This is a genomic window from Streptomyces sp. ISL-66, assembly GCF_018614135.1.
Lineage (GTDB): Bacteria > Actinomycetota > Actinomycetes > Streptomycetales > Streptomycetaceae > Streptomyces.
In genome coordinates this window covers 1-56,601 of the sequence record NZ_JAGGOW010000031.1, presented here as the reverse complement: position 1 = coordinate 56,601, position 56,601 = coordinate 1, and the positions used below count along the sequence as shown (strand labels likewise).

Annotated in this window: 54 protein-coding genes, 2 tRNA genes and 1 pseudogene (1 of these 57 only partly in view); 16 read left to right on the top strand and 41 right to left on the bottom strand. The window is 71.1% G+C overall.

The genetic code is table 11. From position 1 onward, the window contains the following. From era to J7E97_RS06510, 3 genes are all read right to left on the bottom strand, one after another. A protein-coding gene (gene era, locus J7E97_RS06520; RefSeq protein ID WP_374224121.1) for a GTPase Era crosses the window boundary here: on the bottom strand, positions 1-49 show its 5' end (the start). 902 nt of this gene lie to the left of the window's left edge; only the first 49 of its 951 coding nucleotides appear in the window; the start codon lies at positions 47-49; the stop codon falls past the left edge of the window. A 413-nt stretch (positions 50-462) separates the two neighbouring features. Then, positions 463-1,272, bottom strand: a complete 810-nt coding sequence (locus tag J7E97_RS06515) for a hypothetical protein (RefSeq protein ID WP_215023342.1) — start codon at positions 1,270-1,272, stop codon at positions 463-465. A gap of 66 nt (positions 1,273-1,338) precedes the next feature. Beyond that, entirely contained in the window at positions 1,339-1,629 is a 291-nt protein-coding gene (locus tag J7E97_RS06510; protein ID WP_215023340.1) for a hypothetical protein, read from the bottom strand. A 198-nt stretch (positions 1,630-1,827) separates the two neighbouring features. Between J7E97_RS06510 and J7E97_RS06505 the strand changes: the two genes are divergently transcribed. The 8 genes from J7E97_RS06505 to J7E97_RS06470 all read left to right on the top strand — a co-directional run bounded on the left by J7E97_RS06505 (position 1,828) and on the right by J7E97_RS06470 (position 6,158). Beyond that, entirely contained in the window at positions 1,828-2,220 is a 393-nt protein-coding gene (locus tag J7E97_RS06505; RefSeq protein ID WP_308346412.1) for a WXG100 family type VII secretion target, read from the top strand. A 47-nt stretch (positions 2,221-2,267) separates the two neighbouring features. Next, entirely contained in the window at positions 2,268-2,573 is a 306-nt protein-coding gene (locus tag J7E97_RS06500) for a WXG100 family type VII secretion target (RefSeq protein WP_215023338.1), read from the top strand. 597 nt (positions 2,574-3,170) lie between these two features. Next, a complete protein-coding gene (locus tag J7E97_RS06495; protein ID WP_215023336.1) occupies positions 3,171-3,749 on the top strand; it encodes an RNase A-like domain-containing protein in 579 nt (192 codons plus the stop codon). Between the two features lie 11 nt (positions 3,750-3,760). Further along, on the top strand, positions 3,761-4,333 hold the full coding sequence (locus tag J7E97_RS06490) for a hypothetical protein (RefSeq protein ID WP_215023334.1): 573 nt from the start codon (positions 3,761-3,763) through the stop codon (positions 4,331-4,333). Between the two features lie 25 nt (positions 4,334-4,358). Further along, complete coding sequence (locus tag J7E97_RS06485) at positions 4,359-4,565, top strand: hypothetical protein (RefSeq protein WP_215023380.1); 207 nt, start codon at positions 4,359-4,361, stop codon at positions 4,563-4,565. A gap of 11 nt (positions 4,566-4,576) precedes the next feature. Further along, positions 4,577-5,146, top strand: coding sequence for a hypothetical protein (locus tag J7E97_RS06480; RefSeq protein ID WP_215023332.1), 570 nt, complete (start codon positions 4,577-4,579; stop codon positions 5,144-5,146). Between the two features lie 25 nt (positions 5,147-5,171). Further along, positions 5,172-5,471 carry an RNase A-like domain-containing protein gene (locus J7E97_RS06475; protein WP_215023331.1) on the top strand — a complete coding sequence of 100 codons (300 nt, stop codon included), beginning with the start codon at positions 5,172-5,174 and terminating at the stop codon, positions 5,469-5,471. 12 nt (positions 5,472-5,483) lie between these two features. Continuing rightward, on the top strand, positions 5,484-6,158 hold the full coding sequence (locus J7E97_RS06470) for a contact-dependent growth inhibition system immunity protein (protein ID WP_215023328.1): 675 nt from the start codon (positions 5,484-5,486) through the stop codon (positions 6,156-6,158). Between the two features lie 312 nt (positions 6,159-6,470). On the opposite strand, the gene J7E97_RS06465 is transcribed toward J7E97_RS06470, so the two are convergent. Beyond that, complete coding sequence (locus tag J7E97_RS06465) at positions 6,471-7,547, bottom strand: GlxA family transcriptional regulator (RefSeq protein ID WP_215023327.1); 1,077 nt, start codon at positions 7,545-7,547, stop codon at positions 6,471-6,473. A gap of 71 nt (positions 7,548-7,618) precedes the next feature. Between J7E97_RS06465 and J7E97_RS06460 the strand changes: the two genes are divergently transcribed. Beyond that, positions 7,619-8,908, top strand: coding sequence for an MFS transporter (locus tag J7E97_RS06460; RefSeq protein ID WP_215023325.1), 1,290 nt, complete (start codon positions 7,619-7,621; stop codon positions 8,906-8,908). 15 nt (positions 8,909-8,923) lie between these two features. Here the strand turns inward: J7E97_RS06460 and J7E97_RS06455 are convergent, their stop codons facing one another. From J7E97_RS06455 to hrcA, 12 genes are all read right to left on the bottom strand, one after another. Beyond that, on the bottom strand, positions 8,924-9,277 hold the full coding sequence (locus tag J7E97_RS06455; RefSeq protein ID WP_215023323.1) for a cytidine deaminase: 354 nt from the start codon (positions 9,275-9,277) through the stop codon (positions 8,924-8,926). A 97-nt stretch (positions 9,278-9,374) separates the two neighbouring features. Further along, positions 9,375-9,737, bottom strand: coding sequence for an MmcQ/YjbR family DNA-binding protein (locus tag J7E97_RS06450; protein ID WP_215023321.1), 363 nt, complete (start codon positions 9,735-9,737; stop codon positions 9,375-9,377). Then, positions 9,734-11,041 carry a hemolysin family protein gene (locus tag J7E97_RS06445; protein ID WP_215023319.1) on the bottom strand — a complete coding sequence of 436 codons (1,308 nt, stop codon included), beginning with the start codon at positions 11,039-11,041 and terminating at the stop codon, positions 9,734-9,736. Before J7E97_RS06445 ends, J7E97_RS06450 begins: the two co-directional genes overlap by 4 nt. Next, the gene (gene ybeY, locus J7E97_RS06440; RefSeq protein ID WP_215023317.1) at positions 11,038-11,535 is read right to left on the bottom strand and encodes an rRNA maturation RNase YbeY; all 498 of its coding nucleotides are present in this window, start codon (positions 11,533-11,535) and stop codon (positions 11,038-11,040) included. The genes J7E97_RS06445 and ybeY overlap by 4 nt, the downstream gene beginning before the upstream one ends. A 13-nt stretch (positions 11,536-11,548) precedes the next feature. Further along, positions 11,549-13,666 carry a PhoH family protein gene (locus tag J7E97_RS06435; RefSeq protein WP_215023309.1) on the bottom strand — a complete coding sequence of 706 codons (2,118 nt, stop codon included), beginning with the start codon at positions 13,664-13,666 and terminating at the stop codon, positions 11,549-11,551. A 118-nt stretch (positions 13,667-13,784) separates the two neighbouring features. Next, positions 13,785-14,882, bottom strand: coding sequence for a PfkB family carbohydrate kinase (locus J7E97_RS06430; protein ID WP_308346411.1), 1,098 nt, complete (start codon positions 14,880-14,882; stop codon positions 13,785-13,787). Positions 14,883-15,158: 276 nt separating this feature from the next. Continuing rightward, a complete protein-coding gene (locus tag J7E97_RS06425; RefSeq protein ID WP_215023307.1) occupies positions 15,159-16,064 on the bottom strand; it encodes a ribonuclease Z in 906 nt (301 codons plus the stop codon). Positions 16,065-16,067: 3 nt separating this feature from the next. Beyond that, the gene (locus J7E97_RS06420; protein ID WP_215023305.1) at positions 16,068-16,427 is read right to left on the bottom strand and encodes a histidine triad nucleotide-binding protein; all 360 of its coding nucleotides are present in this window, start codon (positions 16,425-16,427) and stop codon (positions 16,068-16,070) included. Positions 16,428-16,567: 140 nt separating this feature from the next. Continuing rightward, positions 16,568-17,311, bottom strand: coding sequence for a 16S rRNA (uracil(1498)-N(3))-methyltransferase (locus J7E97_RS06415; protein WP_215023303.1), 744 nt, complete (start codon positions 17,309-17,311; stop codon positions 16,568-16,570). Continuing rightward, positions 17,308-18,399: a nitronate monooxygenase gene (locus J7E97_RS06410; RefSeq protein ID WP_215023301.1), complete on the bottom strand. Its 1,092-nt coding sequence runs from the start codon at positions 18,397-18,399 to the stop codon at positions 17,308-17,310. Before J7E97_RS06410 ends, J7E97_RS06415 begins: the two co-directional genes overlap by 4 nt. A gap of 192 nt (positions 18,400-18,591) precedes the next feature. Further along, the gene (gene dnaJ / locus J7E97_RS06405; RefSeq protein ID WP_215023299.1) at positions 18,592-19,749 is read right to left on the bottom strand and encodes a molecular chaperone DnaJ; all 1,158 of its coding nucleotides are present in this window, start codon (positions 19,747-19,749) and stop codon (positions 18,592-18,594) included. After that, positions 19,750-20,766: a heat-inducible transcriptional repressor HrcA gene (hrcA, locus tag J7E97_RS06400; RefSeq protein ID WP_215023297.1), complete on the bottom strand. Its 1,017-nt coding sequence runs from the start codon at positions 20,764-20,766 to the stop codon at positions 19,750-19,752. A gap of 139 nt (positions 20,767-20,905) precedes the next feature. Here hrcA and J7E97_RS06395 point away from each other — a divergent pair, with 139 nt between their 5' ends. Beyond that, positions 20,906-21,667, top strand: a complete 762-nt coding sequence (locus tag J7E97_RS06395; RefSeq protein WP_215023295.1) for an MBL fold metallo-hydrolase — start codon at positions 20,906-20,908, stop codon at positions 21,665-21,667. After that, positions 21,660-22,469 (top strand): DUF3097 domain-containing protein, encoded by an 810-nt coding sequence (locus tag J7E97_RS06390; RefSeq protein WP_215023294.1) that lies wholly within the window; start codon positions 21,660-21,662, stop codon positions 22,467-22,469. The genes J7E97_RS06395 and J7E97_RS06390 overlap by 8 nt, the downstream gene beginning before the upstream one ends. Before the next feature lie 95 nt (positions 22,470-22,564). Here the strand turns inward: J7E97_RS06390 and hemW are convergent, their stop codons facing one another. From hemW to lepA, 3 genes are all read right to left on the bottom strand, one after another. Then, positions 22,565-23,797: a radical SAM family heme chaperone HemW gene (gene hemW, locus J7E97_RS06385; RefSeq protein WP_215023291.1), complete on the bottom strand. Its 1,233-nt coding sequence runs from the start codon at positions 23,795-23,797 to the stop codon at positions 22,565-22,567. Positions 23,798-23,985: 188 nt separating this feature from the next. After that, on the bottom strand, positions 23,986-25,878 hold the full coding sequence (locus tag J7E97_RS06380) for a long-chain fatty acid--CoA ligase (protein ID WP_215023289.1): 1,893 nt from the start codon (positions 25,876-25,878) through the stop codon (positions 23,986-23,988). A 278-nt stretch (positions 25,879-26,156) separates the two neighbouring features. Beyond that, complete coding sequence (gene lepA / locus J7E97_RS06375; RefSeq protein ID WP_215023286.1) at positions 26,157-28,022, bottom strand: translation elongation factor 4; 1,866 nt, start codon at positions 28,020-28,022, stop codon at positions 26,157-26,159. A gap of 224 nt (positions 28,023-28,246) precedes the next feature. Here lepA and rpsT point away from each other — a divergent pair, with 224 nt between their 5' ends. After that, on the top strand, positions 28,247-28,513 hold the full coding sequence (gene rpsT, locus J7E97_RS06370) for a 30S ribosomal protein S20 (protein WP_215023280.1): 267 nt from the start codon (positions 28,247-28,249) through the stop codon (positions 28,511-28,513). A 326-nt stretch (positions 28,514-28,839) separates the two neighbouring features. Here the strand turns inward: rpsT and holA are convergent, their stop codons facing one another. Next, positions 28,840-29,832, bottom strand: a complete 993-nt coding sequence (holA, locus tag J7E97_RS06365) for a DNA polymerase III subunit delta (RefSeq protein ID WP_215023279.1) — start codon at positions 29,830-29,832, stop codon at positions 28,840-28,842. A 73-nt stretch (positions 29,833-29,905) separates the two neighbouring features. On the opposite strand from holA, the gene J7E97_RS06360 reads away from it, so the two are divergent. Continuing rightward, positions 29,906-30,148 (top strand): hypothetical protein, encoded by a 243-nt coding sequence (locus J7E97_RS06360; RefSeq protein WP_215023277.1) that lies wholly within the window; start codon positions 29,906-29,908, stop codon positions 30,146-30,148. 132 nt (positions 30,149-30,280) lie between these two features. Here the strand turns inward: J7E97_RS06360 and J7E97_RS06355 are convergent, their stop codons facing one another. The 14 genes and pseudogenes from J7E97_RS06355 to J7E97_RS06290 all read right to left on the bottom strand — a co-directional run bounded on the left by J7E97_RS06355 (position 30,281) and on the right by J7E97_RS06290 (position 44,411). Continuing rightward, positions 30,281-31,162 (bottom strand): YceI family protein, encoded by an 882-nt coding sequence (locus J7E97_RS06355; RefSeq protein WP_215023275.1) that lies wholly within the window; start codon positions 31,160-31,162, stop codon positions 30,281-30,283. Between the two features lie 136 nt (positions 31,163-31,298). Further along, positions 31,299-33,710 (bottom strand): annotated as a pseudogene (locus tag J7E97_RS06350) (ComEC/Rec2 family competence protein); the annotation flags it as partial. After that, positions 33,707-34,696 carry a ComEA family DNA-binding protein gene (locus J7E97_RS06345; protein WP_215023273.1) on the bottom strand — a complete coding sequence of 330 codons (990 nt, stop codon included), beginning with the start codon at positions 34,694-34,696 and terminating at the stop codon, positions 33,707-33,709. The gene J7E97_RS06345 and the pseudogene J7E97_RS06350, both read right to left, overlap by 4 nt. A 98-nt stretch (positions 34,697-34,794) precedes the next feature. Beyond that, positions 34,795-35,640 carry a DegV family protein gene (locus J7E97_RS06340; protein ID WP_215023271.1) on the bottom strand — a complete coding sequence of 282 codons (846 nt, stop codon included), beginning with the start codon at positions 35,638-35,640 and terminating at the stop codon, positions 34,795-34,797. A gap of 86 nt (positions 35,641-35,726) precedes the next feature. Further along, positions 35,727-36,449 carry a hypothetical protein gene (locus J7E97_RS06335; RefSeq protein WP_215023269.1) on the bottom strand — a complete coding sequence of 241 codons (723 nt, stop codon included), beginning with the start codon at positions 36,447-36,449 and terminating at the stop codon, positions 35,727-35,729. Positions 36,450-36,603: 154 nt separating this feature from the next. Then, positions 36,604-39,477, bottom strand: a complete 2,874-nt coding sequence (gene leuS, locus J7E97_RS06330) for a leucine--tRNA ligase (RefSeq protein WP_215023267.1) — start codon at positions 39,475-39,477, stop codon at positions 36,604-36,606. 265 nt (positions 39,478-39,742) lie between these two features. Beyond that, positions 39,743-39,815, bottom strand: a tRNA-Ala gene (locus J7E97_RS06325). 145 nt (positions 39,816-39,960) lie between these two features. Beyond that, the gene (locus tag J7E97_RS06320) at positions 39,961-40,194 is read right to left on the bottom strand and encodes a hypothetical protein (protein ID WP_112446589.1); all 234 of its coding nucleotides are present in this window, start codon (positions 40,192-40,194) and stop codon (positions 39,961-39,963) included. Between the two features lie 136 nt (positions 40,195-40,330). Beyond that, positions 40,331-40,403, bottom strand: a tRNA-Ala gene (locus tag J7E97_RS06315). Positions 40,404-40,515: 112 nt separating this feature from the next. Beyond that, the gene (locus J7E97_RS06310; protein WP_215023372.1) at positions 40,516-41,202 is read right to left on the bottom strand and encodes a histidine phosphatase family protein; all 687 of its coding nucleotides are present in this window, start codon (positions 41,200-41,202) and stop codon (positions 40,516-40,518) included. Next, a complete protein-coding gene (gene rsfS, locus J7E97_RS06305; RefSeq protein WP_215023265.1) occupies positions 41,199-41,645 on the bottom strand; it encodes a ribosome silencing factor in 447 nt (148 codons plus the stop codon). Before rsfS ends, J7E97_RS06310 begins: the two co-directional genes overlap by 4 nt. 120 nt (positions 41,646-41,765) lie before the next feature. Continuing rightward, on the bottom strand, positions 41,766-43,532 hold the full coding sequence (locus tag J7E97_RS06300) for an LCP family protein (protein WP_215023241.1): 1,767 nt from the start codon (positions 43,530-43,532) through the stop codon (positions 41,766-41,768). Between the two features lie 24 nt (positions 43,533-43,556). Then, positions 43,557-44,174, bottom strand: a complete 618-nt coding sequence (gene nadD, locus J7E97_RS06295; RefSeq protein WP_215023239.1) for a nicotinate-nucleotide adenylyltransferase — start codon at positions 44,172-44,174, stop codon at positions 43,557-43,559. Between the two features lie 69 nt (positions 44,175-44,243). After that, positions 44,244-44,411 (bottom strand): hypothetical protein, encoded by a 168-nt coding sequence (locus J7E97_RS06290; protein ID WP_215023237.1) that lies wholly within the window; start codon positions 44,409-44,411, stop codon positions 44,244-44,246. A gap of 141 nt (positions 44,412-44,552) precedes the next feature. On the opposite strand from J7E97_RS06290, the gene J7E97_RS06285 reads away from it, so the two are divergent. Then, the gene (locus J7E97_RS06285) at positions 44,553-45,650 is read left to right on the top strand and encodes a M48 family metallopeptidase (RefSeq protein ID WP_215023235.1); all 1,098 of its coding nucleotides are present in this window, start codon (positions 44,553-44,555) and stop codon (positions 45,648-45,650) included. A 65-nt stretch (positions 45,651-45,715) separates the two neighbouring features. Here the strand turns inward: J7E97_RS06285 and J7E97_RS06280 are convergent, their stop codons facing one another. From J7E97_RS06280 to J7E97_RS06250, 7 genes are all read right to left on the bottom strand, one after another. Further along, the gene (locus tag J7E97_RS06280; RefSeq protein WP_215023233.1) at positions 45,716-46,873 is read right to left on the bottom strand and encodes a hypothetical protein; all 1,158 of its coding nucleotides are present in this window, start codon (positions 46,871-46,873) and stop codon (positions 45,716-45,718) included. 66 nt (positions 46,874-46,939) lie between these two features. Beyond that, a complete protein-coding gene (locus tag J7E97_RS06275; RefSeq protein ID WP_215023231.1) occupies positions 46,940-47,491 on the bottom strand; it encodes a hypothetical protein in 552 nt (183 codons plus the stop codon). Between the two features lie 77 nt (positions 47,492-47,568). Further along, the gene (locus J7E97_RS06270) at positions 47,569-48,846 is read right to left on the bottom strand and encodes a glutamate-5-semialdehyde dehydrogenase (RefSeq protein WP_215023229.1); all 1,278 of its coding nucleotides are present in this window, start codon (positions 48,844-48,846) and stop codon (positions 47,569-47,571) included. 205 nt (positions 48,847-49,051) lie between these two features. Beyond that, on the bottom strand, positions 49,052-49,486 hold the full coding sequence (locus tag J7E97_RS06265) for a hypothetical protein (RefSeq protein WP_215023227.1): 435 nt from the start codon (positions 49,484-49,486) through the stop codon (positions 49,052-49,054). 61 nt (positions 49,487-49,547) lie between these two features. After that, entirely contained in the window at positions 49,548-50,675 is a 1,128-nt protein-coding gene (gene proB / locus J7E97_RS06260) for a glutamate 5-kinase (protein ID WP_215023225.1), read from the bottom strand. Between the two features lie 78 nt (positions 50,676-50,753). Then, positions 50,754-51,287, bottom strand: coding sequence for a GtrA family protein (locus J7E97_RS06255; RefSeq protein ID WP_215023223.1), 534 nt, complete (start codon positions 51,285-51,287; stop codon positions 50,754-50,756). Next, positions 51,287-52,303 carry a glycosyltransferase family 2 protein gene (locus J7E97_RS06250; protein ID WP_215023221.1) on the bottom strand — a complete coding sequence of 339 codons (1,017 nt, stop codon included), beginning with the start codon at positions 52,301-52,303 and terminating at the stop codon, positions 51,287-51,289. The genes J7E97_RS06255 and J7E97_RS06250 overlap by 1 nt, the downstream gene beginning before the upstream one ends. A 169-nt stretch (positions 52,304-52,472) precedes the next feature. On the opposite strand from J7E97_RS06250, the gene J7E97_RS06245 reads away from it, so the two are divergent. Together J7E97_RS06245 and J7E97_RS06240 are read left to right on the top strand one after the other, a co-directional pair. Then, the gene (locus J7E97_RS06245; protein ID WP_215023219.1) at positions 52,473-55,352 is read left to right on the top strand and encodes a bifunctional glycosyltransferase family 2 protein/CDP-glycerol:glycerophosphate glycerophosphotransferase; all 2,880 of its coding nucleotides are present in this window, start codon (positions 52,473-52,475) and stop codon (positions 55,350-55,352) included. Further along, on the top strand, positions 55,349-56,518 hold the full coding sequence (locus tag J7E97_RS06240; protein WP_215023217.1) for a glycosyltransferase: 1,170 nt from the start codon (positions 55,349-55,351) through the stop codon (positions 56,516-56,518). Before J7E97_RS06245 ends, J7E97_RS06240 begins: the two co-directional genes overlap by 4 nt. Positions 56,519-56,601 lie beyond the last annotated feature (83 nt).

Sequence of the window (56,601 nt, the reverse complement as noted above, 5' to 3'; positions counted from 1 at the left end):
CACGGTGCGGGCTGGTGGTCTCGGGGGAACGATCGCTCATACGGGCCATTCTCCCCGATGCGGCTCCCAGCGCCGACCAGGCCGCCGCCAGGAGCGCGAGGGCGGCCGCCAGGAGGCCGTTCAGAGCGGGGTGCGCGGCATGGCCGGCGGTGGCCCGGGGGCGGAGGGTGACGTTCCCGACGTTGTGCAGCGTGTACGAGATCTCCGCGCCGCCGGCGCCTCCCGCGGTGACGCGGAGGTCCTCGACGGCGAGGGCGGGAGCGATGCGGCCGGTGACCCGGAGGTACACCCGGGCGGCGACCGCCTGCCGCACGCCGATCCCCTGCCCGGCCGTGCCGCTCGGCCGGTCTTCCAGGACCACGATGGCTCCGGGATGGTCCCCGGGCTCCGCGCGGTCCGGAACGGTCAGGGTGAAGCCGACGGCGACCGCCCGGCCGGCGGGGACGGCGATCCGGTCCTGCGCTAGCCGCGCCCAGGCACCGGTGGCCGTCCGCGGTTCGTCGGGGCCGCGCGGGGCGAAGCCGCCGTCGCGGGCGGTGTTGTAGGCGTCGGCGGCGTAGAGGCGGAAGGTGCGGGGCCGGTCGGTCCGGTTGGTGACGGTGACGGTGTCGGCGACGCTCGCGCCGGGGCCGGGACGGGGGCCGGGGTGGCCGGGGTGCGAGTCGTGTCGGGAGCCGGACCGGGGGTCTGCGCCGGATCAGTACTCGGCGCCGGATCCGCATCCGGCTCCGGCTCCGGCTCCTGGGCCGGGTCCCGCACCGGCGGCGCGTCGGCCGCGCACGTCGTGTCGAGGTCGAGCAGGTTGCTGGTGTGCAGGGTGTAGCCGCCCGGGGCGAGGGTGATCTCGCCGGGCGCGGTGACGGTGAAGGTGCCCGTCATGGTGACGGCCGGCAGCGCGCCGCCCGCCTCGACGGGGGCGTTGCGCTTGGCGCCCACGACCGTGACCTCGCCGCTCAGCGCTCCCCCGAGGACGACCCGCCCGGTCGGGGTGAGCACGTCGGCGGGCAGGTCGGCGGGGAGCGGGTTCACGGCGGGGGTGCTGATCACCGAAAAGGTCACGGTGACGGTGTCGCCGACGCGCGCCGCCGGGTTGTCCACGGTGATCCGGGCGGTGGTGGGCCCGTCGGCGGGCGGGAGACCCGCCTCCTGGGGCGCCAGGCAGTGCGTCGGGAACTCGACCCGGCCCGGCACCTGCCCCGGGGGCGTCTCCCCCTCGGCGGCGGCGGGCGAGCTCAGCGCGCCTGCGGTCGCGGCCGCCGCCAGCACCGCCATGCCGACCGCCGTAGGCCACCCTCTGCTCCGTGCCGATGCCCGCGCTGCCCGCTTCTCTGCACCAAGTCAAGGGGGACCGGCGACTGTCCAGGAGACGGTCCCGGCCCATCCGCTCCCCGCGAGCCCGGCGACGGCAGGCACCGCCAGGGCCAGGGCGATCCCGACCGGCGCCCAGGTCTCGTGCCCGCCGGCGTCGTGCATCCCGTTCTCCGCCATGACCGTGGTCCGTACGCCCTGGCGGCTCAACTCCGCCTCGACGGCGGCCTGGGCACGGGCCCCGTAGCGGTTGCGGACGAGCGGGATGCTGAGGAAGGGGAGCGCGATCAGGATCTGGAGAGCGGCGATCGTGGTGTTCATCGGGGGTCCTCGTTTCGGTGTTCCTGCCTGACGACGACGTCACCATGAGGCGCCGCGCTGACACGCTCCCGTCGTCCTTGCCGCGATCACTGGTTGCCGATCGGTGCCCCCTATTCGAATCAATTCCGATCGACGTTTTTTGTTAGGGTCAAACATGCTGATCATCTGTCGACCCGGAGCTCAGGGGACGGAGGCACCGTGGAAAACGCAGATCTCTCGGTGGAGGCCGAGCGGCTCAAGAGCCTCGCCCGCGACCTCGACGCGATGCAGGAAGTTCTGACGAAACAACTGCTGCGCATGGACGAGATCGTGGACGCCATCGAGGCGCGCTGGCGGGGGCCGGCGGCGGAGGCGTACCGCGCCCGGCATCGCGCGGCAGCGGAGGACGCCGTAAGCATCAGGGGGACCATGAAGCTGCTCGCCGAGGCAATGCGCCTCAGCGAGGGCGGGTTCACGGCGCACGAGCTCGAAGTCCTGCAGCAGTTCAGACGGGTACAGGCGGGGGCTGACGTGTCAGCGGAGGCGGACGTCCTCTCCACACCGAACGTCGCACCGGTCGCCACGCCACGCAGCCGCATAGCCGACCTGTGAGCAGGTAACACCGGCTCGACCAGCCATCAAGGACACGAGGGGGAACCGTGCCGTCTGGTGACGACGGGATATCAGTCGACTTCGCGACGCAACAGAAGCTCGCGGGCGACCTTGAGGCCATCCTCAAGGCACTCAACGAGCAGCTGGACGTGCTCTACGAACGGGCCGAGAAGGTCGTGTTGACCTGGGACGGCGAAGCCAGGCAGTCGTTCATCGACCAACTCGACCGATGGGACCGGTCGGCGCAGGACCTGGTCGCGACCCAGGCCTGGCTCCACGACATCGTCGTCAACGGGCACCACAGCTACGCGAACGCCCACAAGGCCGTGCTGCACGGATGGGGAGCGGCCTGATGGCAGGGACTGCTCCGCCGCCGCCAAACCAGAACGGCGGCTTCGACGTCCAGCCAGTGCACGTCTACCACGCCTCGGAACTGGTGAAGGATGCGCAGTTCGCCCACGCCGACCGGGCATTCGTGCTGGTCGACGCGCTGAACAAGTACAACCAGTCCGCCGGCAGAGGCTGGGGCGCCCACAACTTCGCGGTTGCCTACATGATCGTGACGGAGAAGTTCCTGGAGGCCTGGGGCAGGAGCGTGGTCAGCGTCGGCGGCGCCGCCGTGGGCCTGACCGTCACCGCCAACCACTATGTGCTGGCCGACTGGGAGGCGAGCGGTCGCAAGGGTGCGCAGCCGAGGAACGCCCCGGAGCCCGTCGTCATCAACAAGCCGCCTCGGTACGGCCCCGTCAACAGCATCAAGTGGTCGGGCACCGGAGAGGACGCCGACTCCTGGTGGATCTCCGGGATCCTCGGCGAGTTCCCCGACTGGCTCGCCCTCATCGTCGGGCCCTCGTTCCAGCATCTTCTGCGCCTCGGGAAGGCACACGAGATCACTCCTGGCTTCAAGCAGGAGGATGGCCGGGACATGGCAAAGTCCTGTCGTACCGGAATTGGAAGAGGCGATCCTCAGCGCCCCGACGTACCAGTCCGAGATCGCGCGCGCCCAGGGGTTCGGTGCGCGGTCGCTCAACGAGTTCAAGCAGGAACACAGCTGGCAGCGCGGCGGCGAGAGTCCCACCCCGTTCATGTACTCGTTCGACCTTGCGACGAACGAGGACCTCGGGGGCGGCCACACCCTGGAGAAGCATGTCGGCAAGACCGATGAGCAGCTGCTACAAAGGCATCGGGACCAGACCAAGCCGTCCGGGAAGCTTGAGCTCATGTCAGCGTCGAGCTTCGCCGACTTCGAATCCGCCCAGAAATACACTCAGTACAACATCCGCCACAACACCGCAGAGATCCAGGACTGGCTGAAGAATCCACCCCCGGCCAAACCCGCACTGTCCATCGTCGTTCCCTCGATACCGCTGGAGGGACCACTCACCGGAGACGCAGTGACCGGGCGGACTTCTCGGGGCGTGAAAGGCGTAGTGATGCCCGTCCAGGATGCCAAAGGCGTGAGAACGCGCCTTCAGTACGACCCGAACCTGAACCCGCCCTTCGTCGTCCATACGTCGTCACCTGAATAGTGGAGTGGATGATGTCTAAACTCACCACGGAGGCGTGGGCGGACGCACTCGAGCTGTACCAATACAGCTATACCTCCGTCGCCGTTGGCCGCCGGGAGCACGAGGAGTGGTGGCTCGACGTAGCCGCCATCATGCTCGGCCAGACCGCCGACCCGCGCGGATGGCCATCGCTCGACCCGGACGAGGGCGAGTTCGAACGACGGGACGATCCGCTGTTCCCCTTTGCAGAGGCCCCGACGGCACCTGAGGACGTGGTCCGCTTCCGACGGCGAGTGACCGAGATCCCCAGGAACTCGGCCCATTCGCTGCTCGTCATGCTCAGCATTCCCGGCCTGGACGCGACAAAGGCACCGGAGTTCGACCATGATCGGCCCGAAATGGAACGCCGGGCAGACCTGATCATTTCGCGCTTCCCTGACGGCACGCGCTTCTACTCCAACATCGGATGGAAGGGCGATAATCCAGACTTCTACGAACAGCCGGTCCGCCTGACGGACCCGTTCAGCCGCTACGGCTGGGACGCTGGTCTGATTGCCGTCAACAACAGCGAAGTCGCAATGATCTGGTATTTCGACCCCACCTGATCAGACCCACCGAACTGGCGAACCCATGCTGACACGAACCGCCACCTATCCCGACCGGGAGACCGCCCAGTGGGCCACCCAGGAAGTCATCACCCGTAACGAACAAACCATCCACCGCTGGCTCGCCCAGGCCACCTGCCCCGTCCGCGACGCTCATGGGGTGAGCACCCGCATCAAGTACGGCCCGAACCTGAACCCGCCCTTCGTCGTCGTCACGTCTATGCCTGAATAATGGAGTGAATGATGGACGATCTCACGGCGGATGCCTGGGCGGACGGACTTGCGCTGTACGAGGAGCGATGGGCATTCGCAGCCGTGGCCCCGCGTAGTCACGCGGAGTGGTGGTTGGACGTTGCAGCGATCATGCGTGGTGAAACCGCTGATCCCCGGGGTTGGGCGTCACTCGGTCCCTACGAGGAGGAGGTCGACCGCGAGGTCGAGACGTTCGCCTGGATCGAGCCCCCCACCCATCCGGCCGACGTGGCTCGGTTCCGGCACTCCGTCAATGAGCTGCCACGCTCCTCGGCCACATCACTGATGGTCCTTCTTGCAATCGTCGGCATGGACGCGGCGAAGACATGGGATTTCAACGAGCGGCAACCGGAGATGGAACGCCGCGCTCAGTTGCTGCTCTCTCGGTTTCCTTTCGGCACCCGTTTCTACTCCAACATCGGCTGGGACGGCGAGGCGCCGAATTTTTACGAGCAGCCGGTCAACGCGACCAGTCCATTCAGCCGGAGCCGCTGGGATGCGGGGCTGCTCGCGGTCAACGACACCGAAGTCGCCCTGATCTGGATATTCGAATCATTCTGACCTTTCCGACCCAACGGGGGACCCCGTGCTGACGCGAACCGCCACCTACCCCGACCGGGAAACCGCCCAATGGGCCACCCAGGAGGTCATCACCCGTAACGAGCAGGCCATCCACCGCTGGCTCGCCCAGGGCACCCGCCTCCGGATCACCCTCGAAGCGGCCTGGCCCTCCCGTCCCGATCCGGTCGGCCGTGTCCTGCTCCAGGCCATGGCCTTCGCCGGGCGCGGGCCCGTGGACGTACGGGCCGCGCGGGTGGTGCTCCGGCGCGCGCCCGACGCACCCCACGGCTTCGTCGTACACACCACCGTCCCGATCTACCTGTAGAGGCCACACCCGATGTCCATGAAGCCCATCGACTTCGACCGCCGCTACGGCGAGCTGGACCAGGTGATCAGCGCCTACCTCGGCCAGCCCGCCGACGACGAACCCGACCGGCCCAGCCTCGCCCTCCGGGCCTACCTGCGGCACACCTGGCACACCCGCCCCTGGGCCCTGTCCGTCGCGGAACAGCAACTGCGCGCTTACGCCAACAATCCGCCCGGTCGGCTGCGTCAGCGGCTCGGCGAGTTCTACCCGGTCCCGGACATCGGCCTATCCGACTCCGAGATCCAGGCATGGCTCGTCCAGCTCGCCGACCACATCAAGCAGAGCATCGAGAGTGGCGAGGTCCCTCGCCCATCGGAGCTGCCCGAGACCCGTTGGGAATGGCATGCGCGTTTCCCCGAACTCGGACAGTTCCTCGGCGGCTGGTTCTCGCAGGACATGCCGGACGAGTTCACCGACCACGAGGCGGCCGTCCGCGACTACGCCGACTCGACAGACCGCACTCTCGTGGCCCGCGTCGTCGGCGAGATCCGCGAGCTGCTCGCACTTGGACTGGACGAGGCCGACCACGCACTCGCCGTAGCAGAACTGGGAATGGAGCTCGAACCGCCGGGAGACCACTCGGCGGGCAGCTGGCTCAGTGCCGTTGCCGATGAGCTGAGCGGCTTCCGGCCCAAGTACGCGTAGCCGGCTACTGCCGGTATCAGGGTGCGGCTGCGCAGGTACGGAACGACGGGAGTGACGGCGGTCCCGTCAGGCCCGAGAACGGCGTACCGGGGTATGGACTCCAGCTCGACGACCGAGCCAAGGCGAGGTACTACGACCCCGCCCTCGATCAGCTGGCGGTGTAAATCCTGCAACACGCACTTCCTTGGATGCGTAGATCACGGCAGTCCATGATCGGCGATAGTGCAGTTAACACACCACTGCCCGCACTGCCCGCTCCCTGGGTTCCCGTACCCCGACAGGGGGCCGTTCACGAGCGGGCGGCGGGATAAGTCAACGCACGGACCCGGCAGCAACTGATGTCCCATCAGGAGATGGGAGGATCTCGTCCCGGATCTCGTCCCGGATGCCGCCCCGGGTCTCCTCCCGGGCCTCCTGCCGGGTCTCCCTGAACGTCCTGCGGTAGGCGGTCGGGCTGACGCCGAGCGCCGCCTGGACGTGCTTGCGCAGCGACTGCGCCCCGCCGAAGCCCGTCTCCCGCGCCAGCTGTTCCATCGGCATGTCGGTCTGTTCCAGCAGGGCCCGGGCCCGCTCCACCCGCTGCCCGACGATCCACTCGCCGGGGCTGACCCCCGACTCCTCGCGGAACCTGCGCGTGAAGGTCCGTACGGACATGGTCTCCTGCCGGGCGAGATCGGTCAGCCGCAGCGGCTCGTGCAGCCGGTCCATCACCCATGCGCGGGCCGCCGCGGTACTGGCCTGCTGAAGCTCCGGCACCGGGCGCGCGATGAACTGCGCTTGCCCGCCGTCGCGGTGCGGCGGTACGACGGTGAGCCGGGCCACCTGGTTGGCGACGGCCGCGCCGTGGTCCCGGCGCACGATGTGCAGGCACAGGTCGATGCCCGAGGCGACACCGGCCGAGGTCAGCACGTCCCCCTCGTCGGTGTAGAGGACGTCCGCGTCGACCCGTACGGCCGGGAACAGCTGCTGGAAGTGCTCGGCGGAGGACCAGTGGGTGGTGGCCCGGCGGCCGTCGAGATATCCGGCGGCCGCCAGCACGTAACCACCGGTGCAAATGGAGACGAGCCGCGTTCCGGGCCTGATGTGCGCGAGCGCGGCGGCGAGTTCGGGAGTGAGCCGGCCCTCCGAGTGGACCGGGCCCAGCTCGTAGGAGGCGGGGACCACCACCGTGTCGGCCGTGGCCAGCAGTTCCGGCCCGTGGTCGACGTGGATCGCGAAGTCGGCGTCCGTGGGCACCTGCCCGGGGGCGAGCCCGCAGGTGCGGATCTCGTAGAGCGGCCGGCCCGCCGGATCCTTGGCCCGGCCGAAGATCCGGTGCGGGATCCCGAGCTCGAACGGCAGCAGACCGGCGAGGGCGAGGACGACGACGCGGTGCGGCTGGGAGTCCATGGCCCGATCATATCGACAGCTGTCATTCAGGCCACTGTCGGAAGGGGCCACCGCGGCCGGAAACTTCTCTCGTGACGACGCAGACAGCACCCGCACCCGCCCCCGAGTCCGCCCCTCCCGGCATCCACCGCGCCTGGTCCGTGGCGGCCGTCGCCTTCGTGACGATCATCGGCGCCGCCGCCTTCGCCTCCCTCCCCGGGCTGCTCATCGAGCCGCTGCACGAGGAGTTCGACTGGTCGCGCGGCACCATCGGCCTCGCCGTCTCCGTGAACCTCGCGCTGTACGGGCTCACCGCGCCGTTCGCCGCCGCGCTGATGGACCGCTTCGGCATCCGGAAGGTCGTGGCGATCGCGCTGACCGTCATATCCGCCGGCTCGGTGGCCACGGTGTGGATGACCGCCTCCTGGCAGCTGGTCATGTACTGGGGCGTTCTGGTCGGTCTGGGCAGCGGCTCGATGGCCCTGGCCTTCGCCGCGACGGTGACCAACCGCTGGTTCGTCGCCCGGCGCGGCCTGGTCACGGGCGTCCTCACCGCCGCCGGGGCCTCCGGCCAGTTGATCTTCCTGCCGCTGCTGGCCTGGCTGGTGGAGCACCACGGCTGGCGCCCGGCGGCCGTCACCGTCTCGCTGGCGGCCCTGACGGTCGTGCCCTTCGTCTGGCTGCTCCTGCGCGACCACCCGGCGGACATCGGGCTCGCCCCGTACGGCGGCACCTACGCGCCCAAGCCCGCGCCCGCCCTGGGAGCCGCCCGCCGCACGGTGACCGTGCTCTTCACGGCGGCCCGGACGGGCCCCTTCTGGCTGCTGGCGGGCACCTTCGCGATCTGCGGAGCCTCGACGAACGGCCTGGTCAAGACCCACTTCGTACCGTCGGCCCACGACCACGGCATGCCGGTGACGGCGGCGGCGGGGCTACTGGCGGTGATCGGCGTCTTCGACGTGATCGGCACGGTGTTCTCCGGCTGGCTGACGGACCGCTTCGACGCCCGCCGCCTCCTCGTCGTCTACTACGCCCTGCGCGGGATCTCGCTGCTCTTCCTGCCGATGCTGCTGGCCCCCTCCGTACACCCGCCGATGCTGCTCTTCATCGTCTTCTACGGCCTGGACTGGGTCGCGACCGTCCCGCCGACGATCGCCCTGTGCCGCGAGCACTACGGCGAGGACAGCGCCATCGTCTTCGGCTGGGTCCTGGCCTCGCACCAGGTGGGCGCCGCGCTGGTGGCCTTCCTCGGCGGCCTGGCCCGCGACGCCTTCGGCTCGTACGACCTCGTCTGGTACGCCTCGGGCGCACTATGCGCGATGGCGGCCCTGATGGCCATGGTCATCCGCCGCCGCCCGGCCGCCGCCCCGCTGCCCGCTTGACGCCCGGCCCGCGGTTCAGCCGGCCGGAGTCGTGGACTTGAGCGTGCCGTCCGGGGCCGCCAGCAGGACCGGGGTGTCCGGGCCGCCGAGGTCGCGGACCGCCGCGCGGTCGGCTTCGGCCGGGGCGTCCGCCGCGCTGACGACCGCCGCCGCCTCCAGGGACTGGGCTCCGCTGGCCACCGCCATCGCGACGGCCGTCTGGAGCGCGCTGAGCTTCAGGGAGTCCAGCTCCACCGTTCCGGCGACGTACGTACGGCCGGTCTCGTCCCGGACCGCCGCCCCCTCGGCCACGCCGTTGCGGGCCCGGGCGCTGCGCGCCAACGTGATGATCTTGTTGTCTTCGGGGTCGATCCCGGTGCTGTCGGTCATGGTCCGAAGCATAGGGAGCGGGTCCGCGGGGCGGCACGACGGCCCCGCGGACACGCTCCCGCTCCACCCTCCGGCGCCCCCGAGGGGGCCCGGGCGGCTACGGCCGGTCCAGCCGCAGCCGCTCCGCCTTCGGCAGGCCGGCGACCACCAGGTCGTACGAGTCCTCGACGAGCTCCCGGACCAGCGCGTCGGGCAGGGCCCCCGGCCCGCCCGCCGTGACCGTGTTCCAGTGCCGCTTGTTCATGTGCCAGCCCGGCACGACCGCCTCGTGCTCCTCCCGCAGCCGCACCGCCTGCTCCGGTTCGCACTTGAGGTTGACCTTCAGGGGGTCGCCGTCCAGCGCGCTCAGCGCGAACACCTTCCCCAGCACCTTGAACACCGAGGTCTCGGGGGTGAAGGGGAACTCCTCCACCGCCGCGTTGAAGCCCAGGCAGAAATCGCGCAGCTCGGCCGGTGTCATTGCGCCCCGTCCTGCGGCGCCACGGCCGGAGCCAGTGGCTCGACGAGTACCGTCACGATCTTGTTCCGCCGCCCCGCCGGGGATTCGGCGGTCAGCCGCAGCGGCCGCCCGTCCGGCAGGTTCACCACCGCCGAGGCGCCCGCGATCGGCACCCGGCCCAGCGCCTTGGCCAGCAGCCCGCCGACGGTCTCCACGTCCTCGTCGTCGAAGGAGTCGACCTTGAACAGCTCCCCCAGGTCGGTGATGTCGAGGCGCGCGGTGACCCGGTAGCTGTCCCCGCCCAGCTCCTCCACCGGCGCGATCTCCCGGTCGTACTCGTCGGTGATCTCGCCGACGATCTCCTCCAGGATGTCCTCGATGGTGACGATGCCGGCGGTGCCGCCGTACTCGTCGATGACGACCGCGACGTGGTTGCGCACCGACTGCATCTCGCGCAGCAGGTCGCCCGCGTTCTTGGTGTCCGGCACGAAGACCGCCGGCCGCATCGCCGTGGAGACCAGACCGGTCTCCGACTCGCGGCTGATGTGCGTCTTGCGGACCAGGTCCTTCAGGTACACGACGCCGACGATGTCGTCCTCGTTCTCCCCGGTGACGGGGATGCGCGAGAAACCGGACCGCAGCGCGAGCGTGGTCGCCTGACGGATCGTCTTGTACCGCTCGATGCACACCAGGTCGGTGCGCGGCACCATCACCTCGCGCACGAGCGTGTCGCCCAGCTCGAAGACCTGGTGCACCATCCGGCGCTCGTCGTCCTCGATGAGCGATTCCTTCTCCGCCAGGTCCACCATCGCGCGCAGCTCGGCCTCGGAGGCGAAGGGCCCCTTGCGGAAGCCCTTGCCGGGCGTGAGCGCGTTGCCGATGAGGATCAGCAGCTGGGGGATCGGCCCCATGACACGGGCGAGCGGTACGAGGACGTACGAGGCCGCCGTCGCGGTGTTCAGCGGGTGCTGCCGGCCGATGGTGCGCGGCGACACCCCGACCGCCACGAACGAGACCAGCACCATCACGGCGATGGCCACGAGCAGCGCGGTCCAGTTCTCCCCGAACTCGTCGAGGCAGACGTAGGTGACGAGCACGCCCGCCGCCATCTCGCAGGTGACGCGGACCAGCAGGGCGACGTTGAGGTAGCGGGTGGGGTCGGCGGCGACCTGCGCCAGTTTGGCGCTGCCGCGCCGGCCGTCCCGTACGGCCTGTTCGGCGCGGAAGGTGGAGATCCGGGCGATCCCGGACTCCGCGCACGCCGCGAACCAGGCCACCACGACCAGCAGGACGGCCCCGGTGATCAGCTGCGGATCGCCGGTCACGAGACGGTCGGGGCCGGGGACGGACCGCTCACGCCGCGCTCGCCGCGCCAGCCGTCGACGATGGCCGCCTGGAGGCCGAACATCTCGGCCTTCTCGTCCGGCTCCTCGTGGTCGTAGCCGAGCAGGTGCAGCACCCCGTGGACGGTCAGGAGCTGGAGCTCCTCGTCCATGGAGTGCTGCGTCGGCGCGTCCTCGCCCTGCCTCTTCGCCACTTCGGGGCAGAGCACGATGTCACCGAGGAGTCCTTGCGGGGCCTCCTCCTCGTCCTTCGTCGGCGGACGCAGTTCGTCCATCGGGAAGGACATGACGTCGGTGGGTCCGGGCAGATCCATCCACTGGATGTGGAGCTGCTCCATCGCCTCCTCGTCGACGACGATGACGGAGAGCTCCGAGAGCGGGTGGATCCGCATCCGGGCGAGCGCGTAGCGGGCGATGTCGAGGATCGCCCGCTCGTCGACCTCGGTTCCGGACTCGTTGTTGACGTCGATCGACATGGTGCGCTGGGTTCTACTTCCGCTGGTAGCCGTTCCGGGACGGTTTCGCGTCCTGGCTGTCGTCGTACTTCTCGTACGCGTCGACGATACGGCCGACCAGCTTGTGCCGGACGACATCCTCGGAGGTGAGCCGCGAGAAGTGGATGTCCGGAACTCCTTCGAGGATCTCCTGGACCTGACGCAGACCGCTCTTGGATCCACCCGGCAGGTCGACCTGGGTGACGTCACCGGTGACGACGATCTTCGAGTCGAACCCGAGCCTGGTCAGGAACATCTTCATCTGCTCGGGGGTGGTGTTCTGCGCCTCGTCGAGGACGACAAAAGCCTCATTAAGGGTGTTGTGCGTCAGCAGGTAGTCCTGTGTGACGTACAGCGAGTCTTCGGCGGCGACCTGAATGCACACCGCCTCTTCCCGGCCCGCGGGCTCGATGGCGTCGATGAACCGCATCGGACGCCCGCCGCCGCCGGCCGCGTGGTAGGCGTCCCGCTTGCGCGTGAGGCGGAAGGGCTCGATGCCCTCGGGGAGGCGGATGTCGACGACGTGCGAGTCGCGCCTGTGAGCGGCCAGGGCCGTGCCCCGCGCCCGGCCTTCGGCCCTGCGGCGCCGGGTGTAGGCGACACCGCCAAGAGACTGGACGAGGGCAATGACGTCGTCCCGAAGGACGATCGAGGCCGTGGAGTACTGGATACGGCACGTACGGTCCTTCTGGGTGACCGGACCACCGTCAGAGTCAAGCAGGCCCTGGAGCACCGCGAGGCGGACCTCCGCCGTGTTGAACAGGTAGTCGTCCGGCACGGACTTGGAGTGCGAACGACTGCCGAGCAGATCCAGTTCTCGCATGGCCCGGGTGACGGGGTTCTCCAGGGTGACCACGTCGCCGGGCGACTTCACCCTGTTCAGGACGTAGTCGACACCGCCCTTGTACCGTGCTGTGACTCCAGGAAGCGCTGCCACCAAGGCGTGGACGAGTTCGTCGTCCTCCGTAGCGAAGGACGGTGTGGTGGAGCCGGTGATGCACCCGTCGCCGAGCAGCAGCCCCAGAGCGTACGCGTCCATGGGGACCTCGCGTTCCGGGAAGCAGACCGGCGCGGTCAGCATCGGCAGCTCGTACCGACGGGCGTGCGCGGCCCGCAGGTTGCCGATCATCTCCTTCGTCTCCAGGACCCGCCACGGCTTGTCGCGACGGCGGTCCGACGCCGTCCGCACGGTCCACAGGTGTTCGCCGCAGGCCAGCGTCCAGGAGCCATCCTGCGCCGAAAGCCGGTAGATGTCCTTCTCGCCCTGCGGGTACACGCCGAGGACGGGGGTCGGCTCGCCGTTCGAGCCGATGACCAGATCTCCAACCTGGAGGTCACCGATGGGGCGCCAGCCGTCCGGCGTCAGCACCTTGGTGAAGACGGGCTGCGACCTGCCCCTCATGTATGCCAGCGGCGCCACCTCGATGGTGCCCGCCGCCATGAGCCGGGGGATCGAGTCCGGGTCGATCATGTCGTGCAGCGCGTCGTAGAGCGGGCGCAGGTACGGGTCGATCTTGTCGAAGAGGGTGCCGGGGAGGAATCCCAGGCGTTCGCCCGCTTCGACCGCCGGGCGGGTCAGGATGATCCGGCTGACCTGCTTGGACTGCAGGGCCTGGACCGCCTTGGCCATGGCGAGGTAGGTCTTGCCGGTACCGGCGGGGCCGATGCCGAAGACGATCGTGTGCTTGTCGATCGCGTCGACGTACCGCTTCTGGTTGAGCGTCTTGGGGCGGATGGTGCGGCCGCGGCTGGAGAGGATGTTCTGGGTGAGCACCTCCGCCGGGGTCTCCTGCGGGCCGTCGCCGTTGTCGCTCGACTTGAGCATGGCGATCGAGCGTTCCACTGCGTCCTCCGTCATCGGCTGCCCGGTGCGGAGCACCAGCATCATCTCGTCGAACAGGTGCTGGATCAGGGCCACTTCCGCCGCCGCGCCGATCGCGCTGACCTGGTTGCCGCGCACGTGGATGTCGACCTCGGGGAAGGCCTTCTCGATCACGCGCAACAGTGCGTCGCCCGATCCGAGGAGGGACACCATCGGATGGGTGGCCGGGACGGTGAAGTGGGCCCGCGCCTGCCCCGGCGCGGGAATCTGGGCTCTCGATGTCTGAGTCATGGGCCGGCACTGTGGCCTGCGCATACCTCCCACTGAGGGGCCGTGCCGATCGACGACCTCCGGACTTCCAAGCGTACGTCGCCGCCGCCCCGACCCCGAGGGGTTTTCCGGCACGCTCCTACGCGGGGTGCCGGAAGCCGATGGTCGGGACCGCCCGGCGCCTGCTGGCGGGGGCGTGGTCCGGCGGAACCAGGTCGTCCAGGAAGCCGTACCGTCCGCGCAGGGCCTCCGGGGCGGTGCGCCACCAGGCGGCCACTTCCGGCCAGCCGGGGGCCGACAGGGAGCCTCCGAACTCCTGGACCGACAGGGCCGCCGTGAGGCCCGCGAAGGCCAGCCGGTCCGCGAGCGGCCAGCCGGCGAGGGTTCCGGTGAGGAATCCGGCCACGTAGACGTCGCCCGCGCCGGTCGGGTCCAGCGCGTCGACCGCGATCGCCGGGACCTCGGCGGTCTCCCCGGTCCGCCCGTCCACCGCGTACGAGCCCTCGGAACCCATGGTCACCACCGCGATCGGGACCTTTTCGGCCAGCGCCCGGGCCGCCGTGCGCGGGCAGCCGGTGCGCGTGTAGGCCATCGCTTCTCCCGCGTTGGGCAGGAAGGCCTCGCAGTGCTCCAGGTCGGCCAGCGCCCCCAGGTCCCACCGGCCGCTCTCGTCCCACCCGACGTCGGCGAAGACCCGCGCCCCGCGACGGGCCGCCTCGGCCACCCATGCCTCGCCGCCGCCCGTGCCGAGCGAGGCCACCGCCGCGCGGGCGCGGGGCGGGCACTGGGGGAAGGGACCGGCGCCCGCCGGGGGCGGGGCCTCGTGGCCGTGCGAGACCATCGTGCGCTCGCCCTCGTACGCCATGGACACGGTGACGGGGCTGTGCCAGCCGGGCACGGTCCGTGACATCGACAGGTCGATGCCCTCGCCCTGGGCGAGCGCGTCCCAGCAGTACTCGCCGTAGTGATCGTCCCCGAAGGCGGCCGCGAGCGAGGTGCGCAGGCCGAGCCGGGCGAGGGCGGTGGCCATGTTGGCCACGCCGCCGGGGCTGGAGCCCATGCCCCGCGCCCAGGACTCCGTACCGCGCACCGGGGCCGAGTCGAGGCCGGTGAAGATGATGTCGAGGAACACCGTGCCGGTCAGGAAGACGTCGCAGCCGGGCTCTTGGGGATCGCGCAGCGGACCGAGCGGGTCCACGGCGTCGGTTCGGCTGTCCCGGCTGTCCCTACTGCTCACGATGCATTCCCCGTTCGGCGCGCGTCTCGCTGGAAGTGATGCCTGATGGAAGTCTTGGCGGGTCGTTTCTGCAAGGGGTCAACGCACCACGGCCGCCCGGCCCCTCCCTCGCGGAGGGATCCGGACAACAGTGTGACGCAGATCACCACCCGAACGCTCTTTCTCCCGGGTTCCGGCCGCGGCTCGCTTCCACCTGGCGACGGGGAGTCCGGCAAGGCCGGCCCGGCTCGATCGTGGCCGTGCTCGCCGCCGGGACCGGCCGCCCGGCCGCCGCCCTCAGGCCCGCTTCGGCACGGGGACCCGTACGAGGTCCGCGGCGATCGTCAGCTCGCCCTCGAACCCGGCCGCCCGGGCCTGGCGCTCGAACTCCGCCGGGTCGCCGTAGCGCTGCGAGAAGTGCGTCAGCACGAGGTGCCGTACGCCCGCGTCCCGCGCCGCCCGGGCGGCCTGTCCGGCGGTGAGGTGACCGTGGTCGGTGGCCAGTTGGACGTCCTCGTCGAGGAACGTCGACTCGATCACGAGCATGTCGCAGCCCTCTGCGAGCGCGTCGACGCCCTCGCAGAGCCGGGTGTCCATCACGAAGGCGAAGCGCTGGCCGGCGCGCGGCTCGCTGACCTCTTCGAGGGTGACCTCGCCGAGGCGTCCCTCGCGCTGGATCCGGCCCACGTCCGGCCCTTCGATCCCGTGGAGCGCGAGCAGTTCGGGGCGTATCCGGCGCCCGTCGGGCTCGGTGACGCGGTAGCCGAAGGACTCCACCGGGTGCGAGAGCCGCACGGCGTCCAGGGTGTACGAGCCGGTGCGCGCCAGGATCCCGTCCTCGGCCACCGGTTCCTCGGCCAGCCGGACCGTCTCGCGGTAGGCCGTGGCGTAGCGCAGCCGGTCGAAGAACTTCTGCCCGGAGGCCGGATAGTGCGCGGTGACGGGGTGCGGGACCCGGTCGAGGTTGATGCGCTGGATCACCCCGGCGAGGCCGAGGCTGTGGTCACCGTGGAAGTGCGTGACGCAGATCCGGTTGATGTCGTGCGCGGCGACCCCGGCGCGCAGCATCTGGCGCTGGGTGCCCTCGCCGGGATCGAAGAGAATGCCCTCGCCGTCCCAGCGCAGCAGGTAGCCGTTGTGGTTGCGGTGGCGGGTGGGCACCTGGCTGGCCGTGCCCAGCACCACGAATTCGCGTACGGACACGTCTTATCCCGGGGGCCACTGGAGCCCGCGCCCGCCGAGGACGTGCGCGTGGGCGTGGAAGACGGTCTGACCGGCGCCGGCGCCGGTGTTGAAGACGACCCGGTAGCCGTGCTCGACGATCTCCTCGTCGGCGGCGACGTGGCCGGCCTCGCGCAGTACGTCGGCGGCGAGCTCGGGCGCGGCGGCGGCGAGGGACGCGGCGTCGGCGTGGTGCGCCTTCGGGATGACGAGGACGTGGCTGGGCGCCTGCGGGTTGATGTCCCTGAAGGCGAGGGTCGTCTCGGTCTCCCGGACGATCGTCGCCGGGATGTTCCCCTCGACGATCTTGCAGAACAGGCAGTCGGCCTGCGGTTCACCGGCCATTTCGCTGGTCCTTCCGTGACGTTCGATCGGTTCCGGCATGGTATCCACCGCCGAGGACCGGGGGCCCGTCAGGCACTGCGGCCCCGCCAGAACCGGCGGCCCCGCCAGAACCGGCGGCCCCGCCAGGACCGGCGGCCCCCTCAGGACCAGCGGCCCGTCCTGGCCAGCAGGACCGCGGCCGCCGCCGTGCCGGCCGTGGAGGTGCGCAGCACCGAGGGGCCCAGCCGGTACGGGTGGGCGCCGACCGCCGCGAAGGCGCCGAGCTCCTCCGGGGAGACCCCGCCCTCGGGTCCGACCACGACGACGATGGAGCCCGCCGCGGGCAGTTCCGCCGTGGCCAGGGCACCCGAGGGCGCGTCGCGGTCCTCGTGCAGGACCACCGCGAGGTCCGCCCCGGCGAGCAGCGCCGCGACCTGCTTGGTCGTCGCGGCTTCCGCGACCTCGGGGAAGCGGACCCGGCGCGACTGCTTGCCGGACTCCCGGGCGGTGGCCCGCCACTTCGCCAGCGACTTGGCGCCCCGGTCCCCGCGCCACTGGGTGATGCAGCGCGAGGCCTGCCAGGGCACGATCTCGTCCACTCCGGTCTCCGTCATGGTCTCGACCGCGACCTCGCCCCGGTCGCCCTTGGGCAGGGCCTGGACGACGGTGATCCGGACGGCCGGCTCCGCCTCCTCGAAGACCCCGGTCACGCGGACCACGAGGCGGTCCTTGCCCTCGGCCGCCGTCACGACGGCCTCGGCCCAGCCGCCCCGGCCGTCCGCCAGGACCACGGCCTCGCCCGGGGCGAGCCGCTTCACGGACACCGCGTGCCGGCCCTCGGGGCCGTCCAGGACGAACACCGGTCCCGCGGGGACCTTTTCGACCACGAACACGGGGGCGGTCATGACGCACTCCTCATTTGCCTTGTCTTCAACGCGTGCTGCGCCGCGGTGAGTTCAGCCGCGAGCACCTCGACCAGCTCGCCCGCGGGCATCGTCCGCGACAGCCGGTGGCCCTGGCCCGCCCACAGGGCCATGCCCTGCGGGTCCCCGGCCGCGGCGGCCGCTTTGCGCAGCGGCAAGGTCAGGTGGTGCACCTGCGGGTACGCGGCGGGGGCGTAGGGGCCGTGCTCGCGCATGAAGCGGTTGACCAGCCCCCGGGCCGGGCGCCCCGAGAAGGCCCGGGTCATCTCCGTGCGGACGAACAGCGGGTCGGTCAGCGCCTTCTTGTGCAGCGGGTCCGCGCCGGATTCCGGGCAGGCCAGGAACGCCGTGCCGAGCTGCGCCGCCTCCGCGCCCGCTGCGAGCAGCGCGGCGATCTGCGAGCCGCGCATCAGCCCGCCCGCCGCGATGATCGGCAGGGCCACGGTCTCCCGCACCTGCGCCACGAGGGCGAGCAGCCCGAGGCCCGCAGTGCCGTCCGCCTGGGGGTCGTCGCGGTGGGTGCCCTGGTGGCCGCCCGCCTCCATGCCCTGGACGCACACCGCGTCGGCGCCGGCCGTCTGCGCGGCGCGGGCCTCCTCCACGCAGGTGACGGTGACGATCGTGTACGTACCGGCCTTGCGCAGGCAGGTGAAGACCGCGGGCGAGGGCAGGCCGAAGGTGAAGGAGACCACGGGGACCGGGTCTTCGATGAGAATGGCCAGTTTGGCGTCGTAGCCGTCGTCGCTCGTGCCGATGATGTCCTCTTCGGCGAGCGAGATCTCGTACCAGCTGGCCTCCCCGGCGAGCTGTCCGCGGTAGACCTCCACGGCGGCCGGGTCCACGTAACCGGTCTGCGGCATGAAGAGGTTGACGCCGAACGGCCGGCGGGTGAGCGCGCGCAGCCGCTTGATCTCCTGGAACATGCCGTCGGCCGTTTTGTACCCCCCGGCGAGGAAGCCCAGCCCTCCCGCTTCGCACACCGCGGCGGCGAGCGGCGGGCAGGACGCGCCGCCGGCCATGGGAGCCTGCACGATCGGGTACGCGAAGAGACCGTTCGGTGCGGAGGACATGGACTGCATCGTGCCATGTCCCGCTCACGGGACCGAATCACGGCATTCGCCTGGCATAGTCCCCTTCACCGGGGTGCTCGAAACGCGCCGGCCGCATGCGACGAGCCCGGTCCGGGGCATCCCCGGACCGGGCTCGCGGCCGTTCTCGTACGTGCTCGCGCACGTCCTGCCGTACGCGGTCGCGCGCGCGGCTCAGCGCCCGTTGAAGGCGTCCTTCAGGCGGCTGAACAGCCCCTGCTGGCCCGGTGCGAACTGGCCGAGCGGCCGCTCCTCGCCGCGCAGCTTCGCGAGCTGGCGCAGCAGGTCCTCCTGCGCGGGGTCCAGCTTGGAGGGGGTGGTGACCTCGACGTGCACGATCAGGTCGCCGCGCAGTTGGCCGCTGCGCCCGAGGTCGCCGCGCAGGTGCGTGACGCCCCGGCCGTGCAGCGGGATCGCCTGCCCGGACTGGGTGCCGGGCCGGATGTCGATCTCCTCCAGGCCGTCCAGCGTCTCCAGCGGACACTTGGTGCCCAGGGCGGCCGCCGTCATCGGGATGGTGACCGTGCAGTGCAGGTCGTCCCCGCGCCGCTGGAAGGTCGAGTGCGGCAGCTCGTGGATCTCCACGTACAGGTCGCCGGCGGGGCCACCGCCGGGGCCGACCTCGCCCTCCCCCGCGAGCTGGATCCGGGTGCCGTTCTCGACACCGGCCGGGATCTTGACCGTGAGGCTGCGACGGGAGCGGACCCGGCCGTCGCCCGCACACTCGGGGCACGGGGTCGGGACCACGGTGCCGAAGCCCTGGCACTGCGGGCAGGGGCGCGAGGTCATGACCTGGCCCAGGAAGGACCGGGTCACCTGCGACACCTCACCGCGACCGCGGCACATGTCACACGTCTGCGCCGCGGTGCCGGGGGCGGCCCCTTCGCCGGAGCAGGTGGTGCAGACGACGGCCGTGTCGACCTGGATGTCCTTGGTCGTGCCGAAGGCGGCCTCGTCCAGCTCCAGGTCCAGGCGGATCATGGCGTCCTGGCCCCGGCGGGTCCGCGAACGCGGTCCGCGCTGCTGACTCTGGCCGAAGAAGGCGTCCATGATGTCGGAGAAGTTGCCGAAGCCGCCCGCCCCGAAGCCGCCGGCTCCGCCACCGCCGCCCGAGGAGGACAGCGGGTCGCCGCCGAGGTCGAAGACCTGCTTCTTCTGCGGGTCGGAGAGCACCTCGTACGCGGCGTTGATCTCCTTGAAGCGCTCCTGCGTCTTCGGATCCGGATTGACGTCCGGGTGGAGTTCACGCGCGAGGCGGCGGAAGGCCTTCTTGATCTCGTCCTGCGATGCGTCGCGGCGCACGCCGAGAACGGCGTAGTAGTCCGTGGCCACTTACGACTCCGCCAGGATCTGTCCGACGTAACGTGCCACTGCGCGTACCGCTCCCATCGTTCCGGGGTAGTCCATGCGGGTCGGTCCGACCACGCCGAGTTTGGCGACTGCTTCGCCGCCCGAACCGTAGCCGACCGAGACGACGGACGTGGAGTTCAGCCCCTCGTAGGCATTCTCATGCCCGATCTTTACGGCCATTCCCGACTCACTGGCCTCGCCCAGCAGCTTGAGGAGCACGACCTGCTCCTCCAGCGCTTCGAGCACCGGCCTGATCGTCAGGGGAAAATCGTGTCCGAAACGGGTGAGGTTGGCGGTGCCGCCGATCATCAGCCGCTCCTCCGCCTCCTCCACCAGCGTTTCGAGAAGGGTGTCGAGGACGGCCTTCACCGTCACCCGGTCCTCGGTCTCGAAGGACTCCGGAAGGTCCTGCACCAGCGGCGGCACGTCGGTGAACCGGCGGCCGACGACCCGGCTGTTGAGGCGGGCCCGCAGGTCGGCGAGCGAAACCTCCCCGAAGGGGGTCTGGCAGTCGACGAGCCGCTGCTCGACCCGGCCGGTGTCCGTGATGAGGACGAGCATCAGGCGGGCCGGGGCCAGCGAGAGCAGTTCCACGTGCCGGACGGTGGAGCGGGTCAGGCTCGGATACTGGACGACGGCGACCTGCCGGGTCAGCTGCGCGAGCAGCCGTACGGTCCGGCCGACGACGTCGTCGAGGTCCACCGCGCCGTCGAGGAAGTTCTGGATGGCCCGGCGCTCGGGCGTGGACAGGGGCTTGACCCCCGCCAGCTTGTCGACGAAGAGGCGGTAGCCCTTGTCGGTGGGGATCCGGCCGGCGCTGGTGTGGGGCTGGGCGATGTAGCCCTCTTCCTCCAGCAGCGCCATGTCGTTGCGGACGGTGGCGGGCGACACGCCGAGCCGGTGCCGCTCCGTGAGCGCCTTGGAGCCGACCGGCTCCTCCGTCCCGACGTAGTCCTGGACGATGGCGCGCAGCACTTCGAGTCTGCGTTCGCTGAGCATCGCGCACACCTCCGTCGTTCGTCGTTCGCCGCTCGGCTCATTGGCACTCTGAGCGTTCGAGTGCCAGAGATCCCCCGGTCAGTGTACGGCGGGGTGGTACACCGGTAGCAAGGGCCGTCCGTCAAGGTAGCGTCGCGGTATGGACGTGCGTTGGGAAGAGGTGGGCTGGGAACGGCTCACCGAACGGGTCGGTCGGCTACGGCTTCCGGTGTGGGACTGCACCGTGGGGCTGGTGGTGGGCGAGGATTCGGCCCTCCTGATCGACCCGGGGTCATCCGTGCGCGAGGGTGCCCGGGTGCGGGCCGAGGCCGAACGGCTGGCGGGCCGCCGAGTGACCCATATCGCATTCACACACGGACATTTCGACCACGTACTGGGCGGCGCGGTGTTCGCGGGCGCCCAGGTCTACGGTCCGGTCGGGCTCGACAACCTGCTGTCCATCAGCCACGAGGACCTGCGCGCCGAGGCCGTCCGGCACGGTCTGGCGGAGGCCGAGGCCGCCGAGGCGGTGGAACTGCTGGTGCTCCCCCGGCACCTGGTGTCGGGTGAGTGGACCCTGGACCTGGGCGGGGTGCAGGTGCTGCTGGCGAACGTGGGCCCCGGGCACACCCGCCACGACCTGGCCGTCTTCGTCCCCGGAACGCGCGAGGTCGTCTTCTGCGGCGACCTCGTCGAGGAATCGGGCGAGCCCCAGGCCGGCCCGGACGCCGTACCCCGCCAGTGGCCCGCGGCGCTCGGCCGGCTCCTCGCCCTGGGCGGGGACGACGCTCTGTACGTACCGGGTCACGGAGCGGTGGTCGACGCGGACTTCGTCCGTGCGCAACGCGACACACTGGCGGCCCGCTTCGGCGTGTCGGTCACCTGGGGCCGCCCGCTCTCCTACCCTCGGCCGGATGCGTGAGTACTCCCCGGACCTGACCCCGCAGTGGCAGCGCGCCAAGCCCGTCCCGCAGGTGCCGGCCGACCCGGACCTGGTGGTCGAGGTGGCGGGTACGGACTTCTGCGGGGCGGTGGTGGGCTGCGAGGCGGGCACGGTCACCCTGGAGGACCGCTTCGGCAAGCGCCGGGTGTTCCCGCTCGAACCCCGCGGGTTCCTCCTGGACGGCGCGGTGGTCACCCTGACCCGCCCCGCCCGCGGACCCTCCGCCCCGCTGCGCACCGCCTCCGGCTCGGTCGCCGTTCCGGGCGCGCGGGCGCGGGTGGCCCGGGCGGGCCGGATCTACGTCGAGGGCCGCCACGACGCCGAACTGGTGGAACGGGTCTGGGGCGACGACCTGCGGATCGAAGGCGTCGTGGTGGAGTACCTGGAGGGCATCGACGACCTTCCCTCGGTGGTCGCGGACTTCGCCCCCGCCGCCGACGCCCGGCTGGGCGTCCTGGTGGACCACCTCGTCCCGGGCTCCAAGGAGTCCCGCATCGCCGCCTCGGTGACCTCCCCGCACGTCCTGATCGCGGGCCACCCGTACGTGGACGTCTGGCAGGCGGTGAAGCCCTCCGCTCTCGGGATCCGCGCGTGGCCGGTGGTCCCGCGCGGGGAGGACTGGAAGACGGGCATCTGCCGCTCCCTGGGCTGGCCGGAGAACACGGGGGCCGCCTGGCAGCACATCCTGTCGCGCGTGACCTCGTACAAGGACCTGGAGCCGGCCCTGCTGGGCCGCGTCGAGGAGCTGATCGACTTCGTTACGGCCGGCGGTGCCGCCTGAACTTCGGCTTCCCGCCGCCGTCACTTACGGTGACGGCCGGGGAACAGGATGTGCACGCGCCTCCCCCTCCCGCCCGGATTCACTCCCCCGGGTGGTCAGTCCACCAGGTCGCGGACCACCGCGTCGGCCAGGAGCCGGCCGCGCAGGGTCAGTACGGCGCGGCCTGCCTCGTACGGGGCCGGCTCCAGGAGGCCGTCCGCCAGGGCCCGGCAGGACGCGGCCAGACCGGCCGGAGCCAGCAGGGACAGCGGTACGCCGTCCACGAGCCGGAGCTCCAGCAGGATCCGCTCGACCCGGCGGTCCTCCACGGAGAGGAGCTCGCGCCCCGCCCCGGGCGAGCGGCCCTCGGCCAGCGCCGCCGCGTACGCGCCCGGGTGCTTCACGTTCCACCACCGCACCCCGCCCACGTGGGAGTGCGCACCCGGACCCGCGCCCCACCAGTCGGCCCCGCGCCAGTACAGCTCGTTGTGCAGGCAGCGCCCGGCGTCCGTCGTGGCCCAGTTCGAGACCTCGTACCAGGAGTAGCCCGCCTCGGCCATCACCGAGTCGAGGATCAGGTACCGGTCCGCGTGCACGTCGTCGTCCGTCATCGGGACCTCGCCCCGCCGGATCCGCCGCGCGAGCTGGGTGCCTTCCTCCACGATCAGCGCGTAGGCGCTGATGTGGTCCGGCCCGGCCCCCAGGGCCGCCTCCAGCGAGGCCCGCCAGTCCGCGTCCGACTCCCCCGGGGTCCCGTAGATCAGGTCCAGGTTCACGTGCTCGAAGCCCGCCGCGCGCGCCTCGGCGACGCACGCCTCGGGCCGCCCGGGAGTGTGCGTACGGTCGAGGACCTTCAGGACGTGCTGCTTGGCGCTCTGCATGCCGAAGGAGATCCGGTTGAAGCCGCCGGCCCGCAGCTCCGCCAGGTACTGCGGGTTCACCGACTCCGGATTGGCCTCGGTCGTGACCTCGGCGTCCTCGGCCAGTCCGAATTCCTCGCGGATCGCCGCGAGCATCCGTACGAGGTCGGCGGCGGGCAGCAGCGTCGGCGTACCGCCGCCCACGAACACCGTCCGCACCGCCCTCGGGTCGTCCCCGAGGACCTTCCGGGCGAGGCGGACCTCGTCGATCAGGGTGTCGGCGTAGTTCTCCCGGGAGGCGAGCACGCCTCCGGTACCCCGCAGCTCGGTGGCCGTGTAGGTGTTGAAGTCGCAGTACCCGCAGCGCGTGGCGCAGTACGGGACGTGCAGGTAGAACCCGAGCGGCCGCTCCCCGGCACCCACCAGGGCGTGCGACGGCAGCGAGCCGTCTTCGGGCATGGGTTCACCGTCGGGCAGTGCGGAAGGCATGCCCCCATTGTCCCGCACCCGACACCACCCGCGTCCCGCCCCGCCCCGCGCACGCGCTGGGCGCGGGGCGGGGCGGGGCGGAGATGGCGGGCGGGGTGGGGGCGAAGGCTTGGGCTGCGGACCTCGCAGGGGCGTTTGACGGTGGGCGGTCCGCCGCCCCGCCCCGTACCGCCCGCCCCCCGCAGGCGCTACGCCTCGCGCGACCCCTCGTACATCTCCTCGATCAGGTGCTTGAACTCACGCTCGACGACCGGGCGCTTCAGTTTGAGGCTCGGCGTGAGGTCCCCGTGCTCGACGTCGAGGTCGCGCGGCAGGAGGCGGAACTTCTTGACCGTCTGCCAGCGCTGGAGGCCCTCGTTGAGGGTCTGGACGTAGGTCTCGATGAGCCGGTTGGTTTCGGGGGCGGCCAGGACCTGCGCGTACGTCTTGCCCTCCAGCCCGTTCTCGGCGGCCCAGACGAGGATGGACGGCTCATCGAGGGCGATGAGCGCGGAGCAGAAGTTCCGGTCGGCGCCGTGGACGACGATGCTGGAGACGTAGGGGCAGATCGCCTTGAACTGGCCCTCGATCTCGGCCGGGGCGACGTACTTGCCGCCCGAGGTCTTGATCAGGTCCTTCTTGCGGTCGGTGATCCGCAGGTAGCCGTCCGGCGACAGCTCGCCGATGTCACCGGTGTGCAGCCAGCCGTCGGCCTCCAGGACCTCGGCGGTCTTCTCCGGCTGCCCGTGGTAGCCCTGCATGATGCCGGGGCCGCGCAGGAGGACCTCGCCGTCGTCGGCGATGCGGACCTCGGTGCCGGGGAGCGGCTTGCCGACGGTGCCCGTGCGGTATGCCTCGCCGGGGTTGACGAAGGAGGCGGCGCTGGACTCGGTCAGTCCGTAGCCCTCCAGGATGTGGATGCCGGCACCGGCGAAGAAGTATCCGATCTCGGGGGCCAGGGCGGAGGCGCCGGAGACGGCGGCGCGCAGGTTGCCGCCGAAGGCCTCGCGGAGCTTGGAGTAGACGAGCGCGTCGGCGATCTTGTGCTTGGTGGCGAGGCCGAGGGGCGCGGTGGCCCGGCCGGTGCGGCGGAAGTTGTCCTGGGTGACCTTGGCGTACTCGCGGGCGACCCCGACCGACCACTGGAAGATCTTGTACTTGGCCCCGCCGCCGGCCCGGGCCTTGGCCGCGACCCCGTTGTAGACCTTCTCGAAGATGCGCGGAACGGCCGCCATGTACGTCGGCTGCACGATCGGCAGGTTCTCGATGATCTTGTCGATGCGGCCGTCGACGGCGGTGACGTGCCCCACCTCGATCTGGCCGGAGGTGAGCACCTTGCCGAAGACGTGCGCGAGCGGCAGCCAGAGGTACTGGACGTCGTCCTTGGTGATCAGGCCGGTGGCGACGGTGGCCTTGGCCATGTACGACCAGTTGTCGTGCGGCAGCCGGACGCCCTTGGGGCGGCCGGTGGTGCCGGAGGTGTAGATGAGGGTGGCGAGCTGGTCGGCGGTGATGGCCGCGATCCGCTCCTTGACCACCTCGGGGTGCTTGGCCAGGTACTCGCGGCCGCGCGCCTCCAGATCGGCGAGGGACAGCACCCACCCCTCGGGGTCGCCCTCGGCGGCCACGGCGTCGGCGCTCTCCACGACGACCACGTGCGCCAGCTCCGGCAGGTCGGCGCGGCGCTCGCGGGCCTTCGCCAGCTGTCCGGCGTCCTCGGCGATCAGGATCCGGCTCTCGGAGTCGGAGAGGATGAACGCCGACTCCTCGGCGTTCGTGCTCGGGTAGATCGTGGTGACGGCGCCACCGGCGCACATCACGCCGAGGTCCGCGAGGATCCACTCGACCCGAGTGTTGGAGGACAGCGCGACGCGGTCCTCCGGCTGGATCCCGAGGTCGACGATCCCGGCCGCGATGGCGAAAACCCGCTCCGCGGCCTGTCCCCAGCTGAGCGACTTCCAGTCGTCCGGGCCGCCCTGCCCATCGGCGGCGGGTACGGGGTACCGGTAGGCCTCGCCGTTCGGCGTGGCGGCGACACGCTCCAGGAAGAGGGTCGCCACGGTGGGCGGGCGGTTCTCGATCAAGGTCTGTGTGTCGCTCACGGACATCCTCCGGACCACGCGGCAGGGCCTGTACATCACAGGGGCGGACTGACTCGGTGGTGGGTCAGGGTGGGTGGCTGAGTCAGGGCTTGGCGGCGCCCGACCAAAAAAACTGGCGAGTAACCAACGAGCATTGATCAGACTAGGGGCCCTCCGCCTGGCGCGTAAGAGGCCCTGGGACGCCGATTCATAACGAAGCGTGCCCGCGTTCCACAACGGAGCAGGCCCCCGCGCCGGAGCACGGGGGCCTGCTTCGCATCCAGTGGCTGCCTCGGCGGCTACTTCTTCTTGCCGGCGGACTCGTCACTGGAGAGGACGGCGATGAAGGCCTCCTGCGGGACCTCCACCGAGCCGACCATCTTCATGCGCTTCTTGCCTTCCTTCTGCTTCTCCAGCAGCTTCCGCTTACGGGAGATGTCACCGCCGTAGCACTTGGCGAGGACGTCCTTGCGGATGGCGCGGATGGTCTCGCGGGCGATGACGCGCGAGCCGACGGCCGCCTGGATCGGGATCTCGAAGGCCTGCCGCGGGATGAGCTCGCGCAGCTTGGCGACGAGGCGCACACCGTAGGCGTAGGCGGCGTCCTTGTGCGTCACGGCGGAGAAGGCGTCGACCTTGTCTCCGTGCAGGAGGATGTCGACCTTGACCAGTCCGGAGGCCTGCTCGCCGGTGGGCTCGTAGTCGAGGGAGGCGTAGCCGCGCGTCTTGGACTTCAGCTGGTCGAAGAAGTCGAAGACGATCTCCGCGAGCGGGAGCGTGTAGCGGATCTCGACCCGGTCCTCGGAGAGGTAGTCCATCCCGAGGAGGGTGCCGCGGCGCTGCTGGCAGAGCTCCATGATCGCGCCGATGAACTCGGAGGGCGCGAGCAGGGTGGCACGGACGACCGGCTCGAACACGTCCGAGATCTTGCCCTCGGGGAACTCGCTCGGGTTGGTGACGGTGACCTCCTTGCCGTCCTCCATGACGACGCGGTAGACCACGTTCGGCGCGGTGGCGATCAGGTCGAGGCCGAACTCGCGCTCCAGGCGCTCGCGCACCACGTCCAGGTGCAGCAGGCCGAGGAAGCCGACGCGGAAGCCGAAGCCGAGCGCCGCCGAGGTCTCCGGCTCGTAGACCAGCGCGGCGTCGTTGAGCTGCAGCTTGTCCAGGGCCTCGCGCAGGTCCGGGTAGTCGGAGCCGTCGAGCGGGTACAGGCCGGAGAAGACCATCGGACGCGGGTCCTTGTAGCCACCGAGGGCCTCGGTCGCACCGTTGTGCAGGCTGGTGATGGTGTCACCGACCTTGGACTGACGGACGTCCTTCACACCGGTGATGATGTAGCCCACCTCACCGACGCCGATGCCGTCGGCCGGGGTCATCTCCGGGGAGGAGACGCCGATCTCCAGCAGCTCGTGCGTGGCGCCGGTCGACATCATCCGGATGCGCTCGCGCTTGTTGAGCTGGCCGTCGACGACACGGACGTAGGTCACGACACCGCGGTACGAGTCGTAGACCGAGTCGAAGATCATCGCGCGGGCCGGGGCGTCCTTGGGACCGACCGGGGCCGGGACCGTGGCGACGATCTTGTCGAGCAGCACGTCCACGCCGAGACCGGTCTTCGCCGAGACGCGCAGGACGTCCTCGGGCTGGCAGCCGACCAGGTTCGCGAGCTCCTCGGCGAACTTCTCCGGCTGGGCGGCCGGCAGGTCGATCTTGTTGAGGACCGGGACGATCGCCAGGTCCTTCTCCATCGCCAGGTACAGGTTGGCGAGGGTCTGCGCCTCGATGCCCTGGGCGGCGTCCACCAGGAGCACCGTGCCTTCGCAGGCGGCGAGGGAGCGCGAGACCTCGTAGGTGAAGTCGACGTGCCCGGGCGTGTCGATCATGTTGAGGATGTGGGTCTTGCCCAGGTCCTCGCCCGTGTTCGGGGCCCAGGGCAGCCGGACCGCCTGGGACTTGATCGTGATGCCGCGCTCGCGCTCGATGTCCATGCGGTCGAGGTACTGGGCGCGCATCTGCCGCGAGTCCACCACGCCGGTGAGCTGGAGCATCCGGTCGGCGAGGGTCGACTTGCCGTGGTCGATGTGCGCGATGATGCAGAAATTGCGGATCAGCGCCGGGTCGGTACGGCTCGGCTCGGGCACGTGGCTGGGGATCGCGGGCACGCAGTGTCCTGATTCTCGGGTCGCAGTCGGAACGAAGTGTGGGCGTCGGTCTGCGCGAAGTCGGATCTGTACGCAGGCTTCCATGGTCCCATGGACCGGGCAGTGCGCTCGGTTTGGGCCGGTCGGAGCGCGCCTGGTAGCCTGAGCAGCTGTGTCTCGTATGCCCTCTAAGCTTCCGGGACACAATCCGAAGATCAAATCTCTGAACCTGAAAAGGCTCTTTCGTGGCGAACATCAAGTCCCAGATCAAGCGGAACAAGACGAACGAGAAGGCGCGCCTGCGCAACAAGGCCGTCAAGTCTTCGCTCAAGACCGCGATCCGCAAGGCCCGTGAGGCCGTCGTCGCCGGTGACGTCGAGAAGGCCACCGTGGCTTCCCGCGCCGCTTCCCGTGCGCTCGACAAGGCCGTCTCGAAGGGTGTCATCCACAAGAACGCCGCCGCCAACAAGAAGTCGGCGCTGGCGATCAAGGTTTCCTCCCTTCAGGGCTGAGCTCTGATGTGATCGCCGGGCAGGGATCCAGCGGGCCCTCTCTCCCGCTCCCGACCGGCACTCCGCGCCGCACACGAAGCGTTCGCCACGCGGGTGCGGCGCAACCAAGCACCAAACCGAAGGCCCCGGCCGTCCCCCTTCCCCAGGAGGACACCGGGGCCTTCGCGCTACGCCGACACCGCCATTTTCAGCCCCGCCGGCGTTCGAGGCGCGGGGTCTGGGGCGGAGCCCCAGGGAGTCCGGGCGAAGCCCCAGGGAGTCCGGGCGAAGCCCCAGGGAGTCCGGGCGAAGCCCCAGGGAGTCCGGGCGGAGCCCGGGACGCTTCCCTAGCCCCGCTGAGGCCTGGCCGCGCGGGCGACCGCGACGACCGCCTTCTCCAGCGCGTACTCCGGGTCGTCGCCCCCGCCCTTCACCCCCGCATCGGCATCCGCAACCGCCCGCAGCGCGTCCGCGACGCCATCCGCCGACCACCCCCGCATCTGCTGCCGCACCCGGTCGATCTTCCACGGCGGCATGCCCAGATCGCGCGCGAGGTCTCCGGGCCTGGCCCCCCGCGGGGCCGACGCCAGCTTCCCGATCGCCCGCACCGCCTGCGCCAGCGCGCTGGTGATCAGCACCGGCGCCACTCCCGTGGACAGGGACCAGCGCAGGGCTTCCAGAGCCTCCGCCGCCCGGCCCTCGACCGCCCGGTCGGCGACCGTGAAGCTCGAGGCCTCGGCCCGGCCGGTGTAATAACGGCCGACCACGGCCTCGTCGATCGTGCCCTCGACGTCCGCGCAGAGCTGCGCCGCCGCGCTCGCCAGCTCCCGCAGATCGCTCCCGATCGCGTCGACCAGCGTCTGACAGGCCTCGGGCGTCGCGGAGCGTCCCAGCGTGCGGAACTCTCCGCGCACGAAGGACAGCCGGTCCGCCGGCTTCGTCATCTTCGGGCAGGCGATCTCCCGGGCGCCCGCCTTGCGCGCCGCGTCCAGCAGACCCTTGCCCTTGACTCCACCGGCGTGGAGGAGGACGAGGCTGATCTCCTCGTACGGCGAGGCCAGGTACGCCTTGACCTCCTTGGCCGTCTCCGCGGACAAGTCCTGCGCGTTGCGCACGACCAGCACCTTGCGCTCCGAGAAGAGCGAAGGACTGGTCAGCTCGGACAGCGTGCCGGGCTGGAGCTGCTCGGAGGAGAGGTCGCGCACGTCCGTGTCGGTGTCGACGGCACGGGCCGCCGTCACCACCTCCCGCACGGCGCGGTCGAGCAGCAGGTCCTCCTGCCCCACCGCGAGGGTGATGGGGGCAAGCGGATCGTCGGTGGAATTCTTCCTGGTGGCCATCGGATCCAGCATCCCACGCCCCACTGACAGCCCCTCGCTCCGCGGCCCCTTCCCCGTAGCCGAGAATGATCGGGTGAACGTGCGACATGTACTGGTCCTGCCCGACCGCGACGCCGCCGAGGAGGTGGCGCGGGAGGTGGTCGACCGCTTCGGACTCCCGGAGGAACCCCAGCTGGTCCGCGAAGCCCTGGCGGGCGAGGACGATGCCGAGGACGCCCAGTGGCTGGTGGTGGTCGAGGACCCCCGCGAGGGCCTCGACCCCACCGCCCTGGACGATCTGGCAGGCGAGTACGACGGCTGGCTCGAAGCCCCGTAGGCGGCCCCGCGGCCCCGGCCCCGGCTCCGGCTCCGTACGGAACTCGGGCCCCGGCCCCGGCCCCGGCTCCGTACGGAACTCGGGCCCGGGCCCCGGCCCCGTACGGGGACCTGGCCTCGACTCCGGCCCCGGTCAGGCCTTGTGCACGGCCTGGACGTCCAGCGTCACTTCCACGCTCGAACCGATCGCCGCGATCCCCTGCGCCAGCATCGACTGCCAGTTCAGCGTGAAGTCCTCGCGCTGCAGTTCGGCCGTCGCCCGGCAGGCCGCCCTCGCCTCGCCCTCCAGGCCCGTACCCAGGCCCAGGTAACTGGTGTCCAGGGTGACCGACCGGCTGACCCCGTGGAGGGTCAGGGCGCCCGCCACGGACCACCGGCTGCCGCTGTGGTGGATGAACCGCTCGCTGTAGAACTCCACGGTCGGGTACCGGGCCGCGTCCAGGAAGTCCGCGGAGCGCAGGTGGTCGTCCCGCAACCGCATCCCGGTGTCGATGCTCTTCGCGTCGATGATCACGTGCATGGAGGAGTCCTCCATGCGGTCGGCTATCCGCACCGCGCCGGCGAAGGTGTTGAACCGGCCGTTGATCCGGGCGAAGCCGATGTGCCGGGCCGAGAACCCGATCGACGAGTGCGCCGGGTCGAGCTCCCAGTGGCCGGGCTGCGGCAGCAGCGGCGGCTCCACCGCGTCGAGGACGATCTCCCCGGTGCCGGGCTGTGCCGGATCCCCCACCAGCGTCGCCCCGTGGAACGGCGCATAGCCCTCGGCCGTCACCGACAGCAGGTACTCGCCCGCCGGTACGGCTGCCGTGATCCCGCCGTACGGGTCGGTCTCCCCGCTGACGATCCGTCGGCCGATCGGGTCGGTCACCTCGAACTTGGCCTGCCGGACCGGTTGGTGGACCGCATCGAGAACCCGGCAGCTGAGCAGCCGCGCGGTATGAGGGAGCGTCAGTGTCGCGGATGTCTGAGGATTGGCGGTCCCCGCCGAATCCATCCCCCGTCTTCGACTGAACATGGCTTGTGCACCCCCGTGCTGTGTGTAATTGGACGGCTCTGGCGAAAACGCATTCGATCATGCTGTCGGGTTGTGGGCAAACAGAGGGGTCGCGCCCGGTATGGCCGAACCGGCGACGGCGCCGAATGGCCGGGAACGCCCGCAGCCGCGAACCGCTGCCCGCGACGGCCACCGAGCCGTCCTGATCCGTGCGCAACACCGCCGCTCCGGAAGCCCGCAACCGCGTGAGCGTACTCTCCGCCGGGTGTCCGTACCGGTTCCCCGCGCCGACCGGGACGATCGCGAGGCGGGGCCGGATCCGGTCGTAGAGCCCCGGGTCCTGGTGGGCGCTGCCGTGGTGGGCGACCTTGAGGACGTCGACCGGCCCCAGCTCCGGATGGTTCCTCAACAGCGCTTCCTGCGAGGCCGGTTCGAGGTCGCCCAACAGGAGCAGTGTCACGCCGGCGGTGCGCACCAGCAGGGCCACGCTCGCGCCGTTCGGCCCCTCGGGCGGCGGCGCTCCGGCGGGCGGCCACAGCACCTGCCACTCCAGCGGGCCGGCCCGGCGACGCTCCCTGTCCAGGGCCCGGACGACATCGATGCCCGCGGCTGCCGCCACTGTCCGCACGAACCGCGCCTGTCCCGCCGGTTCTTCCAGCGACGTGGCCTGTACCACGCCCACCGACCGCCCCCTCAGCACCCCGGCCACCCCGCCCACGTGGTCCGCGTGAAAATGCGTCAGCAGGAGCAGCGGCACCCGCCGCACGCCCAGCGCTCTGAGGCAGGCGTCCACCGGTCCGGGCTCGGGACCCGCGTCGACCACCACGGCCGTGCCCGGGGCCACGGCCAGGACGGCGGCGTCCCCCTGGCCGACCGCGCACTGCACATAGCTCCAGTCGGGCGGTGGCCAGCCTTTGATCGTACGAGTGACCAGCGGCGGCCTCAGTACGGCGAGGAGCAGCGTCACGGCCAGGGCGGAGGAAAGCCATCGCTTGCGGCCGAACCGGCCGCCGAGCATCACCACCGCCAAGGTGGCCGTGGCGAGCAGCATCCCTCCGACCACCCCGCCGGGCCAGCCCAGCTCCGCCCCGGGCAGTCCCGCCCCGACCCGGGCCACCGCGGCGATCCACCCGGCCGGCACACCGGCGCACCAGGCCAGCAGCTCCGCCACCGGTCCGCACACCGGGGCCACCGCCAGCGCGGCGAACCCCAGGACCGTGGCGGGACCCGCGGCCAGCTCGGCCAGCAGATTGCACGGGACCGCCACCAGGCTCACCCGGGCCGACAGGACGGCGACGACCGGCGCGCACACCGCCTGCGCTGCCGCGGCGGCCGCCAACGCCTCGGCCGGGCGGGGCCACACGCCGCGGTTCCGCAGGGCCTGGCTCCACCGGGGTGCGAGGGTCAGCAGGGCCCCGGTGGCCAGGACCGAGAGGAGGAATCCGTAGCTCCGGGCCAGCCACGGGTCGTAGAGCACCAGCAGCAGTACGGCGGCGGCGAGCGCCGGGATCAGGGACCTGCGCCGCCCGGTGGCAATGGCCAGCAGGGTCACCGCCCCGCAGGCCGCCGCCCGCAGCACGCTGGGCTCCGGCCGGCACACGACCACGAACGCCAGGGTCAACGCCGCCCCGCACAGGGCCGTCGCCCGCAGCGAAAGCCCCAGCAGCGGAGCCAGGCCTCCCCGCTCGGCCTGCTGCGCACGGGCCGGTGATCCGATGAGCAGGAAGAGCACGACGGTCAGGTTGGACCCGGAGACGGCCAGCAGGTGCAGCAGATCGGTGGCCCGGAACGCCTCGTGCAGATCGGGCTCCACCCGCGAGGTGTCCCCGACCACCAACCCCGGCAGCAAGGCCCTGGCATCCGGCGCCAGCCCGTCGGTGACCTCGCGCAGCCCGGCCCGCAACCGCCCAGCGATCCGCTGTGCGGTGTCCGGGCCGCCGGTCACCCGCGGTGGCGTGTCCCCGGCGGGACGGAGCAGGGCGACGGCCCGCTCCCCACCGCGTGCCGGGGCCAGCCGGGCGACCACCTCGACCCGGGTCGAGGGCTGCAGGCGGGACCAGCCCGGATGCCCGGCCAGCACCCGCACCGGCGTCGAGACCCGGATCCGCACGCCGTCGGGCCCGGTCACCCCGGTCACCTCCGCGTCGAGCACCACCGTGGGCGGCCCGCTCCCGCCGCGGGCGGTCCGGGGATCGGAGCCGACGGTGAGCTCGGCCAGCACCCGGGCGTGCTCACGGGCCAGCTCCGGGACCGGCCCGGCCCGCGCCTCGGCCCGCTGGAGCCCGGCGACCGCGGCCCCGGCGGCCGCGCACAGCAGGACCGCGGCCAGGCCCGCTCCCGCCTGCCGGAAGTGCTCCGGGCGCCGGAACCCGGCCTGTATCAGCAGCCCGGCGCCGGCCAACCCCAGCCCCGCCACCACGAGGCTGTGCCCGGCGGGGGCGCCGAGGGCGACGGCGGCCGCGGCCCAGGCGGCCAGGGCAGGCACCGCCAGGCGCAGATCCAGGGGGCGCGTCCGCTCCGGGTCCCCGGCCGGCCGCGGCTCCGCTCCCCCGGCCTCCGGCCCGCTCACGGCCGCACCAGCTTCCGAAGATCCGCGAACCGCCGTTCACCGATCCCGTTGACCTGCCGGAGCTCCTCCACCGAGCGGAAGCCCCCACGGGCCGTCCGGAAGTCCACGATGTGCTGCGCGAGGACCGGGCCGACCCCCGGCAGACCGTCCAACTGCTCGGCGGTGGCCGTGCCGAGGCTCAGCGGCCCTGACCCGGGCCCCGGCGCTGGAGCGCCCCCGCCGACCGGGGGTGGTGCCGGAGCCCCCACCAGCACTTGCTCGCCGTCCATCAGGACCCGGGCCCGGTTGAGCCCGGTGATGTCCGTCCCGGGCCGCACTCCCCCGGCGGCGACCAGGGCGTCCTCCACCCGCGAGCCCGCGGGCAGCCGCCGCACCCCGGGGTCCCGGACCTTGCCGCTGACGTCCACCAGGATCCGCCCCGCGGCTGCGCCCGTACCCGTGCCCGTACCCATGCCCGCGGCTGCCGGGACGGGCACGGGTACGGGTGCCACCAGGGCGGGCGCGGTCACCGGCTGCGGCCTGGCCGACCAGTACTGGTACCCGGCGAAACCGGCCGCCACGGCCAGCACCACCGAGACGGCCGCCACCGTGCGCGGCTCCACCCCGCACCGGGCCTGGAGCCACCCGGGCAGTCGCTCACGCACGGCGAGCCACCGGGCCTCGGCCTCGGGCAGCAGGGTGGCAGGGCCACCACCAGGCGGCACCGACGCGCTCCCCGCCCCGGTCCCCGCGGAAGGCGGTGCCTGAGCCGCGACCTGAGCCGCAGCCGGCACCGTGCCCAGAGCCGGAGCCAGGCCCACGGCCGGAGCCGGAGCGCCCGGTGGCGGGACGCCGAGCATCGCCTCGGCCCTGCGGCGTACGGCTGCGGGCTCGGGGTGGCGGGCACGGTGACCGCGCCGATGACGCAGACGACTGTCGGAGAGCCGGGGACGGCCGGGGCCACTGGTGGCGCCGACGGGAGACGAATCACGCGTACGAAGAGTCATGGCACGACGGTAGGACCGCAGCCGGAACCCCGTTCGGAACCATCAATTCCGGTGGAAAACCCATCCATTGTGGAAAACTCCGTCACCCGATCCGGTGATCAGCGCGGGGATACCACCGCCGCCAGCAGCCCCGGCCCGGTGTGCGCGCCGATCACCGCGCCCACCTCGCTGACGTGCAGCTCGACCAGCCCCGGGATGCGCTCGCGGAGCCGCTGCGCCAGTTTCTCCGCGCGCTCCGGGGCCGCCAGGTGGTGCACGGCCACGTCGACGGCGCCGGACCCCGCGCATTCCACGGCCAGTTCCTCGAGGCGGGCGATGGCCTTGGAGGCCGTACGCACCTTCTCCAGCATTTCGATCCGCCCGCCGTCCAGGGTGAGCAGCGGCTTGACCGCGAGCGCCGAACCGAGCAGGGCCTGCGCGGCGCCGATGCGGCCTCCGCGACGGAGGTAGTCGAGGGTGTCCACGTAGAAGTACGCCGACATGCCACCGGCCCGCTTCTCGGCGGCCGCGACGGCCTCGTCGACGGAGCCGCCGGCCTCGGACACCTCGGCGGCGGCCAGCGCGCAGAATCCGAGGGCCATCGCGACCATGCCGGTGTCCACGACGCGCACGGGCACCGGCGCGGTCTTCGCGGCGAGCACGGCGGCGTCGTAGGTGCCGGAGAACTCGGCGGACAGGTGCAGGCTCACGATGCCGGTCGCACCGGCGTCGGCGGCGGCCCGGTAGGCCCGGACGAAGTCCTCCGGACTGGGGCGCGAGGTGGTGACCGAGTGGCGCTTCTGCAGGGCCAGGGCGAGGCTTCGGGCCGAGATCTCGGTGCCCTCTTCGAGGGCCTCGTCACCGAGGACCACGGTCAGCGGGACGGCGGTGATTCCGTGCCGCGCCATGGCTGTTTGGGGCAGGTAGGCCGTGGAATCGGTGACGATCGCGACATGGCGGGACATGAGGCGGAGGTTACCGGCAGTGGGGGTGTTCCGGCAGCCCGGCCGGGCGGGGGCCCTTGCCGTCGGCCTGGACGCTGCCGCCCGGCTCAGGTCGTCGTTTCCGGCCTGGGTGACTTCTGCCAGGGGTACTGGGGGGTCGGGGCCGGCTGGGAGAGGGCGGCCGGCGGCGTCTGGGTCTGGGACGGCTGAGGAGCCTGGGACGGCTGAGGGGCAGACCAGGGGGTGGCGGGCGCGGGCGCGGAGGTGAAGTCGTCCGACGGTGCGCGGGACCAGTCCCGCAGGGCGCCCGACTCGATGTCGATCTGGGCCGACAGCGTCGACAGGTCGTCTTCCGCGAAGCGGCGGGCGCGGTCGCGCGCCGCCCAGCGCAGCGAGTCCGCCGCCTGCGTGATCCTCGCCGTACGCTCGCGCAGGTCCGGCAGGCTGTCCGCGATCCGCCTACGGTCCGGCTCCGCCTCCAGGCGCTTCAGCTCGTCGTCCAGCTCGTGCCCGTGCGCGCTCAGCCGCTCGAACAGCCCGATCGACTCCTTCAGCGAAGCGTCCATCTGGACGCCCTCGTACAGGGCCTGCTGCGTGGCCCGCATCGAGCTCCGCAGGTCCAGCCGCAGCTGGGCCAGGGCGCCCGAGACGCCGACCTGACCGAAGCTGCGCGCCTTCAGGGTGGTGTCCTCCACGGTGCGGCGGGCTTGTGTGATCGTCCGGTCCACGCCGCGCGCCGCGGCCTTGACCACCTTCGTCGTCACATAGGCGCCGAGCCCCAGGAAGGCGAACAGCAGCACCAGGGCCACGATGATAAAAGCCGCCTCCATGAGGGTCCCTTCCCCAGCCGATTACGTCCCTTCCACCGTAACCGCCACGGGCAGGCCGCGGGTTCCCCTCGAACCCCCAACCTGCCCGTACGGGAATACCCCTAGACGCCCCAGACGTCAGCTCAACAGACGCCTCGGACAGCCTCAGACAGCCTCAGACGACGATGTTCACCAGCTTCGGCGCGCGCACGATCACCTTGCGGATCTCGGCCCCGCCCAGCGCCGCCACGACCGCCTCGTCGCCCAGCGCCAGCTGCTCCAGGTCGGCGTCGGAGATCGTCGGAGACACCTCCAGACGGGCCTTGACCTTGCCCTTGATCTGGACGACGCAGGTGACGCTCTCGTCCACGACGTACGCCGGGTCCGCGACCGGGAAGTCCTGGAAGACGACCGAGTCGGTGTGACCCAGGCGCTGCCACAGCTCCTCCGCGACGTGCGGAGCCAGCGGGGCGACCAGCAGCACCAGCCGCTCCGCGACCGAGCGCTCCAGCGGGCGCCCCGCCTTCGTCAGGGTGTTGTTCAGCTCGGTGATCTTCGCGATGGCGGTGTTGAAGCGCAGCGCGGCCATGTCGGAGCCGGCCCCGTCGATCGCCTTGTGCAGCGCGCGCAGGGTGTCCGTGCCCGGCTCCGAGTCGACCACCGTCACGGCGCCCGTCTCCTCGTCCACCACGTTGCGCCACAGGCGCTGCAGCAGCCGGTACTGGCCGACGACGGCGCGGGTGTCCCACGGACGCGAGACGTCCAGCGGGCCCATCGCCATCTCGTACAGGCGCAGGGTGTCCGCGCCGTACTCCTCGCAGATCTCGTCCGGCGTGACGGCGTTCTTCAGGGACTTGCCCATCTTGCCCAGCTCGCGCTTGACCGGCTCGCCCTCGAAGAAGAACCGGCCGTCGCGCTCCTCGACCTCGGTCGCGGGGACGGGGAAGCCGCGCTCGTCACGGTAGACGTATGCCTGGATCATGCCCTGGTTGTACAGCTTGTGGTACGGCTCCACCGAGGAGACGTGACCCAGGTCGAACAGGACCTTCGTCCAGAAGCGCGCGTACAGCAGGTGCAGCACCGCGTGCTCGGCGCCGCCCACGTACAGGTCGACGCCGCCGTGCGGCTGGCTCTCGCTGGGGCCCATCCAGTACTGCTCGATCGCCGGGTCGACCAGCGCCTCGGAGTTGGTGGGGTCCAGGTAGCGCAGCTGGTACCAGCAGGAACCGGCCCAGTTCGGCATGGTGTTGGTCTCGCGCCGGTAGCGCTTGACGCCCTCGCCTCGGCCCAGGTCCAGTTCGACGTTGACCCAGTCGGCCTTGCGCGACAGCGGGGTCTCCGGCTGGGAGGTCGCGTCGTCCGGCTCGAAGGTGCGCGGCGAGTAGTCCTCGACCTCCGGCAGTTCCAGCGGCAGCATCGACTCGGGCAGCGCGTGCGCGACGCCGTCCTCGTCGTAGACGATCGGGAAGGGTTCGCCCCAGTAGCGCTGGCGGCTGAACAGCCAGTCGCGCAGCCGGAAGTTGACGGTCCCCTCGCCGATGCCCCGCTCGGTCAGCCAGTCGGTGATCGCCGCCTTGGCCTCGACCACGCCCAGGCCGTCCAGCGAGATGCCCTCACCGGTGGAGTTGACGATCGCGGCGTCGTACGAGGCGAACGCGTCGTCCCACTCGGCCGGGTCGGCGTCGCGGTCGTCCGAGGGCTGCACGACGCAGCGCATCGGCAGCTCGAAGGCGCGCGCGAACGCGAAGTCGCGGGAGTCGTGCGCCGGGACGGCCATGATCGCGCCGGTGCCGTAGCCCATCAGCACGTAGTCCGCGATGAAGACCGGAACCCGCTCGCCGCTGACCGGGTTGGTCGCGAACGCGCCGGTGAAGACGCCGGTCTTGTCCTTGGCCTCGGCCTGCCGCTCGACGTCCGACTTCGACGCGGCCTGCTTGCGGTACGCGTCCACGGCATCGGCGGGGGTTGCGGCGCCGCCGGTCCACACCTGGCGGGTGCCCTCGGGCCACTCGGTCGGGACGATCTTCCCGACCAGCTCGTGCTCGGGCGCCAGCACCATGTAGGTGGCGCCGAACAGCGTGTCGGGGCGGGTGGTGAAGACGGTGATGGCGTCGCCGTCGCCGACCGGGAAGTCGACGCGCGCGCCCTCGCTGCGCCCGATCCAGTTGCGCTGCTGCAGCTTGATGGCCTCGGGCCAGTCCAGCGCGTCCAGGTCGTCCAGCAGGCGGTCGGCGTAGGCCGTGATCCGCATGTTCCACTGGCTCAGCTTGGACTTGAAGACGGGGAAGTTGCCCCGCTCGGAGCGGCCGTCGGCGGTGACTTCCTCGTTGGCCAGTACGGTGCCCAGCCCGGGGCACCAGTTGACGGGCGCGTCCGAGGAGTACGCCAGCCGGTACTCGTTCAGCACGTCGGCCCGCTCGCCGGCGCTCAGCGCGGCCCAGGAAGCGCCACCGGGCAGCTCACGGGTGCCGTTCTCGAAGGCGGCGACCAGCTCGGCGATCGGGCGGGCCGTCTTCGCCTCCACGTCGTACCAGGAGTTGTAGATCTGCAGGAAGATCCACTGGGTCCACTTGTAGTACTCCGTGTCGATCGTGGCGACCGAGCGGCGGTTGTCGTGGCCCAGGCCCAGCCGGCGCAGCTGGACCTTCATGTTCGCGATGTTCGCCTCGGTCGAGACGCGCGGGTGCATGCCGGTCTGCACGGCGTACTGCTCGGCCGGCAGGCCGAAGGCGTCGAAGCCCAGGGTGTGCAGGACGTTGTGGCCGGTCATCCGCTGGTGGCGGGCGAAGACGTCGGTGGCGATGTACCCCAGCGGGTGGCCGACGTGCAGGCCCGCGCCCGAGGGGAACGGGAACATGTCCATGATGAACTTCTTGGGCCTCGCCACGACCGCCGGGTCGCCGGCCAGGTCGCCGGTCGGGTTCGGCGCCTCGTAGGTGCCCTGGGCGTCCCAGAAGTCCTGCCAGCGTGCCTCGATGTCGGCGGCCATGGCAGCCGTGTAGCGGTGCGCCTCGGCCGCCTCGGGGGCCGGGGTGTTCGTCTCGCTCATGATTTCTGAAGCTCCATCGATCGTCTCTGCCGTCTCTGCCTGCCCAAACGAAAAAACCCCTCGCACAGGAGGGGGCGCCGCGCCGAGGCCGACCGTCTCGTGGGGTCGGTGCTCTTCAGCGCGGCTCGGTAAGCAGGAGGCGTACGGCACGCATGGCGTCAGGGTACCGCAGCGGCCCCTAGGGGTGCTCTGCCCTTCCGGCCCGCGACGGGCGGCGCACAACGAGAAGCGGGCCACCCGATCCGGGTGGCCCGCTTCTTCACTGTGGAGCTATGGAGAATTGAACTCCAGACCTCCTGCATGCCATGCAGGCGCTCTACCAACTGAGCTATAGCCCCTTGCCTTGCCTGCCGCTTCGTTCTCCGTTTCCGGTTCCCCTCGGCGACGTCCCAAACATTACACGGTCATGGCCCTGGTCCAAAAATCGGTTTCCACGAGTCCCGAGCCATGTCCGTTATGGGTAGTTCGGCGCATGTTTCCGCGTCAGGCGCGAGCGAACTGGTAGAAGCGCTTCAGCGTGCAGTGCTCATCGAGCAGCCGCCCGTAGATCGGCTCTCCCTCCAGCTCCCGGTACGTCTCGATCGGGTCGCCTTTTATGATCAGCGCCCGTGCGCATTCCTCGCACCAGTACTGGTAGTCGGGGTTGATCGGCTCCATGTCCCGCACGATCGGCGTGCCGTTGTTGCACCAGTCGCACCGCCGCCGGTGTGCACCCATCCGTCAGCGACTCCCTCCCGCGTCGGGCCGTCGTCGTCCCCCTCCGGCGGTCCGATTCTGCCATGCCGGCGCGCACCTGGTCAGCTGCGAACAAAAGCAAAGATCCCGCCCCCTACTGGGGACGGGATCTTGATTGTGGAGCTATGGAGAATTGAACTCCAGACCTCCTGCATGCCATGCAGGCGCTCTACCAACTGAGCTATAGCCCCGCTCTTCGCGACGCTCCCCCCGTTTCCGGTGTTCCGCGCTGCGAACAAGAAGAACTCTAGCCTGTGACCAGCCGGAAAGTGAAATCCGGGTGGGAGCCGCCCTGAGGTCGGCTCAGTCGTCGTCGCCCAGCACCGGTTCGGGCAGTGTGCCGGCGTTGTGCTCCATCAGCCGCCAGCCTCGCGCGCCCTCTCCGAGGACGGACCAGCAGCAGTTGGAGAGCCCGCCGAGGCCCTCCCAGTAGTACGAATCCAGGCCCAGCAGACGGCCGATCGTCGTACGGATGGTGCCGCCGTGACTGACGACGACGAGCGTGCCGCCCGGGGGCAGCCGGTCGACGTGCCCCAGCACCACCGGCGCGGCCCGCTCGGCGACCTCGGTCTCCAGCTCACCGCCGCCGCGGCGGACCGCCTCGCCGCGCTTCCACGCCGCGTACTGGTCGCCGTACTTCTCGAGGATCTCGTCGTGCGTGAGGCCCTGCCACTCGCCGGCGTACGTCTCGCGCAGCGCCTCGTCGTGCGACACGGTCAGGCCCGTGACGGACGCCAGCTCGGCGGCCGTGGCGGAGGCCCGCCGCAGGTCCGAGGAGACGATGGCGTCGGGGCCCAGCGAGGCGAGCAGCCGGGCGGCGCGGCGCGCCTGCGCCACACCCGTCTCGGTCAGCTCGATGTCCGTGGAGCCCTGGAAGCGGCGCTCCAGGTTCCACGCGGTCTGGCCGTGGCGCCAGAGGACGATCTTCCTGCCCGCCTTGCCCGTGCTGGCCCTGCCCGTGCTGGTCGTGCTCTCGCTGGTCGTGCTCAGAACAGATCACCGTCCAGTTCGTCGTCGCCCTGCGTCGCGCGCAGGGCCGCGTGCTCCTCGGCCTTGCCCTTGGTGAGCTTGGCGTCCTCGGGGAGGTCGATCTCGGGGCAGTCCTTCCACAGGCGCTCCAGCGCGTAGAAGACCCGCTCCTCGCTGTGCTGCACGTGGACGACGATGTCGATGTAGTCGAGCAGGATCCAGCGGGCGTCGCGGTCGCCCTCGCGGCGCACCGGCTTGACGCCGAGCTCCTTCTGGAGCTTCTCCTCGATCTCGTCCACGATCGACTTGACCTGACGGTCGTTGGGCGCCGAGGCGAGCAGGAAGGCGTCGGTGATCGACAGCACGTCGCTGACGTCGTACGCGATGATGTCGTGCGCGAGCCGGTCGGCCGCGGCCTGGGCGGCGGCGGTGATGAGCTCGATGGAGCGGTCCGTGGCGGTCACTGGCCATGCTTTCGGGTTGGCGGGCAGATCCTTACAAGGGTCTCATGTACCGCCGACACCGCCCGCGCGGAACGTCCCGCGCGGGCGGACCCACACCTCACAGTCGCCGCCGCAGAAGGCTCAGGACGGTTTGTAATCCTTGCCCAGCGTCACCACGACGTCGGCGTTCACCGCGTTCTCGGCCTTTTTCACGGCCGTCTCGGGCAGCCCCAGCGTCTTGGCGACCTCGACGGCCTTGTCCCGCTGCGCGTCGTCCTGGTAGGTGATCTGCGACGCGGGCACGGGCTTGTCGGCCTTGCCGCCGTCCACCAGGGTGTAGCCGCCGTTGAGCAGGGCCGCCTTCGCCGCCGTCTGCGTCTTGTCGTCGCCGGTGGCGTCCTTGATGCCCACCCGCGGGGCCGCGCCGGGCTGGGCGGCCGTGGCGGAGCCGCCGAGGACCTCCTTGACGACCTTCTTGTTGGCCTCGTCCGTGAGGCCGCCGTCGGGCTTCACCGCGAGCACGTCGGTGCGGTAGGCGCCCACCTTCGCGTGATCGCCCAGCTTGGACAGCAGTGCGCCCAGGGCCTGCGCGTCCAGGGCCGGATCGAGGATCTGGCCGGTGGTCTCGACGGTCTGCGCCGCCGTCTTCGGGTCGCCGGGCACCTTGCGCAGCAGCGCGAACAGGACCTTGCCGAGGCGTTCCAGCTGCTTGGTCTCCGGCTCGCCCTGGGCCCGGTACGTGGCGTACGCGACGGCCATCGGACCGCTGAGGCTCTGCTTCTGGCCCGCTCCCACGGCCGGGGACTTCGCCGCGTCGTCCGCGGGGACCGCCACGTCGGTGTCGACCTCGATGCCGCCGACCAGCTCCACGAAGTTTTCCAGGAAGGGGGTGTCCAGCCGCCAGGTGCCGCCGATGTGGGTGCCGAGCGCCGTGTCGAGGGCTTCCCGTACGCCGAGGCCGCCGTCCTCCAGGGCCTTGGCCAGCGGTGCGGCGGTGCCGTCGTCCTTGGAGACGCCGAGCGTGCTCGGCACCAGGACGGTGGCGCCCTGCTTGGTCGTGACGTTGTCGACGAGCAGTGCCGTGGAAATGCCGCCCTTCTTGGTGTTGTGCAGGTGGACGACGATCATGTCGCGCTTCTGCGGACCGGTGGCGGCCGCGCCGCTCGCGGCCTTGCCCGGGCCTTCCACGAAGGGGAGCTCGTCCGCGTACCAGAGGTAGCCGAGGCCGCCGGCGACGAAGACGGCGAGGACCACGATCAGCGCCACCACGCGGTTGCGGCCGCGGCGGCGGGCCTCCTCGCGGCGCTCGGTCCGGCTCTCGGTGAAGGCGAGCCAGTCGATGACGTCCTCGGAGTCCTCGTCCGGCTGGTCGATGAAGTCGAACTGCTCGGTGCGGTACGAGGGCCCCTGCGCGCCCCCTCCCTCGGCCCGGCGGGGCTCGGGGACCTGCGCGGACGCGGGGCCGGGCGCACGCTCGGGGCCGGGCGCCGGTGCGCGCACCGGCTCCGGCGCCCGAGCCTGCGGGGCGGCCTGCTGCGGGATCCACTGCTGGGTGGCCTGGGTGTCGTAACCGTAGGCCTGGGGCTGGGGCTGGGCCGCCTGGGCCTGCGGGTACTCCTGCTGCTGCGCGTAGTACTGCTGCTGCGGGGGCTGCTCGGCGTAGCCCTGGTGGTCGTAGCCGTACTGCTGCTCGTACGACTGCTCGTACTGCTGCCGGTCGTACTGCTGCTCGTAGGACTGCTCGTACTGCTGCTGCCCGTACGGAGCGGAAGGGGCCTGAGGGGCAGGAGCGGGCTGCGCGGGCACCTGGCCGTACACCGGCCGCCCGTAGGCGTCGTAGCCGACGAGCTGCTGCTCCTGGGCTGTCTGCGGATCGTACCGGTCGTACGGATCCTGTCGGTCGTTCACCGCGGGGCCCCTCTCTCCGGAAGCTCAGGCTCCCCGGTACAGCTCACGCTTGTCGATGTAGCGGACCACGCCGTCGGGCACCAAGTACCAGACAGGATCCCCCTGGGCGACGCGTGCGCGGCAGTCCGTGGACGAAATCGCCAGCGCGGGCACCTCGACGAGGGAGACGCCCCCCTCGGGCAGTCCGTCGTCGGTGAGGACGTGGCCCGGCCGGGTGACGCCGATGAAATGGGCGAGGGCGAAGAGCTCGTCGGCGTTCCGCCAGGTCAGGATCTGCGCGAGGGCGTCGGCGCCGGTGATGAAGAACAGGTCGGCATCGGCGTTGAGGGCGCTCAGGTCCCGCAGGGTGTCGATCGTGTAGGTCGGTCCGCCGCGGTCGATGTCGATGCGGCTCACCGAGAACTGCGGATTCGACGCGGTCGCGATGACCGTCATCAGGTACCGGTCCTCGGCGGCCGACACGGCCCGCTGCGACTTCTGCCACGGCTCACCGGTCGGTACGAACATCACCTCGTCGAGGTGGAACAGCGCGGCCACCTCACTGGCGGCCACCAGGTGTCCGTGGTGGATCGGGTCGAATGTCCCGCCCATCACGCCGAGCCGGCGCTTGACCGGGCCGGTAGGCATTTCCTGCTCTCCCATGAGCGAAGAGCCTACTGGCCCGGTGGAGCGGCAGGCACCCGCCTTCGAGCGGGTGAGCGACGCCGGGCTTCAGCGGTCGCGGTTCAGGCGCGTGGTGACCCAGAGCAGCAGCAGGAGGATGCCGAAGGCCGCACCGCCGGTCAGGTACGGGCTCAGGCTGTCGTGGTTGCCGCCGTGCTGCTCGGCGCCCTCCGAGGCGAGGACGACCAGGGTCTGGGCGGTGGAGGCGAGGCTCATCAGGCAGGTACCTATCGAGTCGGGGAGCGGGCGGAGATTTCGCTCACATCGTATGCGGGGGCCTGGGGCACGCTCACGCCGACTCAGGCGTTGGAGAGGATAGACGGACGGCAAGACGGACGGATCGACGGGGAGGGCGCTATGACGGAGACGGGCTTCGAGAAGGCACCGGCACGGGACCGCAGGAGGTTCCCCGGTATTTCCTCGCGCGCGTACGAGCATCCGGCGGACCGCTCGGCGCTGGTGGCGCTGCGGAAGCTGAGCGGCTTCGACACGGTGTTCAAGGCGCTGAGCGGGCTGCTGCCGGAGCGCAGTCTGCGACTGCTGTTCCTGTCGGACTCCGTCCGGGTGGGCGAGACCCAGTTCCCGCACCTGCACGCGATGCTCCTCGACGCCTGCTACATCCTGGACCTGGAGAAGGTCCCGCAGATGTACGTGCAGCAGGATCCGAAGCCCAATGCCATGTGCATCGGGCTGGACGAGCCGATCATCGTGGTGACGACGGGCCTGGTCGAGCTGCTCGACGAGGAGGAGATGCGGGCGGTGGTGGGCCACGAGGCGGGCCACGCGCTGTCGGGGCACGCCGTGTACCGGACGATCCTGCTGTTCCTGACGACCCTGGCGCTCAAGGTCGCGTGGATCCCGCTGGGCAATGTGGCGATCATGGGGATCGTGACGGCGCTGCGCGAGTGGTTCCGCAAGTCGGAGCTGTCGGCGGACCGCGCGGGGCTGCTGGTGGGGCAGGACGTGCAGGCCTCGATGCGGGGCCTGATGAAGCTCGCGGGCGGCAACCACCTCCACGAGATGAATGTCGACGCGTTCCTCGCCCAGGCCGAGGAGTACGAGAAGAGCGGCGACCTGCGCGACTCCGTACTGAAGATCCTCAACATGCTGCCGCGGACGCACCCCTTCACGACGGTGCGGGCGGCCGAGCTGAACAAGTGGTCGCAGAACCGGGACTACCAGCGGATCATGGACGGCCACTACCCGCGTCGCGACGAGGACAAGGACACCTCGGTGAGCGACTCCTTCCGCCAGTCCGCCGCGCACTACGCCGACTCGGTGCGGACCAGCAAGGACCCGCTGATGAAGCTGGTCGGTGACATCGCCGGCGGCACGGCGGACCTGGGCGGCAAGCTCCGCGACCGGTTCACGGGCAGCGGTCCGGGCACGGCCCCGGGCGGCAACCCCGGGGACAGGGGCACGGACAGGCCCACGGGCGGCGCCGAGCAGGACTGATCCAGGAAGCGGGGGCCGGGTCCACGAAGAGCGGGCCGGTCACGTCCACAGAGGGCCAGGCCGGCCTATGCAGCGGGTCCGGCCTCGGGAGCTGAGCCCACGTCCTGCTCCGGGGTGGCCGTCGGCGCCAGGACGCCGCACAGCCCCGCCGTGCGCCGCGGTCGGCCACTGGCGTACGGGTCGCTCGCGGCCGGTCCGACCGTCGTCGGCCCGGCGCCGGCCAGCATCGGGCGGAAGCCCTGCGCCGGATCGGCGGAGCACGCCTGGGGGCCCGCCGTCACGTAGGCCGAGGCGAGCTCCGCCCGCCGGGCCGTGAGGTCGTCGCGGTCGAAGCGCAGCCGCAGCTCGCGGCGGACGGTGAAGAGCGAGGCTCCGTCCACCGCGGCGGGCTGCCCCGTGGCCGGGTGCACGGCGTAGACGAAGGTGTGATCGGTGATCACTTCCAGCACGTTCGGGCTGGTCTCGGCGAAGGCGAGGGCGCCGCTCACCCGGACCCGGCTGTCGGCGAGCACGGCGGTGGCGGGGTCGAAGCGGACGAGCCAGCCGGTGACGGCGTGGCGCCCGTCACCGGCGGGCGAGGCCATGCTCTGGTCGAACTGCGTCAGCTGGTCGGGGTCGAGCAGGACGCGCACCGGGCGGGTGGCGGCGGCGGCCAGCACGTCCGGGTCCAGGGAGGACTGCACCAGGTAGTCCTTGGCGATGCTCAGCGCCGTGAGGACCTGATGGTCGGTGAAGTGCGGAGTGTGGCGCACGGCGGGCAGGGCGATGCCGGCCGCCCCGATGCGGTACTGCGCGGCCGGGCTGCTCGCGTACAGATCGGCCGGGCGGCCGCCGGGGACCGGCTCGGAGGGCGCGAGCGGGACCACGGTGCTGCTGAGTGCCTCGGCCCGGCCCACGACGGGGGCCACGTACGGGTTGCGCAGCCCCATGTAGACGGCTGCGGCGAGCGCCAGGGTGATGCACAGCACGATGAGCCGGCCCTGCCGGGCCGCGGAGGAGCCGCGCCGGGGCCCGGGGTGGCCGCCGCCGGACCAGAAGGACCGGCTGCGTACCGCGCGGGCGTGCTCGCCCATGCGTTCCTGTGCGGAGAACTCCTGGAGGCGGGCAGCCCGGACGAAGTCCTCGTCGAACACCACCGACCGGTACTCGTCCGACCGGAACTCCTCGTCGCCCCCGCCGATGCCTTCGGGGGTGCCGTTGGGTGGATCTCCTGGCACGGCCATCGCTTCTCCCCGCTGTCCCCGCTTCAGAGAAGCCCCCGGCTCCGGTGAAGGAGCGGGGTCGTACCTTCAGGGTTGGCGGCCGACGCGGTCCATAAACTTGCCGGCGCCGGTGACTTCGCCCATGGGGGTGCTCGCGGGCGCCGGAGTCTGCTCCGCGTCGCTGGCGGCGGCGCTGCGGTAGACGGCGCTGAAGGCCAGGGCGACCATGCCGAGGCCCATGACGAATGCGAGGAACCAGGCGACCGGGCGCAGCCAGGGCGAGCGGCCGCGGTAGGGGCGCAGGCTGCCGCCGTAGGCGCCGTACGGCCCGTCCCCGTAGCCGGGGCCGTGTTCCCAGCCGGATTCGTCGGAGTGGTAGCCCTCGGCGTACCCGTACCCGTCGTAGTCCTCGTCGCCCGTCCAGCCGCCCGCGAAGGCGGCCCGGGCGGCTTCGGCCGCCTCGGCGCGCGCCCGATCTGCGGACCGCTGGCGCTCCGCGGCGCTCGGTTCACGGATCTCGGCGTTCCGGACGAAGTCCTCGTCGAACACCACGGAGGCGAAGTCCTTGTCCGCGCCTCCGCGGTCGTCGTCGGGCTCCCCGTCGTCCGGGAACGGATTGCCCCCCACGTCGTCCGGCACGTGACCAGCGTAGACCTGGGGGGCGGCTTTGGGCAGGGCATCCGGCGAAATCCGGCCACCCGGTGTTCGGGGCGTGACTACCGAACGTGACCGTCGCCGGTGACGATGTACTTGGTCGAGGTGAGCTCGGGAAGCCCCATCGGGCCCCGGGCGTGCAGCTTCTGGGTGGAGATGCCGATCTCCGCGCCGAAGCCGAACTGACCACCGTCCGTGAACCGGGTGGAGGCGTTCACGGCAACCGTGGTCGAGTCGACCAGCTGGGTGAAGCGGCGCGCGGCCGCCTGGGAGGTGGTGACGATCGCCTCGGTGTGGCCGGAGGTCCATCGCCGGATGTGCGCGACGGCGTCGTCGAGGGAGTCGACGACGCCTGCGGCGATGTCGTAGGAGAGGTATTCGGCCGCCCAGTCCTCGTCCGTGGCGGCGAGTGCGGTGACCTTGGAGTCCTCCGCGTACGCGAGCACCCGCTCGTCGCCGTGCACGGTCACGCCGGCGTCGGCGAGCGCTTCCAGGGCGAGGGGGACGAAGGCGTCGGCGATGTCGCGGTGGACCAGCAGGGTCTCCGCGGAGTTGCAGACGGAGGGCCGCTGGGCCTTGGAGTTGACGAGGATGTCCACGGCCATGGCGAGGTCCGCCTGAGCGTCCACGTAGACGTGGCAGTTGCCGGTACCGGTCTCGATGACCGGGACGATCGACTCCTCCACGACGGTCTTGATGAGGGAGGCGCCGCCGCGCGGGATGAGCACGTCGACGAGCCCGCGGGCGCGCATCAGTTCGCGGACGGAGTCGCGGGACTCGCCGGGGACGAGCTGGATCGCGTCCGCGGGCAGGCCGGCCGACACGATGGCGTCGCGCAGGACGGCGACGAGCACGGTATTGGAGGCGTAGGCGGACGACGAGCCGCGCAGGAGGACGGCGTTGCCGGACTTCAGGCAGAGGACGGCGGCGTCGACGGTGACGTTGGGGCGGGCCTCGTAGATGATGCCGACGACGCCGAGCGGGACGCGGACCTGGCGCAGGTCGATGCCGTTGGGGAGGGTGGAGCCGCGGACGACCTCGCCGACGGGGTCGGGCAGGGCCGCGATGTCGCGGACGTCGGAGGCGATGGCCGCGATGCGGTCCGGGGTGAGTGTGAGGCGGTCGATGACGGTCTCACTGGTGCCGGCGGCGGCCGCCTTCGCGGTGTCGACGGCATTGGCCTCGACGATCTCGGCCGTACGGGCCTCCAGCGCGTCCGCGATGGCCAGCAGGGCCGTGTCCTTGGCGGACCGCGGGAGGGGGGCGATGGCCGCGGCGGCGGTACGGGCGGCTTGCGCGGTGGCGATCACGGGTGAGGTGGTGGCATCGAGCGAGGTCATGCGGCCAGGGTAATCCTCGCCCCGGCCACCCCGAACGGCCTTCCACTCCCCGAGACGACCGCTCCACGCCACGCCCGCTCCCCGAGACGACCGGCCCCCTCGACGCCCCGCGCACGCCTGCGCCCGGACTCCGTCCGTCGGCCACCGGTCCGGGGTTGCGCCTACGCCCCGGGAGCGGTCCGGCGGAGCCGTGCGAGGCGCGCGTTCAAAAGGGGTGCACGCCGACCGGGTGGGCAGGGGGCGGGCCGTAGCCCTCGGCCACGCGCTGGTGGTAGGTGGCGCGGTCGATGACCTCCAGGCCGACGATCTCCCACGGCGGCAGCTGCGCCGAGGAGCGGTGTTCGCCCCAGAGCCGCAGGGCGACGGCCGCGGCGTCGTGGAGGTCGCGGGCTTCCTCCCAGTAGCGGATTTCCGCATGGTCGTCGGCGTAGCGGCTGGTCAGCAGGAAGGGGTGGTCGTGGGCGAGCTGCTCCAGCCCGCGGCGGACTTCGGACAGCGGCGCGGGCTTGCCCGAGACGCTCAGCGTGATGTGCCAGAGGCGGGAGGCGTCCTGCTCTTCCCCGCTTCCGCCGATGTCACCGTCCCCGGTGCCGACGCTGGTCAGCGCTCGTCTCACCAGCCGCCTCCTTGTCTGCGCCATGCGTGTCCGCCCCTCACAGTTGACCAGTCCCTGGCTCACCGCGCGGCGGTTTTACCGAACCTCAGCCCTGCAGGAGGACCAGATCGTCGCGGTGGACGACCTCCCGCTCGTACTCGGGTCCGAGCGACCGCGCGAGCTCGCGCGTGGAGCGGCCGAGGAGCTGCGGAAGTTCCTTGGCGTCGAAGTTGACGAGGCCGCGGGCCACGGCGCGGCCGTCGGCCGCGCGGAGTTCCACGGGGTCCCCGGCGACGAAGTCGCCCTCGACCGCGGCGATCCCCGCGGGCAGCAGCGAGCCGCCGCGCTCGGTCACCGCGCGCACGGCTCCGTCGTCGAGGACGAGGTGCCCCTGCGGGGTCGACGCGTGCTGGAGCCAGAGCAGCCGGTCGGTGGAACGGCGCCCGGTGGAGTGGAACAGCGTGCCCGTCGCCCGCCCGGCCAGCGCGTCCGCGGCCTGGCTCGACGAGGTCAGGACGACCGGGATGCCGGCCGCCGCGGCGATGCGCGCGGCCTCGACCTTGGTGGCCATGCCGCCGGTGCCGACGCCCGCCTTGCCGGCGCTGCCGATGGTGACGTGCGCGATGTCCTCGGGGCCGCGGACCTCGTCGATGCGGCTCGTGCCGGGCAGCGACGGGTCGCCGTCGTAGAGGCCGTCGACGTCGGAGAGCAGGATGAGGAGGTCGGCGCGGACCAGGTGGGCGACGAGGGCGGCGAGGCGGTCGTTGTCGCCGAAACGGATCTCGTCGGTGGCGACCGTGTCGTTCTCGTTGACGACGGGGAGGGCGCCCATGGCCAGGAGCTGGTCCAGGGTCCGGTAGGCGTTGCGGTAGTGCGCACGCCGACTGGTGTCGTTGGTGGTGAGCAGTACCTGGCCGACACGGACGCCGTACCGCGCGAAGGAGGCGGTGTAGCGGGCGACGAGGAGGCCCTGTCCGACGCTGGCGGCGGCCTGCTGGCGGGCCAGGTCCGTGGGGCGGCGGCGCAGGCCGAGAGGGGAGAGTCCGGCGGCGATGGCTCCGCTGGAGACGAGGACGATCTCCTTCTCGCCTCCGCTGCGCGCCTTGGCCAGTACGTCGACCAGCGCGTCCACGCGGTCCGCGTCGAGACCGCCGGCCGCCGTGGTCAAGGAGGAGGAGCCGACCTTGACCACGATCCTGCGCGCGTCGAGCACACCCTGCCTAGCCGCTGACACGTCTGTCCCCTTGCCCCTTGCCGTCATGAACCTGCCCGCCCAATCTACGGGGTGGCCGGGCGGGGCCGCCCTCGGGTTTCAGAGCGTGGACGTGCTGCGGGCCCGGTCCGGTTCCCCGGCCCCGGCGCCGGTCCCCGGGATGAGGATCTTGCGGGAGAGGACGAAGGTGAAGGGAATGGCCACGACGGCCGCGACCAGCGGCGCGATCTTGGTGTTCATCCCCGCCCAGGTCACCAGGGCGTAGAGGCCGGCGGACTGGATCACGTAGTTCGTGACGTTGGTCAGCGGGAAGAGGAAGAACTTCTTCCACGTCGGCCGGGTCCGGTAGGTGAAATAGGTGTTCATGAAGAACGAGCCGACCATCGCCAGCACGAAGGCGAGGGAGTAGGCGGCGAAGTACGGCATCCAGGGGTGCAGCAGCAGGTAGAGGACGAAGAAGGTGCCGGTGTTGACGCCGCCCACCAGGGCGAAGCGGACGATCTGGCCGAGCTGCCCCTTCCTGTGGCCGGGCCGCGCCTTCCCGTCCGGGGCGCCCGGGGTGTCCGGCGCATTCGAGGTGTCCGCAGCGTCCGGCGCATTTGAGGCGTTCGAGGCGTTCGAGGTATCCGACATCAGCTGCTGCGTTCCGCGATCACGCTCTCGGCGACGATGGCCGCCCCGGAATTGCGGACGTCCCGGGAGCCCTGGATGTCACGCGGCACGGGCTCCGCGCCGTGCGACTCCTTCACCAGGAAGTGCGGCCGGCGCTTGGTCTCGTAGTAGATCCGGCCGATGTACTCGCCGATCAGGCCCAGCATGACCATCTGGACCCCGCCCAGGCCGACGATGATCGCGACGAGGGTGACGTACCCCGGGGAGTCCACGCCGTGGGTCATCGCCATGACCGCGATCCACACCGCGTACACCGCGGTCAGCGCCACCAGCGACACGCCCACCCAGATGCCGATGCGCAGCGGCCGGTTGTTGAACGAGATGAGCCCGTCCATGCCGTAGTTCAGCAGGGACCCGAACTTCCACTTCGTCTCGCCCGCCTCGCGCTGCGCGTTGCGGTAGTCGAAGTGGACCGTGTCGAAGCCGATCCAGGAGAAGAGGCCCTTGGAGAAGCGGTTGTACTCGGGCAGCGAGAGCAGGGCGTCCACGGCGGGGCGGGACAGCATCCGGAAGTCGCCGACGCCGTCGGTGAGCTCCACGTCGACCCACCGGTTGATGCCCCGGTAGTAGAGGCGGCTCAGCGCCGTGCGGAGCTTCTTGTCACCCTGACGGGTGCGGCGGGCGATGATCTGGTCGTGCCCCTGCCGGTAGTAGTCGAGCATGGGGGCGATGAGCTCCGGCGGGTGCTGGAGGTCCGCGTCCATGATGACCACGGCGTCGCCGGTCGCCTCGCGCAGACCGGCGAGCATGCCGGCCTCCTTGCCGAAGTTCCGGCTGAAGGAGACGTAGCGGGTCCGGTCCGCGTGCCGGGCGGCGATCTCGCGGAGCTTGTCGAGGGTGCCGTCACGGCTGCCGTCGTCGACGTAGCAGACCTCGTACTCGACGGGGAGGGCGTCCAGCACCTTGCGGATCTCCGTGTCGAAGCTGTCGATGACAGCTTCTTCGTTGTAGCAAGGGACTACTACGGACAGCTTCATGAACACATCCTGCAGGTCCGAACGGGTGATTTGTCGGCGACCGGACCAGCCACTCACCTCTGCCTTTTTTCTTCCTTAGAAGTATGCACGGCGGGGGTGGAGCTGCCGGGGGTGAGCGCGGCACACGGTAGCTTTGACGGGATAAACGGAATGAAACAAAGGGATCGAGGTGCACGTGCCTGACGTCTCCGTGGTCGTCATCGTCTACAACGACGCAGAGCGTCTGCCGACAGCCGTCCAGTCGGTTTTGGACCAAACCCTGCACGGGGTCGAAGTCGTGATCGTCGACGACTGCAGCAAGGACCGGTCCTACGCGGTCGCCCAGGAGCTCGAAGCCGCGCACCCGGGGAGGGTGCGCGCCTTCCGGCTGCCGGAGAACAGCGGCGGCTGCGGAGCACCGCGCAACCACGGCATCAAGCAGGCCACCGGCGCCTACGTGATGTTCCTGGACAGCGACGACGTGCTGGAGCGCAACGCCTGCCGCAACATGCTGGACGCCGCCGAGCGGACCGGCTCCGACCTGGTCTCGGGCATGTGCGTCCGCGTGCACCTCGACAACAGGTGGGGCAAGACCACCGAGTGGTACCCGTGGATCTACTCCGGGACCCGCACGCTGGAGTCGATCACCGAATATCCGGACCTGCTGGTCTACGACACCCTCTCCACGAACAAGTGCTACCGGCGCGCGTTCCTGCTGGAGCAGGGCCTGGAATTCCCGGTCGGGATCCACTACGAGGACCTGCTGTTCTCCGCGCAGGCCTACGTCGCCGCCAGCCGCATCACGCTCATCCCGAACCACGTCTACTTCTGGAACGTGATCGAGAAGGCCGCGGCGAAGTCGATCAGCAACCGGCGCCACGAGATCGAGAACTTCGTCCACCGGATGGAGATCCACCGCCGCGTCGACGAGCTGCTGGCCGCCAAGGGCCACGCGGAGATCAAGTCCGCCAAGGACGCCAAGTTCCTCAAGCACGACCTGGTGCTGCACCTGCGGGACCTGCCGCTGCTCGGGGACGCGTACCGCCGGCAGTTCGCCCGGCTCGCCAACGGCTACCTGGCCGGCATCGACCCGGCCGCGTACGACAACGTCACGAACCTCCAGGCCATCTGCGCCTACCTGCTCGGCAAGGAGGACTGGGACAACCTCCTGCCCGCCGCCGACGCCATGACCAACAAGGGCCGGCTCACCTCCCCGCTCGCCGAGCGCGACGGCCGGATCTACTGGTGCGCACGGCACATCGACGACCCGGCCGACACCGAGGCCCGCCGGATACTGGACGTCACCGACCAGGGCTTCGACACGGCGCCGCTCGGCTCCATGGCCCTGGGCAACCGCCTCACCTCGTACGCGGACGACGGCCGGGGCACCGTCACCCTCGCCGGTGCCATCGTGAACCCGCTGGGCCGGATCACGCCCGAAACGGAATTGAAGGCCACGCTCGAATTCCGGGCCCGCCGTCAGATCGGGGTGCGTTCGTTCAGCTTCCCGGTGGCAACGGTGCGCCACGCCGGTGACACGATCGAGTGGAACGCCACCGCTGACATCGGCAGCACCGTCCGTCCCCTCGGCATCATCGACGCGGTCTGGGACGTCACCCTGAAGTTGACGGCCGGCAGAGATCGCATCACCACCCGCGTCTCGGTCGGCGGGGTCGACCTGGAGCAGGCCGCCCGGCTGCGCGTGCGGCCCCGGCTGACCCGGCTGGTCTCCGACCGCTTCGAGCCCGAGGTGACCAAGAAGGGCAACCTCTCCTACGTCCTGACCGCCGAGGGCGCCGCCGCCGTGCGCACCCAGACGCTGATCAGCAGCGCGATGCACGGCAAGGCCGCCGGCCTGGTCAAGCGGGGTCTGCGCAAGGCCCTGCGGGCCCGCCGCAACATCGGCTCGGGCGAGCAGAAGGTGAAGGTCTACCACGAGGTCTTCTCGAAGCTGCCGATCAAGAAGGGCACGGTCGTCTTCGAGAGCCACATGGGCAAGCAGTACAGCGACAGTCCGAAGGCGATCTACGAGGAGCTCGTGCGCGCGGGCGTGCCGTTCGAGGCGATCTGGTCGTACGCCGGCGGCAAGCCCACCGGCTTCCCCAAGGAGGCCACGCTGGTGCGGCGCTGGAGCTGGCCGTACCTGCGCGCGCTGGCCCAGGCCGAGTACTGGGTCGACAACCAGGGCTTCCCGCTGGCGCTGGCCAAGCGCCCGGGGACCACGTACATCCAGACCTGGCACGGCTCGGCGCTCAAGCGGATGGGTTTCCACGAGCCCCGTACCAAGGCCCAGGGCCGCGCGGCCCAGGACCGCTTCCAGGCCGCCGTCGACCGCTTCGACCACTTCCTGATCCGCTCCGAGCACGACGCCCGGACCCTCGCCAAGGGCTTCCGCCTCCGCGACGAGGTGCTGCTGCGCACCGGCTATCCGCGCAACGACGCCCTGGTCGCGGCCCACCGCTCCGAGGCGGACAGCGGCGAGCGGGTCCGCGGGCCGCTGGCCGCGGAGTTCGGGATCGACCCGGACAAGAGGGTGCTGCTGTACGCGCCGACCTTCCGGGCGAACGCGGACGGCGCGGTGGAGGGCTTCGAGTTCCCCTTTGACGTGGAGGAGTTCGCCGACCGGCTCGGCGACCGTTTCACGCTGCTGGTGCGGACCCACTACCTCAACAGCGTCGCGCTGCCCGCGTCGGTCGCGGGCCGGGTCATCGACGTGTCCAAGCACCACGACATCACCCCGCTGCTGGCCCTCGCCGACGGTCTGATCACCGACTACTCGTCCGTGATGTTCGACTACGCGCTCCTGGACCGGCCGATGCTGTTCTTCGCGTACGACTACGAGCAGTACGCGACCGACATCCGCGGCACGTACTTCGACCTGAAGGAGAAGGCCCCGGGCCCGGTGGTGGCCACGGCGGACGAACTGCTCCAGGCCGTCGCCGCCTTCGACGAGGCCGACGCCAAGTACGCCGAGGCGCGTCAGCGTTTCCTCGCCGAGTTCGGCGAGTACGACCGCGGGGACGCGGCCCGCCAGATCGTCGAGAAGTTCTTCACCAGGAGCGGCAAGTGAGTGACCAGACCGCCTCCGGCGGCCGTGACATCTTCCTCGTCTCCAACAGCGTCGACGAGCTCGGCGGTGTGACGACCTGGTCGCACCAGATGGCCCGGCTGTTCGGCGACCGCGGACACCGGGTGCACGTCATCGGCATCGCCCCCGTCGCCGAGGAGATCCGGCAGAAGCTGCCCGCCGACCTCCCCTACGCGACGACCACGCTCTACGATGCCCACCCGCCGGCCGCGCGCCGGCTGCACGGCATCAAGGGGCGGCTCAACGCACCCGAACGGCGCCGCCAGGCGGCGCGCCGGGCGAAGATGCGGGCCAAGGCGGAGCAGCTGAGCGAGCTGCTGCGCGCGGCCCGCCCCGGCGCCGTGGTGATCGTCACCCAGGTCTGGGCGATGGAGTGGGTGGCCCTCGCCGACACCAAGGGGTGCACCCTCATCGCCATGAGCCACGAGTCCTTCGAGGCCAGCGAGAAGTCCAGCCGCGGCCGCCGGGTCCGCCGCTTCTACCCGGAGGTCGACCGCATGCTCGTGCTGACCCCCGAGGACGCGGACCTCTGGATCCGGGCCGGCATGCAGAACGTGGGCAGCATGCCGAACCCGCTGCCGTTCATGCCCGACTCCCCCGCCCCGCGGACGGAGAAGGTCGTGGCGAGCGTCGGCCGCCTGGCCTTCGAGAAGGGCATGGACCTGCTGCTCGACGCGTGGGCGGACGCGGCCCCGCACCACGCCGACTGGACCCTGCGGATCTACGGGGCCGGTGTGGAGGAGCCCGCGCTGCGGGCGCACGCCGCCGAGCTCGGCGTGGAGGAGTCCGTGGAGTGGATGGGCAGCACCGACGACGTGCTCGGCGCCCTGCGCGGGGCCTCGGTCTTCGCCCAGGCCTCGCGGGCCGAAGGGTTCCCGATCACCCTGCTGGAGGCGATGGCCGCGGGCGTGCCGGTGGCCGCCTTCGACTGCGCGCCGGGCGTACGGGAGATCGTCAAGCACGGTGAGGACGGGCTGCTGGCCCGGCTCGGCAACACGATGGAGCTCGCCGGGCAGCTGGACCGGCTGATGTCCGACCGGGAACTGCGCGACCGGCTCGGCGACAACGCCTTCCGCAACGTGAAGCGGTACTCCAGCGCCGAGATCACCGACCGGTGGGAGAACCTGTTCTCCTTCCTGGAGCGCTGAGTTTCCCCGCAGCCCCAGCCCGGCCGTCCGCGTACGTACGAAGCCGCCCGCCCCGGAGAGGTCCGGGGCGGGCGGCTTCGTAC

Coding starts and splice junctions, on each gene's coding strand:
- J7E97_RS06515 (WP_215023342.1), bottom strand. CDS start 1,272: ATGGCGGTGCTGGCGGCGGCCGCGACCGCAGGCGCGCTGAGCTCGCCC.
- J7E97_RS06510 (WP_215023340.1), bottom strand. CDS start 1,629: ATGAACACCACGATCGCCGCTCTCCAGATCCTGATCGCGCTCCCCTTC.
- J7E97_RS06490 (WP_215023334.1), top strand. CDS start 3,761: ATGTCTAAACTCACCACGGAGGCGTGGGCGGACGCACTCGAGCTGTAC.
- J7E97_RS06485 (WP_215023380.1), top strand. CDS start 4,359: ATGCTGACACGAACCGCCACCTATCCCGACCGGGAGACCGCCCAGTGG.
- J7E97_RS06480 (WP_215023332.1), top strand. CDS start 4,577: ATGGACGATCTCACGGCGGATGCCTGGGCGGACGGACTTGCGCTGTAC.
- J7E97_RS06470 (WP_215023328.1), top strand. CDS start 5,484: ATGTCCATGAAGCCCATCGACTTCGACCGCCGCTACGGCGAGCTGGAC.
- J7E97_RS06465 (WP_215023327.1), bottom strand. CDS start 7,547: ATGGACTCCCAGCCGCACCGCGTCGTCGTCCTCGCCCTCGCCGGTCTG.
- J7E97_RS06455 (WP_215023323.1), bottom strand. CDS start 9,277: ATGACCGACAGCACCGGGATCGACCCCGAAGACAACAAGATCATCACG.
- J7E97_RS06450 (WP_215023321.1), bottom strand. CDS start 9,737: ATGACACCGGCCGAGCTGCGCGATTTCTGCCTGGGCTTCAACGCGGCG.
- ybeY (WP_215023317.1), bottom strand. CDS start 11,535: ATGTCGATCGACGTCAACAACGAGTCCGGAACCGAGGTCGACGAGCGG.
- J7E97_RS06435 (WP_215023309.1), bottom strand. CDS start 13,666: ATGACTCAGACATCGAGAGCCCAGATTCCCGCGCCGGGGCAGGCGCGG.
- J7E97_RS06420 (WP_215023305.1), bottom strand. CDS start 16,427: ATGGCCGGTGAACCGCAGGCCGACTGCCTGTTCTGCAAGATCGTCGAG.
- J7E97_RS06415 (WP_215023303.1), bottom strand. CDS start 17,311: ATGACCGCCCCCGTGTTCGTGGTCGAAAAGGTCCCCGCGGGACCGGTG.
- J7E97_RS06410 (WP_215023301.1), bottom strand. CDS start 18,399: ATGTCCTCCGCACCGAACGGTCTCTTCGCGTACCCGATCGTGCAGGCT.
- hrcA (WP_215023297.1), bottom strand. CDS start 20,766: ATGCTCAGCGAACGCAGACTCGAAGTGCTGCGCGCCATCGTCCAGGAC.
- J7E97_RS06395 (WP_215023295.1), top strand. CDS start 20,906: ATGGACGTGCGTTGGGAAGAGGTGGGCTGGGAACGGCTCACCGAACGG.
- J7E97_RS06390 (WP_215023294.1), top strand. CDS start 21,660: ATGCGTGAGTACTCCCCGGACCTGACCCCGCAGTGGCAGCGCGCCAAG.
- hemW (WP_215023291.1), bottom strand. CDS start 23,797: ATGCCTTCCGCACTGCCCGACGGTGAACCCATGCCCGAAGACGGCTCG.
- holA (WP_215023279.1), bottom strand. CDS start 29,832: ATGGCCACCAGGAAGAATTCCACCGACGATCCGCTTGCCCCCATCACC.
- J7E97_RS06355 (WP_215023275.1), bottom strand. CDS start 31,162: ATGTTCAGTCGAAGACGGGGGATGGATTCGGCGGGGACCGCCAATCCT.
- J7E97_RS06345 (WP_215023273.1), bottom strand. CDS start 34,696: ATGACTCTTCGTACGCGTGATTCGTCTCCCGTCGGCGCCACCAGTGGC.
- J7E97_RS06340 (WP_215023271.1), bottom strand. CDS start 35,640: ATGTCCCGCCATGTCGCGATCGTCACCGATTCCACGGCCTACCTGCCC.
- J7E97_RS06335 (WP_215023269.1), bottom strand. CDS start 36,449: ATGGAGGCGGCTTTTATCATCGTGGCCCTGGTGCTGCTGTTCGCCTTC.
- leuS (WP_215023267.1), bottom strand. CDS start 39,477: ATGAGCGAGACGAACACCCCGGCCCCCGAGGCGGCCGAGGCGCACCGC.
- J7E97_RS06320 (WP_112446589.1), bottom strand. CDS start 40,194: ATGGGTGCACACCGGCGGCGGTGCGACTGGTGCAACAACGGCACGCCG.
- nadD (WP_215023239.1), bottom strand. CDS start 44,174: ATGGGAGAGCAGGAAATGCCTACCGGCCCGGTCAAGCGCCGGCTCGGC.
- J7E97_RS06290 (WP_215023237.1), bottom strand. CDS start 44,411: ATGAGCCTCGCCTCCACCGCCCAGACCCTGGTCGTCCTCGCCTCGGAG.
- J7E97_RS06285 (WP_215023235.1), top strand. CDS start 44,553: ATGACGGAGACGGGCTTCGAGAAGGCACCGGCACGGGACCGCAGGAGG.
- J7E97_RS06280 (WP_215023233.1), bottom strand. CDS start 46,873: ATGGCCGTGCCAGGAGATCCACCCAACGGCACCCCCGAAGGCATCGGC.
- J7E97_RS06270 (WP_215023229.1), bottom strand. CDS start 48,846: ATGACCTCGCTCGATGCCACCACCTCACCCGTGATCGCCACCGCGCAA.
- J7E97_RS06265 (WP_215023227.1), bottom strand. CDS start 49,486: ATGGCGCAGACAAGGAGGCGGCTGGTGAGACGAGCGCTGACCAGCGTC.
- J7E97_RS06255 (WP_215023223.1), bottom strand. CDS start 51,287: ATGTCGGATACCTCGAACGCCTCGAACGCCTCAAATGCGCCGGACGCT.
- J7E97_RS06250 (WP_215023221.1), bottom strand. CDS start 52,303: ATGAAGCTGTCCGTAGTAGTCCCTTGCTACAACGAAGAAGCTGTCATC.